We start from the raw sequence: 57,671 nt of genomic DNA, 5'->3' as shown, positions 1-57,671 counted from the left end.
ACCGCGTAGCGTCGCCATCACGGCCCATCGTGTCCCTAGGTACATTTCATAAGATGGACATTCCTGCCTGCCCTCAATCTTCACCACTAGAACAAATCGACTTTGTTTGCCGGTCGAACGACCTCGACCTCCCAGACGCCGCCACTCTCGATCGAAATCGATAGGCACACTAAAATGCCAGTTCAAGCACGCGCTCGAACTGGCATTATCGATACAGCGACTGCAAAAACTGCCGCAGGGGCATCACATTGTGCTGAACAGGATCTCTACCCGATGGTCAACCGAGGTATCGTCGCTTCCATCGGTTCCAGACACTTTCTCCGTGCTGCCGACACCAAGCAATTGCATGCGGGCCGGCTGCGCGCCACGCTTCACCAATTCCTCGGCGACGCGGCTTGCGCGTTCCTGATCCAGGTTTGCCTCTGTTTCATCGGTCGACACGTGTCCGACCACCCGCACGGACGTGTTGTCGTATTCCTTCAGATACGCAGCAGCCTCGTCCAGAATAGCTTTGGATTCCTTTGTCGGCTCTGCGCTGCCTTGATCGAAGAAGACAAAGAATGCCGTTGGCACGGGTTTTCCACGGACGTCCTGCGTTCCCACACATCCGCCGATCAAAACAACCAATGTGAGAGCCATGCAGCTCTTTAACCAGTTCATCTTCGTCCTCTTTCTGCGCAAGCGCCTGTGGCTGGTGCAGTTAATCTGCAGATCGCAGGATCAGGGTGTCACTTTGTGGGCATTGTTGCCCTGAGCATCCGTTACATACTTGTCGCCGTTGGCGAAAGTAATCTCTCGGACATCGCCCTGCGTCTTGACGGTCGTGCTGTTGTGCAGTTCGCCAGCCTGGCTATCGGAGGAAGCGATCTGGGTCGTGCCATCATCGGAATAATTGGCAGAGGTTGACACGTTCGGCCGATCAAGGTTGGTGCCCCAGCTTTGCGTCTGGATGTCTACTGTCGGCGGCACAACCGGAGGCGGCGGCAGCGACGGGGCGACAACGCAGTTCGGGTAGGTCGGCAGATAGGACGGCTTGATCCAGGCACAAGATACCAGAACGGTCGCATGCAGCCGCGGCTTGTCCAGATAGCCGGTGACTTCAGTCAAGGTGCGGCGATTGATCTCTTCGGGGCGGGTCGTGTTGATCAGCGGCCGGGTTTTACCATAGGAGACGAGAGCGTCCAACTGGTCGCCGTCGACCCCGTGGCTGATCAGACGTGCGACAACAGCCTCGGCACGCCGCTTGGCAAGATCGAAGTTGTAGCCTTCGGAGCCAACAAGGTCGGTGTGGCCGAAGACCGAGAAGCGGATCTGCGGATAGCGGCGCATCCAGGCGGCCTGCGCGTCGATGATCGCCAGAGCCTTCGGCGTCAGCACATCCTTGTTGAAGTCGAAATTCACGATCGGCGACACTTCGGTGGAGAAGTTCGTGTTCAACACCACGATTTCAGCGGCTTGCTCGGAGCTGAGCGCTGGCATCGGGATGAAACCCTCGCATCCGCCAACCTTGTTCACCAGCTTGTCGTTCAGCTGTTCACAAGCGATCCCCGCCGGAACACTGTGCCCATCGACCGGTGCCAGCACAGCAGGCGCTTGAGCATCTGGAGAATGGGTTGCGCAGCCGGCAAGAAGACCCGCGACAACGAGAGCGACGAAAGTGGTTTGGAAGGTCATGCTAGCTCCAGGTGCAGAAGTGGGTGCAGGTCAGCCAAGGTCAGGTCACTGGGCAAAGAAACCACCTGTCGGCGAAACGGCGACCGTATCGGTGAACGACGGTTGAGAGAACAGCGACCCCTCTGTCGGCATCGGGGGCGACAGAAGGAAGTCTTCGATCAGGCCGGAATTGTGGCTCACCATGTCTGTAACCAGATTTTGGAGGGATTCGCCTTCCGTCGCCACGTTCGTTTCGACGGCAAGGTGCCAATGGTCCACAAACGCATCGGCCGTTTGGCTGATGCCGTTGTTCAGGGCAAGGCTGCCAAAATCAGCCAGTTGCCCGCGCATGTTATCAATGCTTTGCAGCACGTCCGCGTGACTTGCCGACAACAGCGCAACGTTTGGCAGGGCATAGGGATTGCTGGCCGGCGCGGACGGGGTGGGTTCGGCAGAGTAAAGCACCGGAACCACGGAGGATTCGCCATTTGATACGACCTCCATCCCATCGTCTGCAAGAACAGGGACTGCCAGAAGCACCAGCGCGATTGTAGAACCAAGAAGTTGCTTCATCATTTCCTCACATCCACAACACAGCCACGTTTCTCGATCAACTTCACAAACGCGGGCGTCGCATTCTTCGGAACCACGGCACTACACACCGACGCCATCGAGCCAACTGACGCCTTGATCGGGTGCGCCGGGGCCGCTGCGGTCTGCGCCACCCGGTTGCCCTTCGCAGAGCTGACTTCGGTGCCCGGTTGGTCAACGTTGTAGCCCAATTGCTTGAAGGCTGGTCCAAGGATGGGGTCTTGCATCATCACCACGATCGCCACGCGCTTCAGCTCGCGACCCTCGACGTCGGGCATCAGATTGGCAGCCCCAAGCAGGGTGTTGACCCAGTTGCGACGTTGGCAGGATACGTCATCGAATGACCGTCCACCGCCAATACCAAACCCCGGCAACGAGGCCGACACACCGCCAGAAACGCCCATGCAAGGACCGCCGCCGAAACTGCCAATGCCAGGTGCCACGCCCATCGACTTGGTCTTGTTCGAGAAGTCAAACACGTTGCCACCGGATTGCGCGTGGGCATCGTTGCCCACACTGTTCGACGCCGTGATGCCAGAGACGTTAGCACCCGAGTTTGAATTGGTGGCGCTGCCATCCAGCTGGTTCGACGCCGTTGTCGAGTTCCCCTGACTTTGACTTTGGTCCTGCGCCTGTGCCGAGGCACCGCAGAGCATCAGCGCAGAAGCGAAAAGGGCAGCGGCAAGGAATGGTTTTATGATCTTCATGCCTCTGGCCATTTCGTTTCTTCTTTTACTGTCAAGCGATGACGGTCAGGCCCATGGGCCTGACCGAGTGATGCAAACCGCAGGTGCGGCCTATTACGGCTGAGCGAAGAAGTCGCCGCTGTCGATGTGGGTGGCCGAACCGCCAGCAGCACCGCCGCCGGTGAAGAAGCCACCGGTCGAGGTCGTGAGCGAGATCGTGCCGTTGCCAGCGTTCGAAACGGACAGGTTGATGCCGCTTTGGTTGGTCAGCGTCGAGGTCACACCGAACAGAGCGCCGTTGCCCGAAGCGGTCGGAGCAGCGGTGGGCGAGGTCAGGTCAGACGCAGCGGTGGTCAGGTCGATGCCGGTTGCGCCGTCAGCGTTCACGTTAGACGAACCGTAGGCAATCGCCTTGTTGGTTTCGCCAACGTCCAGGCTGTTCGAACCTGCGAACAGGCCCGAGGTGCCCAACAGTTGCAGCGTGTTGGCGGTCGAAACCGAACCATTCAGCGAACCTTGGCTGGAAGCGGTTGCCGATGCGCTGCCTTGAGCGCCATCAACCGGGCCCAGGGCGTCACGAACGCCAGCGGTGGTGGTGTCGGCGGTCGACGCGCCAGCGGTGCCCATCGAGGCAATCGCTTCGCCGCGTGCCGTCACAGCGCCTTGGCCGACGAGCGAACCAGCGGTGCTGATGTCGCGCGAGAAGTTCAACGACGAGGTGATGTCTGCGAGCGAGGTGACGCCCGAGCTGTCGCTGTTCAGCTTGGAGCTGGCGTTGCCGTTCACGTTCATGTCAGCGGCCGAACGCGACAGAACTGCCGAACCCGAACCCAGACCGGTCACAGCCACTTGGCCGCCGATGATGAAGCCCGTTTGGTCGGGCGACAGCACGGAAACTGCAGCGTCGTAGGTCGTGCTGCCGCTGGTGTGTGCAACTTGTGCGCCGGCCATGCCAGCAAAGCCGACGATCGCGGCGAACGCGATGATGCTCGTCGAATTCTTGATATTCATTATTTAGCCTCCATTAAGCCATGGGTTGAGACCATGTGTGGTATGCGAACAGTCTCGGGCCTAGTTAGATGGTCGGCTCTTTGCCTGTCAAGTTGCTGTGATCTTATAATAAGTCTTTTCACTACGCACTGTGTCTGAAGAGTATGATCGTTTTAGCATAAAAATCGTAACCTATTGAATTTGCAGGTATCTTGCATTTTTTCTGACGCAGTCCTGTAACAGATTCACGAAAAGTTTTAGAGTGGAATCTGTCAGGTTGGGTAGTCGTCTAAAATCGTTAGATTTTCAATGATATCTAAAGATAGGATAATAACAATTAGGCGAAACCGGTCGTATCTTTATCGTATCATACCGTCTCGAAGTTACAGAAGTGACCGCCAATCACGATATGATTCCGCCAGATTTGACCAGCAGATCGCGCGGCATTTTGGCGTCAACCGCGCGAAAAGACCCGGGCCGGATCCGTGCTGGCAGCCCGAATCGTCGGCCATAGCACTGCGATCAACACCAACGCCAAGGTGCCTGCGGCGATGACGGGGGCGACCGACCACACCGGCTGGAACAGCAGCGCGATGCTGACGCTACCGCTGTCCCCCGAGATCTGCGCCGCAACCTTCGCACTCTCCTCGAACTGTCGGGCAAGGCTGACCGTGAGCCGATCCGCAACGGCAAACCCAACCGCCATGCCAAGGGTTGCGGTGATCAGGGTCCCGATCACTTCTGTCGCAAGGATGTCTCCGCGCCGCATGCCCAGGACTTTCATCAGGGCAATCTCCGCCTCGCGCAGACGGGTGGAGATGACGATGTTGCCAAACAGGACAAGTCCCACGACCCCCGTCAGCAGCGCTAGAAGCGGTGCAACGATGCCATAAGCGGCGGACTTGAGGTTGAGCACCCAGGCGTATTTCCAGATTTCGGCCTCTGGATGATAGCCGTGCGCGGACAGCGCTGCGATCTTGGGTATCACCGCGTCGATGTTCTTCAGATACAGGTGCAGCATGTCTTGCCACGGCCAATCGACCAACGGGGTCATGTCTGCCCCTTCTATCCAGGCCGTACCGTCGGTCGTAAGGGGAAGGTGCAGCTTCCCGGTCCGGTCGCGCTTGATCGCATCGATGGCGATCAGAAGGTCGTTCGGCAAATAGAACTGACGGTCCGCTTCACCCTTGAGGATCACTCCGCTGATGGTCAGCGTCAGCGGTTCGGTTCCAATCACGGTCCCCGTCGACCCGAAGCGCGGAATGGCAGCCTTGACCTGTCGCCCGATGAAACCGGTCCAGACTTTGTCGTCAGAGGCGGGCGGCATGCCAAAGGCCTCTATCAGAAAGTCCGTGGTGGCGATCATCTGAAGGCGCCGGTTGGCGGGATCAAAGCCCGCGCCCGCCACGAACTGGAACATGCCCAGCTCGGGATCGTGCGGATGCAACCCAAGTGTCGGGTACGGTCGGCTGGAGCCGTCGGCCACCATCACCGAGACTGTGGTTGCCCGCCGCGGCACCACCGCCGTGACATCCTTGTCGGCAGACAACGTGGCCTGTTCGGGGAAGTGGTCTCCAGCCTTGGCCAGATCTGCTTTGCGGGGCTTCACCGTGATGCGTGTCAGGCGGGTGCCATCGACCATCGTCTGCTCCACGAAGCGGTCCAGACCACTGACCAGCGACGCGAAAACGGCCGACTGCGCCGTCCCGGCGATCACAGCGATCAGCATCAGCAAGGTGAACAGCGGCCGTCGCAACAAATCACGCGTGGCATTGGCAATCAAACGCCCGGGGCCAAGGCTTGGCCACCATCCCGCCAAGGGTGCCCGAGAGGCGACAGGGGGCGTCGTTGGGGCGCCGGGTTGCATCGGGTCATTTCCAGCAGGCAATTCAACGAGCCGTCCGGCCTCAAGGCTGAATTGCCGGCCAAGCCCGAAAAGCGCTTCGTCATGGCTGACGATCACAACCGTTGCACCGGCGGCATGCATGGCACGCAAGCGGTCGATCACCTGGGCTTTGGACAGGGCATCGAGGCTTGAGGTCGGCTCATCGGCGAGGATGAGAGCCGGTTGCCGGATCATGGCCCGGGCCAAGGCAGCCCGCTGCCGCTGCCCACCAGACGCCGCGCTGGGTCTGAGACGGGTAACGCCCGCCGCGCGCTCTTCGGGGCGGAACGCAAAGGCTTCTGCCTGTTTGGCCTCGACGGTTGCTTCGCGCTTGGACAAGTTCGAAAACTGAAGCGGTGCAGCAATGTTTTCAGCCAGAGACAGATGCGGCAACAACCGGCCTTCCTGAAACACCAACCCGATTGCGGCCGTTCGCAGGGCATCCCGTTCAGAGGTTGTCAGAGTGCCGACATCCTGGCCCGCGAGCCGCACCGAGCCGTCAAAGCCCGCATCAAGTAAGCCAAGAATGCGCAGAAGCGTTGTCTTTCCCGCCCCGCTTGGCCCCCGGACCACGATGAAGCTGTTGTACGGGATCGTCAGGTTGACGTCAGCCAAGACAGTCGTCCCGCCATCGGGCCCCGCGAAGGCTTTGCTCAGCCCCCGGATTTCAAGCAGATTTCCGCGCAGGTCGGATACTGTGGCCCCGGTCATGGCAAGGACGAAACCGGCATCCAAACGGCATCTCCAGCATCAAAGGCAGCCATATTGGCATTGAGGAAGGCATCAAGCCCTGCCGAGGCATCTTGCAGGCGTTTGGCAAAGCTTGTGCGCTCTGCCGGGGTCAGGGCGTCAAGATATTCAAGGTTGAACTCCAGCAAACCGGACCGAAACTTCACGCCAAGCTGGCGCGACAGGGTCTGCGCGATCGTTTCATTCGGGTCGGCCGTTTCACCTGCGATCGCCGCGAGCGACTCGGCCACCGACCGGTGCAGCGATTCGGAATCCACCCCGGTCACGGCCAAAACGGACATCAGGTTGATCAGGTTCAGCAGCGTGTCCTTGGAAATCTGGAACCGTGGATCCAGCAGGTCAGGTGTTTCGATCATGTAGCCGGGCTGCACCAGAACCCCGTCCTCGCCTTTGGCGATGTTGAAAGCCACACCGGATTCCCGCAGCCGTTCCAGTTTTTCGCCGTCGATCACTTCCAGTGGGATGGCGGGGGAGCCTTTGAAGTCATAGACCGTGTCGACGACCTTCTTGCCGGCGTCGATCTCTTTCTGCATGCGCTCCTGAAGGACGGTCGAGAAGGCCCCGGCAATCGTCGCCGCGTCAACGCCGTTGTCCCAAGGAACAAAGGTGCCGGACGTTTCACGGGCAAGTGCGCCCAGAATCTCGGCCAGATGCGGGCCAGCGGTCGGTCCCGCTTGCACCGAAATCACCGGAATGCCCTTTTCGAACAAACCACGGGCCACACCGACCGCATCAACCCCAACCGGAATACGGCCTTGCGGATCAAGGGCACCGGTCGTTGCCGGGTGCGCGTCGTCGTTCAGCACAGCCACGATGATCTTTTTACCCGCGTCCGCAGGCCAGTCGTACAGCTGGGCCGCATATTGCACGGCGTCAAGCACCGGTTCGGCATCATCTCCCCCACCCGACATGGTGACAGATTGCTTTGCCAACTCGTCCGAGGCGTCTTTCAGCGGCACGGCTGGCACCGCCAAGACCGGCACAGCGTCGCCGGCATCACGGTAGAACACAAAGCCGATCCGCAGCGAATCAAGCGTGTCTTGCGGCAGCTTGTCGATCGCATCGGACAGGCTGGTGGCGACGGCGCGGGCGAAACCCTCCATTGAGCCTGTCGAGTCAAAGGCGATGACGATTGTAGCCGTGGTCAGCGCATGCTTGGCAGCAGCCAAATCACCGTCTTTCAGGACCACCGCGTCCGATTTGCGAATAGCCGCCGGCAGCAGGACGTCGAAATAGCGCCGGTCCGTGCGCCCCAAAATCTTGCCATCGCCTGAAGCGAGCACAGGGTACGGCCGCGAACTTTTCTCACGCTTCAGGGTGGCGTCAATATTCTCGCGGAAGGTCGGGGGATTGGCGGTTTCGTCACCGCTTTCCATGTAGCGCAGCAAGGTGTCGCGGTTGTCCCATGCGGTGATTTCGGGACGACCGCCCAGAAAGGCGAGGTCAGAAAACGCAAGCCCCTCTGCCGTCGGCCACTCATAAATCTGCTCCTTGTGGACATAGCCGGTCAGCCCGGTTTCCGCCTCGGCTACGGTCAGGGCGGCAAGGTCCGTCACTTTGAGGAAACCGTTCTCTTCGCAAATGACATAATAGGGCTTCATCAGCTCAAGCGTGAAGACGGTATCCCCACTTCCGGCAGCCGCTTGCGCTGTGATCCGGTCCGAACCAGCCACAACCTTGCGGACGAAACCGTCGGGCGTTCGAGCCATCTGATCGGCGGTGCAAGCCCACACAGGGCTTGCGAAGCAGTCCAAAGCGGCGAGCACACAAAGAGCACTCAGTCTCGCGTTACGTCCCCGCAATGTCATCTTGTCTCCATTGTCAGCGTCGCCGGGACGCTTCTCAGGTTCATGGTTTGCCGTCCTGCGGGCAAAGACTCGACGATCCGTTCAATCGTCGCGTCAACTGCGGCGCAGGACTGTGTTCCGTCGATGATATGATCCGACAGCGGACGAACCCGCTGCGACTGCATGTCAAGGCAGGGTCGCACCATCAGTTGATAACTTTGCAGAAACTGCTCCAGCCAGTCAGACATCTCGGCAGATGAGGACCAATCGCGCGGCGCAAGCGTCTTGGTCAACTTGCGCGCCAGCGCAATGTCACGGTCCACGTCAATCCAGATCGCGCAACTGATCACGGCGGAATGGGCAGGCGGTTGGCGCCCCAAAGGCGTCTCGAACACAACAGGGCCTTGGTCGGCCAACGTCGCTAGGATTCCGTCGAGGGTGGGATCATACATCTCTTGCCATGGTGCGCCACGGCGCAACCACTGCAGCGCATGGTCCGCATCTCGTTCCGTCAGCGTTTCGAAATCATCGAACGGCAAGTAGGTGGCGCCAAGGCGTTCGGCCAGTTCAAGGGCCGCGCGTGTCTTCCCGGCGCCCGGGATGCCGCTGATCGCGATGACGGGATGGAGCTGGTTCATGCCAGGCGCCTTGCGGTCAAGACGAACCAGTCCGTGTCGATGACGGTCTGGGAAACACTCAAGCTGACATCAGGGCACAGACGCGTCAGCAGGGCTTGATAGACCTCGGGGTCGCGATAGAACGCGGCGAAGACCATGTTGGCGTAGTCCATCGCCGTCCCACCAACCATGCCGCGAAAAGCAGTCCTTTCCGCGATGATGATCTTCCCCTGCGGTACCAGCGTCCTGAGGGCCTCACTCAGCAAATGTTCCGCATCGGCCTCGGGCCAATCGTGCAGGACGGATTTGAACAAGATGACATCGGGCACAAAACCAACAGCTTCGCGCCAGCCGCCTCGCCGCATGTCATGGGCCACAAATGACAGGCCCGCGGCCTCACCGCGTCGACGTCCCAACGCGCAGACGGCGGGCAGGTCCATCACGACGTGTCGCGCCGGGTGATGCGCCTCGATCACGGCCCGGGCAAAGACACCGCTGTTGCCGCCCGGTTCCAGCACCAGCGCCCCCGGAGGGATGGAGATCAGGGGAACCAGAAATGGCGCTTCGGTGCGGGTCAGGTTGGAAACGTAAGCCACCCAAGGGCGTGTTGCCTCGATCTCGTCTTCCGACAAACCACGAGCAAGGGCGTAGTTGAACAGCGAAAAGGTCTCGGATTGCGCCATGAAGGCTTCGGGGTCTGCGAAGATCAGATCACCGTGCAACGCTACATCGCGGCAGGCAGAACGCAGAAAGGACAGCCTCGCCAGAACCCCTTCGCGGTCGGCCGCCATTTCGGCGACAACAAAGTCGCGCAGGACGCTTGCCTTGGTATCTTCGCCCATGAGTTGCGGCAGGAAACGACGCGCCTCGCTGATCAGGCCGTCCGGTGCCGCAAACTCGGGCCAGCCACAGCGAAGCAGGCGGTCAAGCACTTGCACCGCCGGAATGTGCATGGGCAGAAGATCTGCCCATGCGGTTGTGTCGCAGCCTGTCACGCGGCTTCGGCAGGAAGCGGCGTTGCGGTCTTGATCCCCAGACGGGAGACGTTCTGCAGAGAGTGCAGGTGAACATAGCACAGTTCCAGCTCGTCCGTGGCAAACATCTCTTTCAGGGTCGCCTCCGGGATGGCCTTCAGACGGTCACGGTTGATCGTCATGAACCCGCTCAGCGTGCCCGAACGGCCATCTGCCGCATTGTAGCGCGCCTGTGCCGATTCCAGCAGGTTCAGGTCGTTCAGACGCTTGCAGAACAAGCGTGTGCGTTCGAACTGAGCCTGGAATTGCGACACAAAGGTCAGCATGTTTTGCAGGTACTGGGTGCGTTCGCCGTCGGCGTCAAACAGACGCTCCCCGCGGCCTTCGCGGTTGATGCCCGGATAGGTCTCGTCGATGCAAAGAGTGAAGTTGCCTTCGCTTTGCGAGAAGATGAACGGATAGCGACGCAGGAACGCCGGAACGTATCCTTCGGTCCAGTTGCCGTCCGCGTCCACCGCCTGATTGGCGCCATCCTGAAGGCCAAGCAACACGGCCGGGAACGTGGCATCGCCCTCGCCAGCAAACACGATCGGATGATTCGGAACGGCAGAGGTGAATTCGGCGGCAAGCAGCGGCACAGAATTCAGGTCACGCGCGAAGTCGAATTTATCCGTTGCCTTCACCGAAACGTCGCGGTGCAGATCGGACGACAAGGGGACGACGCGCTCATAAATCAAAAGCTGTTTGGACACTTGGATCTCCTATTTCTTATCTGGATTGGGTCGGGTCGATGTCCCGCCGGTCCGACGGTGCGACTGCATCCCCAAGACGAGACGTGTGGGATCTAAACGCCACGAACAGCCATGCCTTTGCAAGACTACGTCGGTTTTTCAGAAGCATAGATTGCTCTGATCTATCGTTAGCAAATTCGCGTTAGCGCGGAAGATGCAATGACGACAGCGTCTTTGGCGCCACACGCGTCACGGCGGCGCGGAAATAGTTGCGCGAATTGCGTCCGCTGTTGGCACTTTAGATTGTATCTGATCACTAAGGGCGCTTGCATCGGGCGTAGCACTTGCCACGCTCGATCGGATTGCCTCTGCGTCAGGTTGCGTGAAGGACACGGACGCTCCGTTGGGTTGGCTGATCACCGTACTCTTGTCGCGAATGCGCAAACCCGAGAGTGACTCCTCCTGCGTGATCTTCACGCCATGATCTTGGTCACCGACGGAATCGACGGAAATCAAAGTTTGCGCTGCAACCTGAGACGGGGCCCCGGTACCCAGTTTTTCAGTCGTCCTTGCCGTAATGGAGGACCCGGCGAACAAAAGCTGGGAGTCTTGAACATAGCCTGGAATGTCCAGATTGTTGGCTCTGGCGTCCTGCGGCACGATATTGTCGACCGGGGCAGTCACCGAACCTGGATCGGATAGCGCCGTCTTGATCTTGGCTTGAAGCGGCTGTGTCTCGTTTGCGCCGAGGCTCTCATCTTGTCCGAACACGCCGTTGCCGTCCAGATCGCGGAACAGCTCGGTCTGTACAATCGTCGTTCCGTCTGCCGCCAGGGCCACCATGACGAAGGTGTCGTCCAGCTTGCCTTGCAAGACATAACCCCCGAAAACGCGAAAGCTGACGGCAACCTCTGTATATCCCAAATTCACCAAAGTCGCCGCAGCAGCTTTTACCGACGCCGGGAGGCTGCTTGCCAAGACGACCTCGGGCATCAGCCCAATCAGGGCAAGCAGGCCCGCCATCGTCATTTTGCGCATCAATGGGAAACTCATCCAATCTGTATCCAGATGTTGGTCCCTAGTGTGTCATTGCCAGACTGCCGGATGCAAGCACGCCAAGGCAGTGGCGCCCTATCATTGAATTGCCTCAATCCGCGAATGATAGACCGAGTGCTACCTAAAGCGACTTTGACTATCTAAAGAATCTTAAAACCCCTCGAATGGCTGGCTTCTCTTCGCGCGGGCAGGCTGTCATGATCTTGCAGGGCAGTATTCGGTTTCAGTGAGGGGAGACAAGATCATTCCGCAATCTGATGTGGGACCATCACGCCAAACCGAGATCAGCTTGCCCCGACACTTTTCTAATGACAGCGCCCGTTGGGTTTCTGTGACCATGGAGTTTCGCTGCAACCTGCGGTGTACTCATTGCATGATCGAAGGAACAATGTCCCATCTGCGCCCGACCGAGGGTGATCAGTTCGAAGCGGTTCTGCAGGAACAAAGGGACAAAAGCCCCTGGATCGGGATCGTCTTGACCGGTGCCGAAATCACGCTGCGAAGTGATCTGCCGCAAATCGTCATGCGTGCCCGGCAGGCTGGATTTCAACGCATTCGCGTCCAGACCCACGGGATGCAACTGCAACGTCGCGCCTATCTGGATCGGCTGGTTCAGGCCGGCGTCACGGAATTCTTCGTGTCAGTCACCGCCGCAAGCGAAGCCAGACACGACGCCATCACCAAGGTGCCCGGATCCTGGCGCCGGATGCGGGCGGGTCTTGATCTGGTCGAGACCCACTACCCCGATGTAGCAATCATCACCAACACTGTGATCACTGCGGAAAGTGTGGCGGATCTGCCTGGTGTCGTGGCCGCATTTGCAGACTATCGCACCGTGGTCCAGCATGAGTTCTGGAATTTCTTTCCGATGGAAGAGATTGACCAGAAGGCGCTCTGCGTGCCGCTATCCGAGGTGATGCCCCCCTTGCGCACGGCAATTGCCGCGGCCCGAGCGGCGGGCCGACTGGTCGAGGTGAAGAACGTCCCCGAATGCCTGTTTGGCGATGATCGCGCGGTCATGATCAACAAGCAGCCCCAATTGATCATCGATGACGACTTCTGGATTGGCTTTGACCGCAACGGCTTTCACACTTGCCCGCACCGCGCGGTCTGTGCATCCACTGAATGCCTTGGCCTGACCACCGCCTACGTGCGCCGCTTTGGCGACGAGGCCGCCCTGCTTCGACCGCTTTCTGCAGCACCCCCCCTGTCTGAATCTCTATAGAGTATCCCAATGACAAGACTTCCTGCCCCAACAGCCGTCATGCGGCGCAATATCGTCACTGTCGGATTTCTGCTGCTGACGGCCTGCCCACTGCACGCGGAAACCGATTTTGACTGCGTGATGGAGGCCGCGAACATCGTGGAGCTGAGCCCCCGCACACCCGGGGTGATCGCATCCGTCGAGGTTGAGAAGGGGCAGCGGGTGGCCAAGGGCGATGTGATCGCCCGCATCGATTCCTCGATGGAACAAGGCGCGCTGCAGATGCTGGAGGCCCGCGTCGGCTCGACAGCCGCGATCGACGCCCAAACCGCGCGGGTTACCTTTACCAAGGCGCAGCTCGATCGGGCAGAAGCTTTGGTGCAGCGGGATGCGCAAAGTCCGGACAAGCTTGAATCTCTGCAGAATGACTATGCCCTTGCGACATCACAGCTTCGGCAAGCCGAGGTCGACGCCATGGCCCTGCGGGCCGAGACCGAGCGCGCCCGGGTCGCCGTTGAAAACACCATCATCCGCGCGCCGGTTGACGGGGTGGTTACCGAAATCACGCTCTCGGCCGGCGAATATGCCACCGCAGACCGCCATGTCGCCGTCCTGGCACAGACTGACCCGATCAACGTCAACGCCTATCTGCCGGTCGCCCTGTACGACAGCGTTCATCCAGCGACCAAAGTCCGCATTCATCCGGAATATCCGGTCGATTCAGTCATCGAAGCCCAAGTGCTGATGGTGGACTCGATGTTTGATTCATCCTCGCGGACCTTTGGGGTGCGCGTGGCTTTGCCGAATGCCGACAGTCACATCGTGGCAGGGCAGCGCTGCCGGCTGGAGATTGCTCCGTTCTGATGACCTCAGGGGCAGACGAGCCTGCCCGCCTGCCCTGTCCATTCAAACTGGCACCCGTTCAGCGCCGGTGTCTTCAGGGATGGCGCAACTTGGCGGGGCACAACATCCGGGGTTACCTTCGCAGACGGGGTAAGGACGGCCAAGGCTGGTCCTTTGGCCTTGGCTTGCGCTGACGGTGCCGCAGGTGTCGCCGATGCCAGCAATCCTGCGGGGCGCGATTTGGGCCGCTGGGTCGCATCGGTGGCGAAAAGCGGGGCCTCTGCCGCCACAGATAGCTCAGAGGTCATCGCCGGCTGATCCGCGACCGGCGGCGCAATCTTCGCCTGTGCTTCCAGATCGTTCACGCGCTTGGCCAAGACATCGCGTTCCGATTGCAGGGCGGCCAATTGCTTGTCTTTTTGAGCCCCGAGTTGCGCGATCTGATCCGACAGATCGCCGCCCGTCTTTGTCAGGTCCTTGACCTGCGCCTGCAGCGCCGCGATTTGCCCTGCACTTTGGGTCTGGGCCGCTTGCAACCGTTGCCGCGCCGTCGCCAGATCCTGACTGACCTGAGCAAGCTTGGCATTGGTTTGCCCCGCCGCGCCCGACAGGTCCTTCAACTGTGATGTCGCGTCTGCGTTGGCTTTGGCAAGCGCATCATTCTTCGTCTGAAGCGCTGCAAGCCGGGCCTTTGCGTCATCCGATTGCGCCAGAAGCGTGGCGTTGACGTCGCCTGTCTTGGTCAGATCAGCGACTTCGCCATTCAATTGCGCAATATCGGCCGCTGCCTTGGCCTGCATCGTCTGGCTGGTCTGTCGTTCATTGTCCAGCGTCGCGCCAAGGTCAGCCAATTGCTGTGCGCTGTCTTTCGCGGCCCCGTTCAGGGTCTCGATATCAGCCCCAAGGGCGGCGATTTTAGCGTCCTTGTCCTGCAGGCCTTGTTCAGCCAGCGCCTGCGCCGCCACCGCTTTGGCAAGCCGGGCAGAGACATCATCCTTCGCGGCTGTCAAAGTGGTGATCGTGGCCTGCGCCTGCACGATTTGCGCTTGAAGCGCGGCAGAACTTGCCTCGCTGGCCTTCAGGCGATCTTGCAGATCCGCCTGCGCCTGCGCCGCACTCGCCTCAACCTTGGCTTTTGCAGCACGTTCGTCATCCAGTGACTGCGACAGCGCTGCCGCCGACTTTTCAAGTTCAGCAGAATGGCTTTGACTCGCCATCAACCGGTCCTGCAAATCTGCTTCTGCCTGTGTCGCCTTTGCCTCGATATCAGCCTTCGCCGCTCGTGCTTCGTCAAGCGACTGGGTCAGGGTGGCTGCGGTCTTTTGCAACGTGGCAAGCTGGGTTTGGGCGGCATTCAGGGCGGCGTTGATCTGGCCCTGTTCCTGTCCAAGCTTGGCAATCTGCGCGGTGGCGGCCTGCAGTTCGGTGTTGCGCTGATCAAGGGTCGCTGAAAGTTCAGCAGCTCGGCTTTGCGCGGCCAACAGATCGCTTTTCACGGTCTGCTCTTCGGCCGCCAGTTGGCTCAGTTGATCTGCCTGTGCCGCCGCAGCCGTCTGGCTTTCGGCAAGAGCGGCCGTCTGGCTGGTCACCGTAACTTGCAACTGGGCAACTGATGCACGCGCCGCATCGCGGTCCTTTTCGGCGGATGAAAGTTGTCCGTTCAGGGCCGATGTCTGGTCCTGCCATTCGGCTTGCTTTTGAACAAGGGTGTCACGTGCGGCATCGCGCTCTGCCGCCACGGTGCTGATCTCCTCTTGCGCAGCAATCAACTCACCGGAAGGATCAGCCCCCTGGGCTTCAACCGCAGGACCGCAAGCTTTGGCCGCCGCATCCCAGACATAGCCAACGGCACTGCAGGCGCGGATATCGGCCTGATTGGCATGAACATCGGCAGCAACCGATCCGTCGGGCACCAGATCCAGCGGCGCAGATTCCGAGACCAGCCACAGCGGCAGCGCGACCCAGGTCGTATGCCCTTTTGCGGCCAGCACGGTGGAGGTTTCGGGCGGCAATGTCGAACCGGTCGGCAGAAGACAGGGAAGTCCTTCAGCAGCCGCATCCGCACACACCGACTTCACGAGGCTGGCTTTTGTGTCCTGCGTCTTGACTGTCTTCAGTCCCGCAATGTCGGACAAAAGGTCCGCGCCGAAATCGGCAAGCTTGGTCTGTGCCCCTCCTGCCACGTCCGCCAGAACGACCGCATTGGCAGGGTTCGGTTCAGGGGTGCCCTGCGCCAACAAGATACCCTGTATCTTGGCACCATCGGCCCGACGCGCCGCTAGCCGGGCGCCTACCGCAGTGGCGGATTTGAGCGCGCTGGCATCATCCGAAAGACCAGGTCCCAACAGGATCAGAACCAGATGGGTCGCAGGATCAGCCGGGTCTATGCCATCGGCCAGTCCCGCAAGCGCCGCGGAAAGCGCCGCCGTCAACCCAGCCTTCTTCTTGTCGTCCGGAGCCGCCGGCCATTCCGACCGCAACCCACTGGCCGAAACCTCGCCATCGTCGCGCATCGCCCCGGATTCAAACAGAACCTGACGGGTGAAATGCACCTCTTCGCCAAGTTGGGTCGGCTGCTCGGCCAAGGCGCGGGACAGCAGGCGCAGCTTGTCCAGCATGAAGGGTCTGGCATAGTCACTGCCATCGACAAGCACGTGAAGCACAACTTTGTGCCCTTGATCCTGACCGACAGGGTCAAGCGCCTTCAGCATCAGTGGAAACAGCGCCTGCACCATCGTGACCGGTGTCCCGACCGAGGTTTCGGCTTTGTCGACCGACAGGACCGGCAGTTGCGTCTTGGCAAGATCGGTTCCGGCCGGGATGATCAGTGAGGGAACCAGTTTGCCGGACCCTGCCCCATCCAGGAAGACGCGCAGTTGAAATGCACTGTCCCACAGTTGCAGATCGGGGCGATCAGTGGCGGATCCCGCCGCTTGGTCCGCGGGCATCAAGGTCAGGCCGGCCTTGGGTGCTGCAATCACGTCCGTCGCCCGCACGCGCAGTTGCTGGCCCGTATCATCCTGAACCGTCAACACCGCGCCATCCTCGGACAGGATCGTCAGTCTCTGGCCGAACGGGATATTTGCCTCCCCGCTGACGCTGCCGTCTTCTGCAAGGACCGGCAATGGCCCAAGCCTTGGCAAAACGCTGTCGGCCACAGCGGGCCCTGACAGAAGAACGACAGCCAGAAGGAAAAGCCCGCGCATCATTCGATCCATCCCATAATTCCGGGTCTGTTGCAGGCACTGGCCATGTCCTTGAAGGCGGCCGAGAAGCCGATCATGCTGAACGTCAGGCGTGCCGGTGCGTTCGTGGCTGTGGCCACCCCGCCAATTTCCACAAGCTTGCCCGACCGCAATGCCTTGGTGAGATCAGTGGTCATAGAGCCATCTGACATAGGCTGCGGGATAACGGCTCCGGTTTTGGGCTCGACCATCAAGCCGAAGGCCTTGCCGTCAATCAGCGCACCCAGCGGCGCATCCGCTCGGAACGGGTTGGGCTTTACAAGGTCGATCGCCATCATCCCGCCCGTTCCTTTCGCATCGACCGCGAATTCCATGCGGAACCCCGTGTCCAGCCCATCCGCGGCCGTAGCCACTGTGGCGACGCGACAACTTCCGCGATCACTGCTGCCAAGCACCGACCAATCGCCATGATGGGACAGTTCCGTTTCTCCGGCCGGCGTTGCCGCCTCGTCGGCCGCCTGTTTGACCACCACTTTCAGCAGGTCCGGCACAGCCGTCGGCCACAGGTAGTCGCCCGAGGGGTACTTCTTTTCCGTATTGAATTGCGCAATGTAGCGACGGTCGGTCACTGTGAATGTGCCGCTGTTGCCGACATCGGTACCCGCCACGCCGTACTGCTCTGACAAGACTTTGCGGATGTGCAGTCGGTCAGCATCCGATAGCGCCAGTCGGGCCTCGGCCGCGCGATGTTCGACGGGGGTCAACGCGGGGGCATCCAGACCGTCGGTACCGCAGGCCAAAGTGACAAGCCGCAGGATTCCGTCATGGCTCAGCGTATCGTACCGCGCGCTGGAATAGCCGCCGTCATCGTTGCGCACCGTCAGGTAAAGGCTATTGGCGCCATCCGAGCCCAAATCCAGCAGCGCCCAGATCGGATCAGCCCGCAGATCGGCCGGCGACAGCCCGTTCTGGCTGATGAACGGATGACGCTCACCGTTGCGGATCAACACCGCATCGGCGATGCCGCTGCCATCCAGCCCGAAGGCAAGGCCGGGTTTCAGCATGTCCGACGAAAGGAAAAGTCGCGCCGGATGCGACCCGGTGGTTCCGTCCGGCTCCAGCACAATCCGGCACTCAGCCTTGGCGGGGTCGAACGAGACGGAATGGGCCGGCAGGTCCTGCGCCTGACAGCTTGCCACTCCGGCCACGAAGGCCACCGCCGCGGGCAAGGCACGGCCAAGCGCAACCAACCATTGCTTCATTTCAGTCCTCATTCCATCCGTCCCGACAGCGCCAGTTGCCGTTCTCGCAGCCGCTCCTGCCGGGCCAAGTCCGCTCTGCCGCGTTCGGCGCGTCGGGTCTGGCGGATCTGCAGCACGACCATGCCAGCATGGCATAGGCGCGCCCCGCCGACCTTCAGCAGGAACCGCAGAAGGTTGACCGCCATCGGCCCCTCCGAAGTGACAATTTCGTCTTCCAGGCTCAACACACGGTGCACGGCACCGGGATCACCCTGCCGCCCGCAGCGACCGCACAGCTGACGGTCGATCCGGCTGTTTCCGTGCAACTCGGTCAGGATCACCTGAAGACCCCCGCCTTGACGCGACGCGTCCGACAAAAGAATGTCCGTGCCACGTCCCGCCATGTTGGTGGCCACGGTAATGCAACCGGGCTGCCCTGCCCCAGAAACGATCTCAGCCTCTTGCGCGACATGTTCTGCCGTCAGAAGCGCATGGTGCAGGCCGCTTTCCGACAAGACCGCCGAGCAGGCCTGGGACGCATCAAGGCTGCGGGTTCCAATCAGTACGGGGGCACCGCTGCGGCTGAGCGTGTCGGCCAGCTTTGCCACTTCGGCCCACTTCGTTTGGGCGTCGGGAAGGATGGCAATCTTGGTCCAGCGCCGGATATCCGGGCGCCTTGGCAGGATCCGCCGCACTTTCAAGCCATAAACCTCGTCCAGTTCACGCGCCGCGGCGCGGGCTGTGCCGGTCATGCCGCAGACATGGCGATAGCGCGGGAAGAAACGCTGGAAGGTGATGCGCCCCAAAGTTCGGCGGATCTCGCTCGGCTCCAGCCCTTCTTTCAGTTCGACGAATTGGTGCAGGCCTTCGGACCATTGCCGGTCCGGCATCAGGCGCCCGGTGCTTTCATCGATGATGGCCAGCCCCTTTTCGGTCAGCACATAATCTCGGTTCTTTTCCAGCATGTTCAGCGCGACCAGGGCCTGCGCCGTCAAGTGTTCGCGCACGGGTGCCACAGCAGCCAACCCGACGGCATCCTTGGCAAGCGATGTCAAATGGCTGCGCCCAACGTCCGTCAAAGTCACCCGTCGCAGGGATTCAGAGCGACGGAAGTCAACGCCTTCCCGCAAGCTGCGCGCCATCTCAAGCGTCTTCAGCAATGTCGCGGTATCCAGCCCTCCCAACGCCGCCTCGCCGGCCGAAAGAATGAAGGGCGTTGCCGCCTGGTCGATCAACACGGAATCCGCCTCGTCAACGATCACGGCGTCCAGCCCCTGCAGGATCGACACCTCGCCGGCCCCTTCCGCACGAACCAGGTTCAGCAGCTTGCGGGGAAGGCCGTGAAGTTGGTCGGCCTCTGGCCCGGTCTTGTCGCGCAGATAGTCAAACAGGATGTTCTTTGCGGCCGAAAAGACGACATCGGCCCGGTACTTGCCTTTGCGACCGTCCATCGCCGTCTCATCCGTGACATGCTCGGCCTGCAGGCCCAATTCGACGAAAAGAGCTCCAAATGTCTCGGCATCGCGGGCGGCAAGGTAGTCATTGACGGTCATCACATGCACGCGGCGGCCCGACAGCGCCAAAGCCGCGGCCCCGATCGCTGCGGTCAGGCTCTTGCCCTCCCCCGTGCCCATTTCGGCAACTTCGCCGTCAAACAGCGTACGGATCACCACGACCTGCACATCAAAGGGCCGCTTGCCCAGCACGCGGAACGCCGCCTCGCAAACCTCGGCCAGCACCGGCGCCAGCACGGAATCCGGGACCCGCCCACGTCGGGTAGCACGCCGCAAAACGAGCGATTTCCGGCGCAACCGTTCCGCGTCGAAGGCTTCGTCGCGGATCTTGGCAGACTCGGCCGCAACGATACGAGCAAACTTGTGCGCCCCACCCCAACTGCGCCGGACCGAGCGGCGCGGGTCAAGCCGCGACAGGAAGCGCAGGATGCGGGCATCCCAATCGGTAAAGGCAGCCGCAGGGCGTTCGGGATAGTCCTCGATCTCTGGCAAGATGCGCGATGCCATGGGTCAGCCGCCAAACTGCCGAAGGAAGGTGCGTTCGATGGCGCGCCAGATGCGCGGCCCGATCGGCGAGGGATCATGGATGAAGCGCACCCGGGCGCGCGACCCCTGCGGGAACGGCCCCAGGTCCGTCTGCGCCACCTCCAGCAGATAGTTGACTACCGGTTCCAGACTGACAGGTGTCTCAGACGAGGGATCAACCAGCAGCGCGCCGCCGCCTTTGGTGGTCAGGCCGAACGACGGCAGCGATGTCGTCACTTCAGGCGCCCGCGTCAGGATCTGCGCCTGCAGCTTCAGGTCATGACTGGGACGCGGCAAAAGTTCGATGGACCGGTTCCCGGCATCCACATAGGGTGCTTCGGTGGCCGGAATTGCGACCTGCCAACGGGTCGCACCGGGGGAAAGGATCACAGCTACGACCTCACCCTGCTGCACCAGCCGGCCAGTCAATTCGGTCTGGTTCGGCACATAGACTTTGCCTGCGGCATCCGCATGCACGATCAGACCAGCCTCGCGCTTGGTCAGATCAGCCAGTTTGGCCTCGGTATAGGCCACCTGATCCTGCCACAGCTGTCGCCCGTTCTGGTCCGACAGCGGCAAGGCGCCCAACTGGACAACCGCATCATCCCGATCCGCCTCGGCCTGCTTGCGCTGCAGCGACACAAGCGGATCGCTCAGTTCCATGACGGCCGTGCCCGGCTGCACGGTCTGACCATCCGTCACCAGAACACGCTCGACAAAACCGCGGCCCTGAACCCGCACCAGATCGCCATTCCCCGGCTCCAGCACGGCATCGGCCACGGTTACGTTGGGCAGCGGCAGGACGAACAGGATGGCAAAGATCACGCTAAGCGCGCCACCCACCTTCATGACCACCTGACCACGGATCAGATCAATCGAGGGATCCGAGGCCACGTATCGCAGGCCCTTCGCCAAGGGCATGACCACGGCGGTAAACAGGCTCCAGATCACCATGAATGTGCCGATCAACGGCATGGTCAGGGCAAGGAAGATCGAGATGAAGAACAACACCGCAATCCGGTAGACGAAGGAAATCGCAGAGTAAGAGAACAGGAACAGCCCTTCACGCGCCGCCATGACGGGTGGGCGCGCTTCTTGATCGCGCAGAAGGGTCCGGCGGACCAGATACCAGAAATACTGGTTGCTGCGTTGGCCCAGATTGGGGCTTTCGAAGAAGTCGGCGAAAACAAAATAGCCGTCAAAGCGCAGCAGCGGATTGCCATTGAACAGCAGGGTCGAAACCCCGCCGATCATCATCAGGTTGTACGCCAAGGTTCGCAGGGTGCCGGGGTCTGCGGCCAGCCAGACAAGAAAGGCAAGGGAGGCGACGGCCAGTTCAACCATGATCCCTGCCGCACTGACGACCATTCGCTGCCATTTGTTGGGAAAGAAGGTGGCCTGCGAGGCGTCGACATAGGGCACCGGGAAGAAGACCAGCATCATGACGCCGAACTCGCGCACCTCGCCGCCCCAGCGCTTCACGGCCCAACCATGCCCAAGCTCGTGCAGGGCCTTCATCAAGACGTAGGCGACCGCCAGATAGGCCAGGTTCGACGCAGTCGAAACCTGTTCAAACTTTGGCAACCGCTCGGTCCCGAAATGCAGGAAGGCTTCCGTCAGGGCGGTCAGCAGCACCAGGACCCAAACCAGACCACCCCAGATCGAAAAGACCGCGCGTCCGATCCAGCCGGTGCGCGACAGCAGGGGTTCGGGGTCAAACAGCGGAAAGCGAAGCGACAGCGGATTTTTCACATAGCTCAGAAGCGTCCGACGCTCTTCGGCGCGGGCGCGGCGGTCGATTTCCGCAAGGTTCGGCATCCGGTCTCCGATGATCAGGTCGCTGTCATGCAACTGGGCCAGAAGCTGAAGGATTTCGGTTTGCGAAGGGGGACGTTCCGGAAACAGATCGCAGAGACGCAGCCAGATTTCCTGTACGGTTCGCGTCCCATCAAGCCGCGCGAAGAACGCATAGGCAGCATCGGCAAGCCGGTGGACCTTGCCGTTCTGCGGGTCTTGCAGCACGTGCCAGGCCTCGCCACGATAAACGTGGCGCACCGCGCGGATATGGCTTTGCCGGCGAAGCCGAAGGTCCGCCACCCGGTACCAGTCCGAAGAGAGAAAGGCTGTCGCCATGTCAGAACGCCACGTTCCGCCACAGCCACAGGCGCAGCCGGTCATAGAATGGCCCGAACCACAGTTCAGCCAGCGACGCGCGACCCAGATTGATCCGGGCGATGCCCGTCATCCCCGGAACCAGTTCCTCGGGCTTCGTGACAAAGCGCGCCTCGACCTGATAGCGGGTCTGGCCGTTTTCATACCGCGCCACCGGCATGGTTTCGCGCAAGGTCAAGGCATAGGACCGTTCGGGCAGCGGCGCCACTTTCAGGGCTGCGGCCTGATCGACCTTGATCAGGTCCACCGCATCCTCGGGCACCATCAGATCAACGCGGAAATCGGTCAACGGAGCGACGACCAGCAGCGGTTGGCCCTGGTCGACAGAACCGCCGATGTTGTGGCTCAGATCACCGGAAATCACTGTGCCGTCGAAGGTGGCAACAATCTTGCTGCGGGCGATCTGCTGCTGGGTCAGGGCGATTTCGGCGTCGTTCTGGCGGATGCGCGATTCCGCCAGGGCAGCGTCAGAGCGTTTGTGTTCGGACATCGCCTTGTCCAGCTCCAGCTCGGTTTGCCCGCGCAGCGCTGTCAATCGCGTCAACTCCAGCGTGAATTCACGATCATCAAGCCGCACCAGCAGATCGCCGCGCGAAACGTGGTCTCCTTCTCGGAACGGGGCTTCGGCGATAAACCCGGCGAACGGCGCGGCAACGGTCCGGATCTCGGTGCCCTGCACGACGGCTTCCGCAACGACGGTCCGGTCACCATGGATGACCAGCAAGGCAGCCAGGATCACCAGAACCGAAAGCACGGAGACCTTGATGACGAGGTGGCTGCGGCCAAAGGTCATTTCCAGCGTCCGCTGCATAGACTTTGCGGCCCGCACGACAAGCCAGCGATCGTTTTCGCGTTTTTCCAGCAGGATCGGGGTCATCAGGCCACACAGGGCCTCGATCCGCCGCAATTCTTCAGCGCCAAAGCTGCGCCCAGTGCGTTCAAACAGGATGACACCGCGATACGCCTTGCCATCGAACAGCGGGACAGTCAGCACAAAGCGGTCCGCGACCCCGGCCACAAGATCCGCCTGCGCCGTCACGATCAGGTCGGGCGACTCCCCTTCGGGCAGCGGAAAATGGATCACGCGTTCCTGATCAAAGGCTTCCTCCATCGCTGCCTGAATCCGGCGCGACAATCCCAAAGAGCGCGAAAAGATGCCGGTGTGCGAAATCGCCTCAAGCCGAACGCGGGCGCGCTGGGTCAGGCCCAGGGCAACCCGGTCGCAGCCATAGCGATCGGCCAGATGGGTCATCAACGCCCGCGCGGCTTCCGAGAAGCGCCGGTGGGCGATGAATGCGGTCAAGGCCCGCAGCGACAACAGCGCCGACTGTTCCGCATCCGTCTCGATGCTGCGCCGCCCTGCCAGCATCGTCGCGGGGATCCAGCCCATCGCAAGCGACAGGGTTGTCATCGCCAGGTTCAGCGCATCGGGGTCGCCGATCTCTGCTTCAAGCGACAGGACCGCAGGGGCGTCGCCGGGAACCGGGATCGGAATGGCCACCGCAGTTGGCCCGGGTGCCGAAGTGGCATGCCCCGGAAGATGGCCCGCCAAGGCAGGACGCGCCCGATGAAAGGCCTCGTCTGCGGCGCGGCGTGCGGTATCCGATGGAAGCCGGCCCTGCGGCCAGACCATTTCGGGTCGTCCCTTGACCTCCAGCGCCAGTCGCAAAGGCTTCAGCCGCCCCGGCATCGCCAAGGCAGCGGACAAGGACTCCAGCACGGCAGAAAGACGCTCGTCCGACTGCAGCGCATTCGAAAGATCCCAGAAATCGGTCGAAATCTGCCGCCCGTCAGACGCGGTGTCCATCGTTCTGCTCCTTGTTCAGTGCAAACAACCAGGGGCGCAGGTCGATGCGTCGTTCGCCAAGATTGGCAAGGCGCCGGTCCCAAGTGACTTGGGACCGGCGCCTGCCCTTCAACCGGGGGTCATCCCGGGTCAGAGGCAGCCCTTCAGAGCTTGCGGCCATAGATCAGACCCTGAAGGAAAGCAATAAGGCCGACCGTCTCAACCGGATGGGTCACGTCAATGCTTGCCGAGGCTTCTTGTTCCAGCAGCAACTTGACGCCGCTGGACGCCACCGAAGCCAGCTTGACCGTGACAGCGGTCGCCTTGTTGCGGGTCTGGGTGTCGGCCACGACGACCATGGGTCCAATCCCTGCGGGCGGAGTCCACGTCGACGCGGTGCTTGAAACAGCCAGCGAGGTGGACAGACCCGATGTGGCCGATCCGCCCGCCGACATGGCGATGTAGCCGACCGTTTCCTTGCCGTGCGTCGTGACCCCTTTCTGTTCGACCTGCAACCCAACCGAGAAGCCGTTCTTGGTCACCGCTGTCGGCGAGCTGTCGGTCGGCCGCGTGTCATTGCGCGTCATCGTCGTGGTCACGACAACCGGCGGTGACGTAAAGCCGCTGGCGAAGGTTACAGCCTTTGCCGTCGTGTCGGTGTCGACGGTTCCGACCTGCATCGTGCGCCCATCCGCCAAGGTGTACGAACCCGAGGCGATGGCGACCCACTGGATCGTCTCGGTCTTGGCTCGCTTCTTGTCCTGATAGGCCCATTCGTCGATCACGAAGGTGAAGCCCGTGCTGTCATGCGCAATCACACGCAAGGTGTAGGGATCGCCGGATGTGTACGACCCCGTCAGCATCACCACCGCGTTTTCGATCGGCGACCGATAGGTGACGCGGATCGGCTGCGCCGCCTGAGTTGCCGTGACCGCTACGGTGCCAGATTGCCCGATCGCCAGATAAACGGGGGTATTCTTCACCGCATTCAGCTGAGCATCGGTGACAAGCGACGCCGTCCCCAGCTTTTGGCCCCGCAGCGCCCCAGCCTCGAACACAGCCAAGGCGACTGTATCCGGTTGCGACCGGGTCGTATCGGCGTTGAGAGAGGCTTCCTCGGCGATGAACACTGCCGCAGCCGAATTCGACTGGCTGGACAGCATCACCGTTTGCGGATCGGGGTCGTTCCGGGTCTGGCTATCGGCGACCACAACGGCGTTCGTGTACGTGCGCCCGAACGGCGTTGTTTGCGCAGAATCCGTCGCCTGGATGGTCCGAACCGTCGCGCCGCCGATGCCGAACGCGATGTAGCCCACCAATTCCTTGGACCGCGGGATCATGCTCCGCGCTTCCTCGGTTTGCAGGCGGGCATCGAAGCCGTCCGCCGTGACACTGATCGGGCTGGAATCAACCGCCGTCCCATCAAGCGACGACATGACAGAGGTCAGCACCGCCGGACCGGATGTGAACCCGGCCGAGAAGGCCACATGCCCACTGGTCTGGTCAGCCAGCATCGTGCCGGCCTCGACCATGCGGCCATCCGAAAGGCGATGCACGCCCGCCGCGACCGCAACCCAGTTCACCGTCACAGAACCGCTGCGCTTGCCGTCCTGATACTCCCACTCTTCCACCATGAAGGTGAAGCCTGTCGCGTCGCGGGAGACGACCCGCAAGGTGTAGGGATCCGAGGCGCTGACCGTCGTCCCGGTCAGGACGACAACCGCGTTCTGGATCGTCGCGCCATAGTTCACGCGCACGGCCACCCCGACTTGCGCCGGTGCAACCGTCAGCTTGCCGGAAGCCCCGATGACCGCAGTCTGCTGTGCCACAAGGGCAGAGCCTGCCGTGGTGGCAGCGGCCATCTGGTCTGCCGTGACCATCGCGGCAGTGCCGGTCTTGGTTCCGCGCATCAATCCGGCTGCGACGGCCGCAAAGCCGATCGTATCCAGAGGTGTGCGTTTGCGGTCGGCATTCAGCGATGTCTCTTCGCTGATGAACAGGTTCACCGCTTTGGTCGTGACCGACCAGATCATGGTCGACTGCGGATCCGGATCCTTGCGGGTCTGGGTATCCGCGACCACCACCGGAGCACCGACTGGCGTGTCGAAGGCCACGCTCATGCCGAAGTGGCTGGCGGTTGTCAGGAACTCCACGTTCTTTGCCGCGCCGAAGGCAATGTAGCCCACCAACTCCTGCGACCGATCAAAGGCAGCACGGGCTTCCTCGGATTGCAGCCGCGCTTCAAAGCCGGTTGAGGTTACGCTGATCGGGCTGGAGTCGACAGCCGTCGGATCGATGGCCGACATGACCGAAGTCACCACCGCCGGCGCATCTGTGAAGGCTGTCGAGAACTTGACCGAACCGGCAGATTCATCCGCAAGCATAGTCCCGGCTTCGATGACCCGGCCATCCGCCATGGTGTAAACACCGGCCGCCATGGCAAGCCAGTTCACCGTGACAGCCGCTGTCCGCGTCCCGTCCTGATACTCCCATTCCTTGACCATGAACGTAAACCCGGTCGCATCACGCGACAGGACGCGCAGGGTATAGGGATCGTCGCTCGGGGCTGCGGTCCCGGTCAGGACAACCACCGCATTGTCAATCCGGCTGCCGAAATCGACACGGATCGCCGTGCCAACCGCGCCTGCCGCCACGGTGATCGCCCCGGCAGAGCCGACAACCGGTGCGTCGGTCGGGCTGCCTGCCCCAAGCTGGTCAAGCACGGATTTGGGCACATAGGCAGCGTCGCTCTTGCGGACGCCACTGACCGTACCGGCATCCAGCCCGATGATCCCAAGGTCTTCCTTCTTGTGGGACGTGTCGAGTGAGGTCGACTGATCCTCTTCCAGGAACAGCTGCACCTGGGTACCCGACGCGCCGGCAATCTTGACGATGGCCGCGTCGGTTTCCTTGGACGACTGCTCTTCGGCAAGGACCACCAGGTTCGAGAAGGTACCCGCAACCGTGAAGTTGCGTTTGGTCGAGTCGACACCATCCGCGATCCGCGTCACCCCAGCGCCCGGGGCGATGGCAATGTAGCCGACCAACTCGGTGCCAGCCTGACCGGCCCGGGCCTTTTCGGTTTCCAAAAGCACGTTCGCACCGGTCGCACTGACCGAGGTGATACGGCTGTTCACGGCCTCCTTGCGGAAGTTGGACATGACCGAGGTCATCAGAACCGGCGTGCTGGCGAACTTCGCCGTGAAGGCAAGATCTGCCCCCTTGGCAGTGGTCACCATGGTGCCTGCTTCCAGAACACGCCCATCGGCCAACTGGTAGACACCGGCCTGCACAGCCATCCAGTTGATCGTCTCGGTGTTGGCGCGCTTGTTGTCCTGATACTCCCACTCTTCCAGAATGACAGAGAAGCCTGTGGTGTCACGGTCAACGATCCGCAAGGTGTAGGGATCGCCATTCGATTGCGTTCCCGTCAGTGCGACAACCGCATTGTTGATCGTCGCCCCGAATTCAACCCGCACAGCCTTGCCGACATCGGCCGGTGTGATGGTGAACTTCCCGGACATGCCGATGGCCGTGATGTTGGGATCAACCGTCCCGCCGCCACTGCCGCCCGTGGATCCGCCGCCACCCGAAACCGGCACGCTGCCGTAGAACCAGGTTGCGCCGGTGTTGTCGACGTAGAAGTAGCCCGTGCCGGCGGTCGACGTGGTCGCAATGTCAGTGACACCGCTTGCGCCAGTGCTGACAGGCCGCTTGCTCGGCGTCGTCGAGGTGAAGGCGCCAGTGGCCGCGCTGTAAAGATAAAGCGGTCCCGTGGCATTCGAGCTGACGTTCTTGGCTGCCGAAGGTGCTACGGCTGTTGCCGCGGCATCGAAGCCAACCGCGCTGATCTGCGGTCCGCTGCGCTCGATCACGTTCACAAGTTGCGTCAGGTCCACCTTGCGGTTGGTGACGACGGTGCTTTGTCCGCTGCCGTTGACACCCGGCCGTCCGGCCGACTGATCGCCATAGGTCCGGTCTGCCACTTGCGTGGCCACCACATAGTCACCCTTGGACGCGCTGAACAGGCGCGAGATCGCCAGCGGATCGGGTTCGGTCTCGGCAATCTCGATCGCGCGCTTGATGATCGCCTGCGCGACACCCGTGACCGTACCCAGCGTTGCGAACTGGTTGCCGTTGACAATCTTCCAGATGTCGCCGTTGCCCGACAGCAGGGCAGAGCCCGCCACCGGTGCCGTCTTCAGATCGGCATTGCCCGACAGAAGGATATCAGCCCCCGCCAGACGCGCCGCCGCCTTGGCCGAAGCCGAAGCCGCGATTTGTGCGCCGAAGGTTCTGGAGCTGCCGCCGATCAGATCGGACGCACCTGCGCTGCCGATCAGAACGTCATCGCCCGCGCCGCCTTCGAGGTAATCGGCACCCGGTGCCGTGGGCAGCCCGCCGACGCCAGTCCGCACGATCACCACATCGCCTGCGCCGCCGTCTGCCGCAGCAGCCGAGGCGAAGAGCCATTCCTTGCCCGCCTCGACCGAACGCTGCATGAGGGACTGCGCCCCCTTGGTCGTGGCAGACCGCACCGCTGTCCACGCGGTGGATTTGGTGGCGAGCAGATAGTCATAGGCCGCGCTTCCGGTCAGGACCGAAGGATTGGCGCCGATCCGGGTGTCCAACGCTCCGCCTGCGGCGAAGACCAAAGATTGGTCGCCCAGCAGAAGATCGTTGCCCTCGCCGCCGAACAGCATGTCGCTGCCCGCGCCGCCTGCCACGATATTCGCACCATAGCGTCCCGCCGTCGCTTGCGGGTCGGCATAGGACACGATGCGCCGCGCCAGACGCCCGGTCGGATCTGCAGCCGCCGAACCACCCGCGTCGTGCAGACGTGCGTCAAAGCCCGTGGCGCTGATCTGGATCAGGCCATGAGCCGCCAGAACCACGTCATCGCCTGCCCCGGCGTCGATCACGTTGTTGCCGTCGGGCAAAGCCAGGGCCGAAGCGTCCTGACGGGCCACATCGACAAAATCGCCGCCGACGATGTCATCCGCTCCGGCTCCACCGAAGATGGTGTCGGACCCCTGACCGCCGATCAGCAGGTCACGCCCGCCGCCGCCGGTCATCTGGTCGCCGCCGCCCATGCTGTCATCCGACGCCGAGGCGAGGATCACAAGGCTGCCGCCCTCTTTGGGCAAGGTCAGACCTGCGGCGATATGTGCCGCAAGACCCGACAGGATGCCGTTGTCGCCGAAGGCGATGTTGTCGCCCTCGCCTGTCGTGATGACATCCGCACCGCCACCGCCCAGGATCACATCGCGGCCTGCGCCGCCGGTGATCGTGTCCGCTCCGGACCGGGTGGACCACAGGGATTCCACGCGGTCAGCACCTGTTGCCGCAAAGGTCACATCGCCATCGTCGCCCAGCAGGATATTGATCCCGCCCGCCGCCGAGATGAGGTCGGCACCGTCGCCACCAATGACCACCCCGCCCGCACTGGCCAGCGTGATGGTGTCCGCAGCACCGCCCGCAGCGCCGTCCGAAACGGCCCGCAGCACGCGGCCCGCAACCGACAAGGTCACGGTCCCGGTATCACCCAGGATGACCTGCGCGCCAGCCGCCGTCACCGTGTCAGCCCCGCCACCGGCAAGGATGATCGCAGCGGTATTGACCGCCGAGATGATGTCCGCGCCGCCCGTTCCGGTGGAGGCGAGGCTCAGCGGATGCACTCCGGCGACGCCGAAGGAATCCGACACAAGGTTGTCGCCCACAAGGATTTGGGTGCCTGTGCCACCGGTGACCCGGTCATTGCCCGTGCTGGGCGCGGCATCAATCCGCACGCGCGCGGTCGCCCGGTCCAGCAGTAGTGTGGCGTCACCGACCAGAATGGTCGAACCCGTTCCGCCTTGCAGGGTATCAGCCCCTTCGCCGCCCAGGGCGACAAGGGTACCGGCACCGCCAAGGATCGAGTCGTTTCCGGCACCGCCGTCCACAAGGACCACACCCGAAGACTGCTTGGACAGATCGATCGTGTCCGCGCCAACCGGCTTGGTCGCGCCATAGGCCGCCTCGCCGCGTTCCCCATCGCCGTACAGAACCAGCGCCTGCAGCCCCAGCACGGATTGCGCCGTGATGGAGTCATCGCCGCCACCGGCCTGCAGAACAACCAGTTCCGTCGCCGTGGCATTGTCCGAGGTCTGCGCCAGATTGCCGAAGGCGAAGCTGTCTTTGCCAGCCCCCAGCAGAACTTCGGTCACTTCCATCGCCGTGGCCCAGATGCCTTTGGCTTGGGTCAGCGGGCCGGACGCCGTCTGGATCGTCACCCCGTTGTCGGGCTGATCCAGTCCGGTGATCAGCTGGAAGGTCCGCCCGCCGTCGGTGACGGTGTTCAACGCCCCACTTTGGGCGTTGCCCGCATCCGAACGCAAGGTCAACCGGTCAAGCGCCGTGCTGTCGTCGCCGACCGAGACGGTCACGCCATGTGCAACCGTCTCGTCCGCCATGGTCATCGGGCGGCCGAAAGCGTCGGCCGTCTGGCCCGCGCCGTCAAAGCGCAGCGCTCCGGCGATCGTGGTCAGTTTGCGCGGCCCATCAATGGAAAGCGCCGTCACAGCCAGCGTGGTCACCGCGGCTGGGCCACGGTTCGCGGCAAGCCATGCCACGCTGTCGGTCGCTTCCACCGTCACAGCCGCCGGTGCATCCGCCGCAGAGGCCCGCAGACCCGTCACGGCAGCACCCACCGACAGAGAATCCGAGCCGAGACCGCCAAGGATTTCCGTGTAGGTGTTGGCCAAATTCGCGTTGACGTTGACCGTATCGTCGCCCGCACCCGCATCAAGACGGATGATTTCGGTGGTCCCCGACAGGGCAATGCTGCGGCCTGCGCCCCGGATCAACGCGGCTTCAACCAGATAAGTATCCGCCCCGTCGGTGCCCCGCACGGTCAGTGAGTCGCTTCCGATCCCCCCGGCCAAGGACAGCGTGCCATTCATCAGCGCGCCCGAGCCATCCGCGGCCGCAAAGCTGCGCACGGTGACCGAGTCATTGCCGGCACCCGCCTCGATCTTGAGGTCGCCCATGTTGGAGTTGACCTCGACACGGTCATCTCCGTCACCCGCGCTCAAGAGCGTGGTATGGGACACGCCGTCAGACAACCAGCCGCCCGAAACGGACCGCGTCGTCACGCCCGAAACGGTAGCGCCGTTCTGCGCCAGGCTCACGGCCGGCTTCTCGGCATAGACTTGACCCACTCGGACGTAGTCGTTGCCCGTGCCGGTGTCGACCATGGTCGCCGTCGAGGTATCGTCCAGCGCCACGAAGTCCGCACCGCCGAAGCTGCGCAGCCACAGACCCTCCTGCGCGGAATCGTACAGGATGCGTTCCTGTCCGGCCGGCAGAGTGCCGCCGTCCATCTGGGCAAAGGTGCCATGGCGCAGGGCCACCGCGCCATCGCGAACCAGGAACAGGTCCGGGTCGTCCGTGCCGCGAATGTCCAGCGTATCAGCGGCGGACTTGCCGGTGCCGCTGTCGCGCACGGCGATGTCATAGTTGATGCCGGCTCCGGACAGGCTGCCGAAGGTCTGGATCATGACGTTGTCGGCACCGTCGCCGCCATCAATCGTCAGGCTGTCGCCCGATCTCTGGCTGGGCAGGCGAATGATGTCGATCGTATCGGCGCCACGTCCGCCCAAGATGCTGGCCGCGCCATGCAGCGCTGCCAGATCGGTCAGCACCAACAGGTCGTCGCCATCCCCCAGATCGAAGATGACATGCGCTCCGGTCAGGGTTGCCCCCTGCACGCCGATCTTGTCCGCCCCTGCGCCAAGGCTCAGGGTCAGGTCACCGGCTGCGGTCAGTGTGGTGTTCACGATGGAAACCGCATCGTCGCCGCCACCCAGGTTCAGCGTGATGCCGCCGGCGCTGGTGATGGTGGTGTTTGTCAGCCCGACATCGTCGGCAGAATCGCCCATATCGATGAACAGACCGCCCTTGCCCGCTGTCAGGTTGGCTCCGGTCAGGTTGAAGGCCGTGCCGCCGGTTCCCTTGTTGGACAGGTGCAATGCGCCGCCAGCCGTGACCGCACCGCCAAGCGAAACCTCGTCGGCAATGCCGTCGAAGTCACCCATGTTGATGCTGACGTCGCCCTTGGCAACAAAGCCTGCGCCGGTCGCCAGTCTGATGGCGTCGCCGCCCCCATCCATCGTGATGGTCAGATCGCCGCCCGCCGTCACGATGGCCTTGGAGTCGATGACGTCCCAGCCGTCGCCAGTGTCGATCGTGATGTCGCCGTTGGTGGTAACCGCCTTGGCGATGCTGGCGGTGAAGCCGCCATTGCCGGTGTTGGTGATCTTCAGGTCGCCGCCGGAACGGACGGTGTCCGACAGGATCAGCTGTGCCCCGTTGGCATCGACCAGACCATAGTCGAACAGCATGTTGCCGCCAATCGACCGCACCGCCTTGACGAAGGTCGCAACATCGACGCCGCCGCCGGTGGAGACGCTCAGGTCGGTCCCCGCCGTTACGGTGTCGTTGAAGGTCAGCGTATCATCACCGCTGCCGGTGCTGGCAAGGATATATGTTGCGGCAACAAGCTTGCCGTCCAGCGTCATCGCAGCCGCATTGATGCCAGACTTCACCAGGCTGATCGAAGTACCAGCCGTCAGGTCGCCTGTCACATGCAGAAGATCCTGTCCGGCAGAACTTCCGGTCAGCGAAGAGGCCGGACCGGTGCCAAGGTCGATCAGGGCCAGGCCGCCCGTGGTCAGATTGCCATCGAACAGGACGGAATCCGCCCCGCCCGAGGTGTAGATATTCAGATCGGTCCCAATCAAGACATCGCCCGTGAAGGACAGTTTGTCATCGCCGGTCCCGGTGCTGATCGTGGCCGAGGTTCCCGTCGTCACCACACCCTTGGCGGTTATGGAGACCGGGGTCTTGCCGGTTGCCGTGATCAGAAGGCTGGTGCCGGTCGTGATCGGCCCATCGGTCACTTCAAAGACTTGCGGCAGGCTCAGATCGCGTTCGTTGCCGATATCCAGGTCAACTTCGATCCAACCCTTGGTCGCTTCGATCCCTTTGCCGACCGTGAACTTGTCGGTCTCGATCCCGCTTTGCGCCAGAAGGTTGCGCCCTGCAGTCAGGGTTTGAACGAAGGTGTAAAGGTCACGCCCGTCCTCGGAATGGATCGAGATGTCGCGTCCTGCACTGACGGCACCGGTTGCCAGCAACAGGAAGTCGCCCTGCGCGTTGGAAGACACGACAAGGTCGGTCCCTGCGGTGACAACAGCCTTCTTGTCGAAGACCACTTCTTGCGGCGGAGCGTCCTTGGGGGCGAAGGGGCCACGATCGGTGGCCGGGCTGTCGCCCATCAGGAACGCAATCGAGCCGCTCTTGGTGGTCACGTCCGCAGTGGTGACAAAACGGTCAAGCCCGCGGTCCATCCGGACCATGATGTTCCGCTCGACTTGCGTCACACCCACCGTGTTCCAGACGTCTGCACCACCGCCGGTCCAGACCAGCATGTCGCGGCCAGCCACAACCGTACCCTTGCCGGACAAGTCCGCCGTCAGATAGCCGGTGTTGTCCGAGAAGTTGTCGACGGCCAGCCATGCGCCCTTGTTGGTGTAGATCGAGGTGTCGCTCAGGTCGACGGTGGCGGCAGAGAACCCGATGTACTTGTAGATCAACGCCCCGGAGGTGCTTTGCACGGTCACCGTGTCATTCTTGACGACCTTTTGGGAGAAGGACGTGCCCACGTCGACGCTGTAAGTCGTCTCAGGCAGCTTGAAGACGCGAAGGTCGCGCTTGGCGTTCAACGAGCCAACCAGCGTGAAGCGGTCAATGGCGTCGGCATCGTTGCCGAAGTCGAAGGTGATGTCACCATAGGTGGCACTGGAGGTCGTGGTCGAATCCGTGCCGCCAACCGACTTAACCGTGCCGGTGATCGCCAGCTTGTCGTTGTTTGCCCCAAGGCTCAACAGAACGTTATCGGCCTGCAGGTTGCCGTTGATCGTCATCACGTCCGCACCAGCATCAGTACGGAAGGTCAGATTGTCACCGGCAGAGGCATCGGCGTTCAGAGTGATGTCCGCTCCGACCGTGCCCGATGCATTGAGCAGCAGATGGGTCCCCGCCGTCATGCCTCCAGAGGTCATGTTGAGGATCTGGCGGTTCGGTGCCGGTGTCGCACCGGTTTCGTCGCCCAGCATCAGGTCCACGGTCAACGTGCCATTCGTCGTGCCAAGGGCACCTCCGAAGATCAGGCTGTCCGTTCCGCCGCCGGCCTCGATTGCCAGATTGCGAACCGCGGTGATTTGCGCGGTCGTGGTCATCTGGTCAGCCCCTTGATCCGTCTGGATCAAGGCATCCCGGCCCGCGTCGATGGCACCGCCGATGGTCAGCACATCCGCGCCGCCGCCGGTCCGCACCAGCACGTCGCGTCCGCTCTTGATCGCGCCTCCGCTGGTGGTGGTCAGCGTCAGGAAGCCGGTCTGCGTTGCAGAGTTTGTCTGCACTTTCCACAGGCTGGTGTCGCTGTAATCGGTCCCGGCAAGGTCGATCGTCGCGACGTTGCTGCCTTGGTAGACATAGATGGCAACGCTGCCATCACGCTCGACCGTCACCCGATCGCCGACGTTGACCACTTCCTTGTGGTTCGGATTGATCGCCGAGACCGGGAAGGTTCCTTTCGGCACCGCGATGATGCCGACCGTTTCGCCAGGGTGGAAGCCGTCAGGCTGGTCTTCTTCGAAGGCCAGCGAGACCGAGGTGGCGCCAAGCGCGGTGATGACGGTGCGCCCGGCATCGGTTTCGTTCAGTGTCTGACGATCCGCCAGAACCACGGCATTTCCAAGAAGCTGGCCATAGGCAAAGCTCTTGGCGGCCGGGGTCAGGGCACCATCGAACAGCAGGACCGAACCCGTCGCGGCATCGGTTCCCGCCGAGATGGCGATATAGCCCAGAGTATCCGTTGCCACGATTTGGTTGCCGGCATCCGCCTCTTTCAGGCGCACCGACATGCCATCCGGCGTGACGGCGAAGGCGTCCGAGTCCACGGTTTCCGACCCGCTTGCCGGGGCAGACATGACCGAGGTCAGCACGACCGGCACTTGCGTGAAACCAGAGGTGAAGTTGACCGTCTGCCAAGTCTGGTTGGCTTGGCGCCGACCTGCCTCGATCAGGCGACCGCCGGGCAGCAGGTGCACCCCTGCCGTTACCGCCATCCAGTCCACCGAGATCGGCTGATTGAGATGGGTGACCTGACCTTGCCAGTATTCCACCCGGAAGGTGAACCCGGTCGAGTCGTAGGACACGATGCGCAGGGTATAGGGCACATTCGCCTTGGTCCCTGTCAGGGCAACAACCGGATCCTCAACCGGGGCCGTGAAGTTCACCCGGATATCGCCATTGGCCATCTGGGTCGTCACGTTCAACTGCCCGGCTTCGCCAACCGGCACTTCCAGCGGGTCGGTGTCCTTGTCGATCCCGATCACGACGGAATGTTCCGTGGTGGGCAGCTTGGTGATCACGACGTCCCGCGCCGCAGTCACCTTGCCACCGAGAGAGATCGTGTCATGGGCATCCGTGTCATTGCCCATGTCGATGCGCACGTCACCGCCAACCCGGTCCTTGGCAACACCCTGATAGACGCCGATGGCAGTCAGGCTTCCCAAGGTGGTCAGCGTGTCATTTCCGGTCCCGGTGGAAATCACGATGTGATCCGCAGACAGGCTCGCTTTGATCGTCACGACGTCGTCGCCGCCCTTGGTGTTCAGAACGAAGTCGTTCATCACACCGGCTTCCGGCCGTTTGCCGAAATTGAAGGTGGCGGTCGTGTCGAACAGCACGGTATCCGCCCGGTCGCTGGTCTCCATATAGACCTTGCCGGCACCCGAAATCAGGTTGCCCGCGATCGTGATGTCGCCGCCATCCGGATCCACATCGTTGCCGATGTCGGTGTAGAACATCAGACCAGTCTGGCCCTCGACAGTGGCGCCTGCCTGAATGGTCAGGTTGTCGCCTGCCAGCAGGATGACAGCGCCGGTCGTCGACTTGACCGTCACACCGTTCAGAACGGTGATGTTGTCACGATCCTGCGCCGCGCTGTCGGTCGCCGTGTAGAGGATGTTCCCCGAGGCGATGACGTCAGAGGCAATGGTGATGGGGCTCTTGGCGGTCAGATGGATCAGGCCGCCAGCTTTCATGGCCGTGCCAACATCTCCGGCAAGGCCATAGAACTGTTGAACGGCCAGATTGCCATAGTTGACCAGATAGGTGTCGCCTTGGGTGGATTCGCCCTGCAGGGTTCCGATCCTGGTCTGGATCGGATTGTCGATCTCGCCGATGTCGCGCGATGCGGACAGGAAAGCCATGCCGCCCGTCACGTTCGAGGTCCCAACCGGGGCCGCATTGAAGATCGAGCCGTCAATCGCCGTCACGAAAGCCGCGCGGCCCTCGCCCGGAGTTGTGACATCGGCTTCCGAAATGCCCACGTTGGCGTTGTTGCGCTTCGCCGCCACAGCCAAGGCCACGCCGCCAACTTTCGCCGTTACGTTCAAGACGCCGGTCGTGTCGGTCGCCGACGCAACCACCTGCGCGATGAACGCCGGCGTTGCATTGATCATGGCAACCAGTTTGGCCACGATCGCGTTCAGGGTTCCGGCAGAGTTGCCGGCGCCAAGGATATCCCCGGCCACGACGTCGTAGAAGGCCTGATCCGCCCCCACCGAAATCGCGATATGGTCGCCCGCCGCGTAGGTGCCTGACAGGGTAACTGCGCTGACCTGCTTGACCGGATCGGTCGTGCCGATGGTGTTGACCCGGATATCGCCATGCGTTTCGATCACATAGGTGTCCATCGCCGACCATGTGGTCAGCACACCGTCCGCCCCATGCGACATGTCGATGTCAAGATCGTTGCCCGCCTGACCGATGTATCCGGCCAGCGCAGTCAGCGTGATCGAGTTCGCCGTGATGTCGGTCTTGGGCAGCGACGGGGTCGTTGTGTCATCCGCGCTGGTCGGATCGGACGGCGTGGCAATGTCCACACCGTCGCGGATGCTGAGGTCGGCCACCAGCGTGACGTCACCGCCCGCATAGACGTTGCGCAGCACCATGTCGCCGTTCTTCTCGGTGACGAAGATATCGTCGCCAAGATTGCTGCCCGCCGTCAAGGTCACCCAGCCCGAGCCCGCCTTCGAGCCGTCGCCACGCGCTTCGATCTCGAACGGATTGTCGGCGCTGCCGATGTCGGCAGTCGACCACAGACGGATGTCGTTGGCCTCGATCTTCACATAGTCGGTGTTCGAGGAGTCTATGATCGACGCATGCGACCCGATGGCCTTGAAGTCGACGTTGCCCGTCTTGGAGTAGATCGTGCTGATCCGCGCGTCGCCATGCGTCTCGCCCAGCCAGATATCCCCGTTTGCACGGGCCGTCATGTCGTCGGTGCCGCTCAGGATATCGTACCACAGGCGGGATGCGCCGGTGCCGATGTCGCCCTGCGAAGCTTCGAAGACGATGCTGTTCTGCGCGACCAGATTTTCGGCCGTACCGCTCAGCAAGTTGACCAGGCTGTCACCCGACTTGATCCGGGCAGAAGCACCCGCAGTGATCGAGCCCAGCTTGATCGTGGATTCGGAACTGATGAAGACGTCACCGCCCGCAGTGCCCGAAACCCGGCCATCAACGGTCACGTTGAAGTCATCGCGCAGCTGAACCTGGATCCATGCCAGTTTGACAACCTGACGCAGATTGATGGCAATCGAGGTTTCCGCATGCAGCGTCTCGGCAAATTCGACCCAGGTTCCATCGGCCGCGATGGCCGTGATGTGGTACGGCGTATCCGAGGTGTTGACGTTGGTCGACGGACGTTTGCTGTCCGTGGTGATGCCCACCGCAGTTCCCGAGAAGTTGGTCAGGATGATGGAATCGCCCACGTTGAAGCCGGTGAACTTCGCACCACCGACAAAGCTGACGCGATTGAGCTTGGACGGATCGACGGTCACCATCGCGCTGGCGTCGTTGCCCATCGGGTTCAACGCCACCGCCGAAAGGAAGACAGAGACGTTGAAATCAAGGCTCGACACTTTGCGGTCGGCAGTCGTGAAGATGATCTCGTTGGCGCTCGCCGATTGAACGATGAAGAACTGCTTTTCGGTCGCGTTGGCGGTGTTGCCTTCGATCTGCAGCACGTCGCCGGCTTTGAAGACCGTGTTGAAGGCGGTTCCCGTGGTCCCGCTGCGTCGAACAATCTTGTTGCCGGTGATCTTGAAGTCCACCGTGGCCGCGATGCGGTCAGTGGTCAGGAAGTTGACGTCGCGCCGTTCGGCAGCCGCAAGCAGCAGACGATCCGGCCCGGACAGGGTCTGGTTGAGGTCGATCAGTTCCTGACCGGCGGTGACGCCGACATTGCCCTTGGCGTGGAAGAAGAAGGCGCCGGCAATGACGTTGGCATCTTCGATGGCCGTGTTGGTGTCGGTCACCGGCTTCAGAAGGCCCGCGCCAAACCCGTAGACCAGTTCATCCGAGGACCAGACCTTGATGGAGCCTTCAACCGTTTTGGTTTCGTCCGCGGTCAGTGGCACAACGTATCCGGTGTTGGCCGAAGCGATGGCGCGCGATGTGACAGCGCTGGCGCCCGTCGATGCCGTGACGCTGCTTTCGGTCGCCGCCGTCCCGATCTCGTCCTTGGTGAAGGCCAGAGACCAGGTTCCGTCCGCATAGACATCCGTCGTCTTGGTGACGCCGTTCCACACGACGGTCACGGTCGCGCTTTGCGTGCCAGTCCCGGCCAGTGTGGCATAGGTGCTGTCGGCAAATTGCGATGCCAGCGTGCGGAACTGCTTGGAACGCGAGTTGACCAGCGTGCTGACCGACAGGTTCGATGTCGCGATGGCGGTATCAAGCGCCGTCGGCTCTGCCCGAACCAGGCTGGCCGTGGCATCCGTCGAAGTCAGTGCGCTTTCAGTATAGGACTGCAACAGCGTCACGGTATCAGCCGCCGCCAGCAGCAGCTTGTGGGTACCGTCGTCCGCCATGACAGTGTCAAGGTACAGCGACGAGGCGAAGTCGCCATTCATCTCGCCACGGGTGGCGGACTTGAGGGTGCCGCCGTCCACGGTCGGCGCGGTGGTGTCATCAAGCGTGCCGACCTCGTCCTGGGTGAACGCGGCCGACCAGCGGCCATTGATGTCCGCCGTAACGCTGCGGACCGCCGTGCCCCATGTCACCGAGACCGAAGCCCCGGCTGCCGCAGTTCCGGCAACGGCGCCGTAGGTGGCCAGGCCGAAGACACCGTCAAGCAGACGGAATTCGGCCGTTGCACGGGATCGGTAGGCCGCCAGCAGGGCCTGTGCCACGCGGTCGACTTCGGCATCGGTCGTGCCGTTGAGGTGCGAGACGATCGTCGCCCCCGCCCCGACCGTGGGCGCCGCGGCGGCGTCAACCGGGGTCATCTCGGTTTTCGTGAACGACGCGGTCCAGTGCCCAGAGGCATCGGCCTTCACAGAATGCACAGTGGCGCCCCATGTGACGTCAACCGTGGTTCCCGCCGTGGCGTTGCCTTTGACCAGACCCCAGTTCGGGTCAAGGTTCTTCAGCACTTCCGCACGATAGCCCGACAGAAGTTCCGTCTCACGGTCCGCCGTGAAGACGATGTCAGAGGTTCCGGCCAGGACAGCCGCAAGACCGCCCGCCTGTTCCTGCACTGCACGCGTGGCCCAATAGGTCTGATAGGCCGCTTCCTGCGTCGCGCGCCAGTTCCAATAGGCGGTGTAGTCCCGCGTCTTCGACGCGCGCAATTGGGTCTTGGCGTCCTCGACCTTGGCATTGCCGCCGGTTCCGGCGGTCAACTGCATGTCGGTCCAAACGGTCCCCATCAGTTCGGAAACCGCGCGGGTGTCCACGACCTGCTTGCCGTTGCCGTCGATCAGGCTGCCGTTGTCGACATTGATCGACACCATCTGGCCTGCCGCATCAATCAGATTGACGCGCAAGTCATCGGTCCGGGACGCGATTCCGTCGTCGATTTCGCGCAGATAGACATCGCCGCCAGCCTGGACGTTCAGCTTGTCGTCCGAGGTGATCCCCGTGTTGATCCGGATATCTGCATCCGCAGCCGAACCGCCGATGCCGCCCTTGGCGCTGTTGAGCGTGATCGAACCGCCGGTGACCAGCTCCAGCCCGCCATTGGCCCGCACGATCCCGTCATCACCCGCAAGGGCGACCAAAGTCTTGTCCCCCGTGCTTGTGACCGTGCCGACCCGCAACAGGCCAACATATTGGCGCACATTGATCGCGCCGCCAGCCGTTGCATCGACCCGGAAGTAGTTGCCGCCCGCCCCATCGGCAAGCGTGCCGCTGTTGGGATCCGAAGGCGTGCTGATCGTGATCGGAAGCGCCACGGTGTCCGTGCCGATATTGCCACCCGCCGTGATGGTGATCTGGCGGGCCATGATATTGGCCTTGGGCTGACCACTGCCCGAGGGCGAGTTCGGATCGGTTGCAGCCTTGGCCGTGATGTTGCCCAGCGACCTGAGGGTGACTTCCCCCAGCGTGTTGGTCAGACGGCCGTCGATGATCAGATCCGCCTGACCGGCGTTGATGTCGATCTTGCCCTGCGTGTTGTACAGGAAGTCGATGTCGATCGCATAGTCGGCCCGCACCGTGTGGGTGTGGGTGATGAAGTGCCCGACGTTGCGGTTGTACTGATAGGTGTAGGTTTTCTTGCCGTACCAGCTGGAGCGGACGTTGTAGTAGGTCTGCTTCCAATCCGTCGCGCTGGTGATGACGTCATCACGCGTATAGGTGTAGGCCGGTCCATTCGGAGACGACACGTAGAAGTAGTTCGAGTTCGGCACCAAAGCTGCCGAAAGCGTCTGGGTCGCGGGCGGAACCGGAATGCCCCTCGATCCGAGGTTGAACAGACCAAGCCAGCTCGATTCCTCCCAACGCGCGGTTTCGCGCGTCCGGGATTCTTCACCGATCGCCCAACCATAACGCAGACCGGCCTGCGGCGTGTAATCCGGAATGGCGTTGATCGAGGCCAAGGTCGTGGCGACATAGCCACCGCCAGACAGGCGTTCGGTCTCTTGCTTGACGGTTCCGTCCGCATTCACCGTGTACAGCAACGCAAGGTTCTGCTGCTTGTCGGCGATCTTGATCTTGCCGACACCGCGACGGTCCGCGTCCAGGTCTTCGACAACCAGCTGCCACTTGGTGGAGAACTGGCCCATGTTGAGGTTGTTGTTGATCGTGATCTCGGGATAACCGGCGCTTGCCGCAACACGGCCATAGCCGGTGTTCGTGATACGCCCGGTCAGGTCGACGATGCCGCCACCTGGCCGCAGGGGCTTCACGATCAGTTGAGCGGCCTGCCGATCATAGATCAGCGTGTAATCCGGGGCCGAGGCCGCTTCGATGGTCGTGTAGTTTGCGCCGCCGCGTTGGGCGGCCTTGATCTGGTTCGCAATGTCGTCCGTCATCTCAAGGTCGAAGACCTTCTTGCCGGCCTGGATATAGCCGTTCAAGTTGATGTACTCGGCGTCGATCGTGACCATATCGGCCTGGATGTTCGGCGCGTTCGGATCGACCTGCGGTGAATAATCACTGCGCGAGTTGACCGGCGCGGCACTGGTGCCGACACCATACTGGCTGGCAAAAACGCCAACCGGGTCGCCGCTGACATGGGCCTGCTGCACACCCGAGATGCTGATGGACGACTTGGCCTGCAAGATCAGCGATTTGACCTGCACTTCGCCGGTGATCAGGATCGAACCGCCGTTCGACGGGTTGATGATCGTCAGCTTGGCCGTCGGCGCAATGATGTTGCCCTTGATCGTGATCGATTGGGCCGGCGGCACTGCGCCGGTCTTGGGATCGGCGTAAAGCGCGATGTTGCCGACCTTGATGATGATCTCGGGCACACTGTTGTCGGTTCCCAGAGAGCCGTTGACATAGCCGAAGCCCGCCGTCGGCGTGCTGCCGGCATAGCGCCCCAGATTGTCGTCACCGTTGTAGGTCTGGTTGTTCTGATCACGGTCAAACGCGTTGGCCGCCATGATCTTGGCATTGACCGCCGCCGCGTTGGCAGAGTTCAGCGTGACATCCGTGCCGTTGAAATAGATGCCGCCGTTGAACATCGGGATGGTCATCCCCGATATCACCAGTTGCGCCGGCGAGTTGTGCAGAATCTCGATCCGCGCGCTCTTGGGCACGTTGAAGGTACCGCTGCCTTGCAGATAGTCGGCCAGCACCCGCACGCGCCCGGCCTGGGCGTTGACGGGGGCGATGGTGACAACTTCCACCACCGGGGACAGCGGCAGAACCGCATTCCCGCGACGTTCCGCCAAGCCAAGGGCCAGAAGCTCGTCTTCCAGGCGCTTGATCTCATCGGTGTAGAACTGCTTCAGCGTCTGGTTGTTGGACGCCGAGTAGATCGCAAGGTTGGCCTTGGCCTTCTGGATCTCGATGAACTGCGGAGCCTCAAGACCGGTCTGCGTCCGTGTGAAGGCGATGGTCGGTTGCCCGTTTTCATCCTTGGTCGTGGTATAGCCGGTTGCTGTCGGCGTGATGTCGTCCACCACGGTCTGCCCCAAGGAATTCACCTTGGTCACCAGAATCCGGTTGCGACGCTGGCCCGTCACGACGTCACCGTCATTGATGACCGAGCCGAAGGATTCCGCACGCCGCGCCCCGTTGCCAGAGCCGACACTGCCGCCGCCAAGCGCATTGCCAAGCGCAGAAGTCCAGTTGGTCGCCTTTGCAACGCCGGTTACGCCGACATCACCCCAGCCATCGGCGTTCAGGTCGATGTTGGCGAAGCTTTCCAGATGCGCGCCAGAGAAGACGTGAACGATGTTGTCGGCCTGATACAGGGCCACCGTCTTCAGATCGCTGATCGGAATGGCCGAGCCGGCGAAGTTGTCCACGCGAGAAGAATAGTTCTGGTTCGGCAAGACCAGATCCTTGTTGGACCCGGCCGACAGGTACATGTTGCCTTCGGCAATCGTGCTGGACCCGTTCAGCAGCAGGATCTGCTGCAGCGGCGTCACGATGGTGGTCGCGGTGCCAATGGCAACGGTCGCCGCCCCGAAGGTTTCGCTGTAGGATTGCAGGTTGGTGTTGCCGATGCCGGTGGCCTCGAACTCCAGCATGCCGGCTGCCGCGATATGGGCATTTTCCGAAACCACGATCTGCGAGACAAGGTTGTTGGCGGTCAGCGTGCCATAGGCGCCGGCCCCGGAAATGGCGCCGCCGGTGACCAGCTTGACCCGGTCCTCTTGCTGCAGCGTGTTCTCGGTCTTGATCTTCAGGTTTCCGGTGCCGTCCGTCGTCGTGACAAAGGCATTGTGGCCGATGATCATTTCCGCGGTGAAATTGATCACCGTGTTGGTGGTCGAGCTGGCTCCCGAAGCGACGCCGCCGGTCTTGGCATCGACATAGGTGTGACCGTCCAGGGCGTTCGCAACGATCGCGTCGATGCTGCCCGCCTGCACGTCGTCATAGTTGCCGATCCGGCCCTGCGTATGGCCAGACACGTTGTGGGTGACCGACGCACCAGAACCCGCGATCGCCCCGAAGGCGCTGGTCGAGATATTGCCCGTCGGCACCGCGCGATACGTTGCAGCGATGGCCAGCGTGCCGCCAACCGTCACAAGCGCGCGGTTGCTGGAGGAGGTGCCATCGACGAAGCCGGCAAAGACGCCGCTGCTTTCGTTGGTCACACCCTGCGCCGCAGCGCCAGAAGCAAGCCCGAAGGCCCCCGCCTGGATGTCGAGATAGTTCTCGTCGGTGGCAGAACCCGAAACCGACATCGACCCGGCGTAAGACACCACGACATCACGATCCACATAGGACGAGACGTTGGAGTATGAGTTCAGCGTCCCATCCGTTGCGCCCACGCCAATCAGACCGCCCGCCACGCCCTTCGACGTGGCCTGTTGCCGCCCACTGGACTCCGCCCCAACCGACAGCGCCCCGGCAACCGAGAACAGCCCGCCCGTCAAGGCCGAGATGACATTGGCCCGGTTTGTCGATTCCGCGTTGGTCGACTGCACACCCAGCAGGATGCCGCCACCCGAAGCATAGGCTGCCACATCGACCAGATCCTCGCCGGTCTTCGCCGCAAGGCTGGCCACGACACTCAACGCGCCAAGCGTGAAGGTCGCACCCGCGCCACCCACCAGCGCCTCGACGTCAGAGGTGATGCTGACCTTCGCCACAGAGGCGCCGATGCCCATGGTGCTGCCGACCGCAAAGCCGCTGACCACAGCCTCCGAAGACATGCGCCGGATCGAATTGACAGTCAGCGAACCCGCCGTCACGTCCACACCTTCGGCGCGGGCGTAGAACACGCCCCCCGCTTCGACCGTGGCCGTGGCACCCGAGGCCGCCACACCCACCATCCCCGCCGCGATGGAGTTGGCCGAGATGTGGGCCGTCAGATCGCTTTCGGAATTCAGGATGACCCGCGTCGCACCGGTCACGTTGACCGATTGTGTGCCGTTGCCGGTCAACAGCGCTTCACGAACCCCACCGTCCTTGATCTTCGCATCGGCGCCACCACCCGAAATCGCCGCACCGAAGCCGCTCGACACCGACAACGACGATGCCTCGGAGGTGACGTCGATCGTGCGGTCGTCGGTGGCCAGGATGTCCAGCGAACGCCCGGCACTCAAGGTGCTGTCGCGCATCGAGGCGCGCAGATTGCCCCCGATCAGGGCACTGGCCAACGACACGCTGATAGAGACGGCAGAACCGGCCCCAGCCAGGGTGCCGGCGATGGCCGCCGACTGCACCTGAGCCGAGATGCTGCTGGTGTCCGATGCCGTGATCGAAACACTGCCCAATGCGGCACTCAAGGTCGCGCCGTAGACGTCGGCAACGGTATCGTATTCGATGTCGTTGTAGGCATTCGCCCCCGAGCCCGCGCCCGAAGTTCCCTCGGTTCCAGCCACGATGGCAACGGCAAAGGCGCCGACATTGGCCGTGATGCTGGAATGCATCGTCGCAGCGACGGTGATGTCTGCACCACCCGCGCCACCACCGGTGACCGACGCCCAGTTGGAGTCATGCGCATAGTCGATCGCGAACAAATCGCGGTTGCTGAGCGCCGGTGCCGTGGTCTTGTACTGGTAGACATTGCCGTTGGCTGCCGCGACCAGCATTCCGGGCACGAGGTTCTGCAACTGCCGTCCGGCGGTCAGATAGTTGAGGCTGGCGTCGAAGCTTCCGCCCGGCGCGGCCGAGGTCATCTCGTACCAACCCGGATCGTTCACCACATCCACGTTTAGCGTGGTCGGCTGCTGATAGGCGCGCATCCGGCCCTGATCGTCCAGAACCACGGTCCCGTCGATCCAGGTCGTGTTGGTGGCGGCATCCGACACAAGCGACCAGACATCCTTGCCCTCGACGATACCGCGGGCAAAATCCTTCGTGACAGAGATCGGCGAACCGCTGGTCAACCGGAAGAACCTGTCGGTGCCATTATAGCTGACGCGCAGCAGATCGCCCGCAGACACCGTCACGCCGCTGGTGGTGGCTTGCTTGACGCTGGACGACAGGACAACCTGATCCGTGATATCGGCCCAAGCACCAGAGGTCGCATAGCTCTTGCTGGCGATGTAATCGTTCGACACCGTCACAGGCTGCGTCGTGACCTGCTGATAATAGTACGTGTGGCCGCCGTCTGCGACAGCCAGAACCGTTCCCTGCACCATCGTGACCGTGGCCGACAGCGGCACGGTCGCGTCAATGTAGGTGCCCGCCGCCAGAAGCAGCAGACCCTTCTCTTCCGACCAATCCGGGACGATCGAGGTGGCCGTGGCGTTCACATGCGAGGCTTGCGCCGCAATCACGCCGTTGAAGTAATCAGCACTCGTGCGCGGATCGAGCGCGTATTGCAGATCGGTAACTTCGACGCTGCCGCTGCGACCGGCGTAGCGGATGTCCAGCTTGGCAACCACACCACTGACCGTGACCAGAACCGAGCCTTCGCGGGCTGCCGTGTCGGCGTCCGCATTGGCCGTGCCAGCGCCAGCCGTCAGCGTATAGACGCCAGTGGCGTCGGTGACGGTATGATTTGCCCCATCGTCCTTGGCAAAGCTGAAGGTCAGGGCGTTGCCATCTGCGTCATAGGCAACCAGCTCGACCTTGTCGCCCTGCGCCAGATCGAACCCATTGATCCGGAACGTCAGATCATGGACGCCGGCACGGAATTCCCCACTTGCGCCGGCCCCGAAGGCCAGCTCGACACCGGTCTTCTGACCGGTGGTATGGGTGCCTGCAATCACGAGCGAAGAGCCCGGATCAAAGCCGCCATCGGTGTAACTTGCGCTGTCTTTCACCTTGACGGAACTGCTTGCGACGCTGTCGGTCAGCGTCAGCGCCATGGCCTGCGCCCCACTGGAGAAATCCAGCCCCGATACCGTCAACGCGGTGTCGGTGGTCTTGCCGCCGATCCAGTTCAAGCCATCGCTGGCATAGCCGACATAGTGGTAAGCGGCTCCACCGGTCTGGATATAGTCCCCCGTGTTGATGTTTTGCCCGGTGGACAGGTCGGAATAGACTTGGCTTCCGTCCAGCACCTGCGCGCGCAGCCAGTCAGGCGAAGACAGGTCCGGCACACTGCCGGTAACCGTGCAGCCCGTGCCAACGTAGAAATAGTAATCGCTTCCGACGTGATAGACGTCGTTCTTGCTCAGCGCCCGGGGCGTGCCGACGGTGCCGGTCTTGGCAGCCGCAATCTGCGAGGTGGTCAACACCACCGCCCAGTCCGACGGATCCGACGCGATCGACGAGGACGCAGCAGGCTTGAAATACCGATAGATCTTGCCGTTGCTGGCAACGATCGTGCCAGCCTGCAGCGCCGTGATGTCCGAGGGGCTTGGCAAGGCGATGGCCGCACCCGGGGTGGCCGCACGCCCGACCTGGAACCAGTCGGTTGCCGCCGCAAAATCCAGCGATGTCAGCGACACATCCGCAGGCTGGTCGCCCATGTACTGGTACAGCTTGCCATCGGGGGCCCGCGCGAAGGTGCCGTTCTGAACCGTCACGGTTCCGCTGTCGAGGCGGATGGCATTGGCCGCCGTTGCAATTCTGGCCCCGTCCGAAATCAGGGCGAACGCACCGGCCCGTTGTCCGTCCGGCCGTCCGAAGCTGCCGATCAGGTTTTGCGCCACCGAAGCGCCGACCGAGGCCGCTCCGCCGCCAAGCGCGCCACCGGCCAGCGAAACCGCGGCAGAAATGACGTCAGAGGCGATGTCGGCGCTGCCATCGGCCGTGACCGAAAGCGCACTGGCCGTGTAGATCGAAACCTCGCCGATATTGGCCACAGTCCGCGTCGAGATGGTGTTCACCACACCTACCCCGGCCCCGGCAACCGCAATCCCGACGGCCCCGACCGCGATGCTCAGCGCCACTGAAGCGCCAAGCGCCTTGATCGAAGCGTTGTCGATGGCCGCGACAGAGATTCCGCCGACGCTGGCGCTGACGAAGCTGTTGTCAACATCGCTCGAACCCTCGGCGTCCTCGTCCCCGGTGATTTCCGCGGTGGTGGAGGACAGAATCCGGTTGTCCGCTTGCGATGCAGCGATCGAGATCGAAAGCCCCGCCAAACCGCCGGAGACCGAGAAGGCGATCGCCGCCGCGATCGCATCGATATGCGCGGTGTTCGTCGCACGCACGATCAGGCTGTCGACGGTCACATGCAGGTCGCCCGAAAGTCTGGCTGCCGTATCGGCGTTGATCCAGTTGCGCGCTCCGACCCCTGCCCCCGCGGCGGCAAGACCCGCGCCGCCCACGGCGACTGCGCCCGCCCCCGCGATCACCAAAGCGTTGATCGTCTGGCCAGCGGTGGACACCACATTGGAGGCGCCGCCCTTGCTGACGACCGTCGCATCTTCGATGACAGCCCAGGTCCGACCCGCCACGGGCGCGTCGGTGTCATTGGCATCGGTGGCCGAGGGCGTGGCGCCCGACAGGCTGTAGCCGATGTAGTTTTCCGACAAGGCTGCGCCGATCGAAACCCCGACCGATCCGCCGCCGCCCGATGCCACCGACAAAGAGGTGGCCAGAACAGTTGCCTGGATCTTGCTTTGCGCACCGGCTTCGACATGGACGCCGCCCTGCGTTGCCCGGCTGCCGGCTGCGGTCTTGTTGCCCGAAATCCGGGCAATCGTGTCAGTGTTGACCACGTTGACGGCACTTGCGCCAGCACCGGCCATCGCGATGTTGGCCAAGCCACCACCCGAAACCGCAAGCCCTGCGGCTTGCGACAGTGCGTTGATCGACACGCGCTGCACGGTATAGCTGCCGCTCGACTTGTCGAGCACCCATTGCTTGCCAGACGTGCTGTCAACAATCGCCCAACGGCGACCCGCCAAGATTTCCGAGACCCGCAAAGCCGACGCCGGGCCATCAATGCCGGCGCCGCTGGCGTTCATGTCGGCGTAAAGCCGGCTGCGCAGGGCGTCGTCACTGGTGACATCGCTTTGCAGCGGGTTGCCATCACTGTCCGTGGCCGTGCCGGTCAGATCGGTCAGATCGCCCGAGGTCAACGAAGTCGACAACCCGTAAGAGGTCGGGGCCGCGTTGGTGTAGGCCGTGATGGTGATCGACTGGTCGTCGGCCCCGCCGGTGCCATAAGCCACCAGATCGCTGGTGCGCGATTCCGCGAGTACACGGTTTTCCAGAATGTTGGTCGCATCAGCCACGCCAACCGCAACCGACACGCCGACCGCCGCGAAGCTTGCCGCCAGGGCCGATGCCCCGGTGACCGCGTCGATCTGGCTGTCGTCGGTGGCCGTGATCGCCACCTCGTTGTCCGCCGTAACGGAACTGGACAGCACCAAGGCTGACACATTGGTCGCCAGCCGGTTGGTCGCTGACGCGCCCGAGCCCGACACGCCGATGCCAACCCCGCCACCCGCGATGGCCGCCGTAACGGCCTGCACCATCGCACGGATTTCCTGCGTGGACGCCGCATTCACCGTGACATTGCCGCCGCTGTTGACCGTGGAATCCACGATCCGCGCTGCAATCACCGCACCCTGCCGGGCTCGGCCAACTTCACGCCAAAGCTTGGAATTGGCATAGTCCATGACCGCAAGCATGCCGCCCTTGGCCCATTTGGTCTTGTCCGAGAAATCCAGCGCCGAAGGCCGCGAGGACAAGTTGGAGCTGCCCAGATAGGTATAGATCGCCCCGGTCGCCGCATCATAGATCGCGTCGTTCTTCTTGATGGTCCGCGTCGTGGTATCGGTGGTGCTGTATTTGCCGAAATCCGACGCCTGAATGGTGTTCGGACCGACATATTGGAACAGTTGGCCCTGACGCACGCCCTCGGTCACGCCAACGACATCGCCGGCATGGATCGCCTTGGGGGTATCCGTGGCGGTGGTGTAGGTGGGCGTCGTGGCATCGGCACCAAAGCCGATCTCGTTGCGCGCAATCGAGATGCCGATGGCCACGCCAACGCCGACAGCGCCACCGGCGGCGGCCAGCGCCGCCGCGATCACGGTCGCCTCGATGGAGCCGGTGCTGCGGGCGCGAACCAGCAGATCACTGCCGCTCGTCACCGTCGCTCCGACGATTTCCGCCGTCGTGCTGGTGCCAATCGTGTTGCGGATGCCGACACCGGCACCGGCCACGGAAATCCCGACCACGCCGATGGACGCGGCCAAAGCTGCCGCTGCGCCAAGCGCGTGGATCGAGCTGGCATCCTCGGCGGTCACCGAAATGCTGCCGGTCGCATTGACCCGGCCGGATCCAGCCACGTTCGGGGCACGGGCGATGGTCGCCTGCACGATGCTGGTGATCTCGTTGGAGGCATCCGTCGCGGCGATCGACAGCGCGACCCCCACCATGCCACCCGCGATGCTCAGCGCAACGGCCGCGGCAACGGCATCAATGCGCGATTGGTTCTGCGCGCTGATCGTCACCTGCGTTGACTGGATGTCGGTGCCAGAGCCGAAGATGCCCGCCACGGTCGATCCGCCAATGCGGTTCACCGCACCCACGCCCGAGCCTGCGGCCGCAATCCCCACCATGCCGGCGGCGATCCCCATCGACCCGGCAAAGACCAGCGCGTCAATCCTGCGATCAGACTGCGCCGAGATGTCCAGCGCAGAGCCTGCACCCGTGCCATCGGTGCCGCTCAGCGTCAGATTGGTGACCTCGGCGCGCACGGCGCCCCGATCGGAACGGGCGTTCCCGTCCAGATCGAAGCCAATGTAGTTGTGCGCCACCGCAGCACCGACAGCGATGCCGACGCCAACCTGACCCACAGCTGCCGCCAAAGCCGCAGCCAGCACGGTCGCGTCAATCGCCGAGATGTCGCTGGCCGTGACCGAAATCTTGCCAGCCGGATCGGACTTGATCGTCGTGTTGGAGAGAATCGCGACGGTGTTGGAGGTGACGGCGTTGACGGCCGAAGCCCCTGCCCCGGCAACGCCAACGGCGACTTGCCCGGCCGCAATGGCCAGCGCGGCGGCCGCACTGATCGCGGTGATCGTGCTGCGCTTGGACACCAGCTGATTGCCCGACTTGTTCAGCGTCCACTGACGCCCGCTGGCATCGACCACCGACCAGCTTTCGCCATCCTTGACAGACGACACCCGAAGGCTGGCCAGCAGGCTGTTGTCGCTGGACGTGTCGGCATCCACGACTTGTCCGGCAGCTTCAAGCGCGGCCTTCAACGCCCGCAGGGTCGCTGCGTCTTGTGTGGCCCCGTCGGTGCCCGCCTCGTCCTGCTTGGCGGCATCATCCAGCCGGTCGAAGGTGAGATTCCCCCCGGTGGTGATATTATGGGACAGCATGCCGGCGCCGGTCTTGGCCTCGATGACCAAGGGTGTGGCGGTGTCCGACAGGCTGATGAGGGACAGATTCGACGCCTCGGCGACAACGGAATTGTCCACCGCGTTGCTGGCAATCGACACGCCGATCGACACGGCGATGCCGGTCTGGCCAAAGGCCGCCGCGATGGAGGCCGCTGCGGCAACCGCACTGATCGTGCTGTCGTCGCGGGCCGAAATGGTCAGCCGCGTTGCCGTGACCGATCCGCCCGAAACCCGCGCCGCAACGTCCGATGCGGTACGGTTGGTGACCCCGACACCGCTGCCCGCGAGGCCGATGCCAGTCTGGCCGCCCGCAATGGCAACAGACCCCGCGACGGTGATCGCATCAATCGCAGAGGTGTTGGTGGCAATGACCTTTGCCTGACCGCCGGTCAGCGTGATGTTGGAATTCAGCACCTGCGCCCGGATCGCCGCACCGTTGCGCGACAGATCGACCCGTTTGAACAAGTCCAGCTTGCTGTAATCCAGAACGTTCAGGACGCTGCCCTTGATCCACAGATTGGAATCCGAGAAGTTCAGCGCCGCGCCCGTTCCCAGCGGGCTGTCGCCCAGATAGGCGTACAGCGCCCCGGTCGCCGCGTCATAGACCACGTCGTTCTTTTCGATCGCGGCATCGCGGCTGTGGTTGGACTGGAATTTGGCAAAGTCTTTGGCCTGGATCGGCGTGCTGCCGATGTATTGATAGGCCTCGCCCGCCTTGCCACCGGTCGGGATGTAGATGATCTGACCATTCGACACGGTTGCCGGCGTATCCGTGCCCGCCACATAGGTTGGGGCGATGGATTGCTGGCTGGATTGTGCAAAGCCGATGTCATTTTCGGCAATCGCCATGCCGATCGAGGCGCCAACGGCGGTCTGACCCGCTGCCACGGCGGCCGAGGCCGCCACCACCGTGCTGCGCACGATGCTGGTCGAATTGGCGGTAACCGACATGTCGCCGGCATCGCTGACGATGTCCGCCGCGATGATCTCGGCCGCAACGCCGCCGTTGATCCGGTTGCGCGCAAAAGCGCCTGCGCCCGAAATCGCCACGCCGGTCTGGCCAAAGCCCGCCGCCAGCGAAGCCGCCATCGAGGTGGCGTTGATGATCGCCGTTTCCAGCGCAGACACTTCGATGCTGCGCCCGTCCACCACCATGCCAAGGCCGGTGTCGGTCGGGGCAACGCCCGACAGAGAGATTCCCCCCGCCAGCGTGTCAATTCGCGCCGCCGTGTCGCCGCCGATCACGTTTTGCGCAATCGACGCGCCAAGGGCGACCGCAATGCCCTGCTGGCCAACCGCCACCGCCAGCGACGCCGCGCCGACGAAGCTGTAGATCCGGCTGTCATTGATGGCCGTGACGGCAAGGCTGCTCGCCTCGATCCGCTGAACCGTATCGCCATCCCCTGTGATCGCGGCGCGCGTTGTCACCTCGATGTCGTTGATCGCCACGGCGCCCGAACCGCTGATGGCAACCCCGGTCTGCCCGCCTGCAACCGCCGCCGCACCGGCGACCACCGTGGCCACCGTCTGCGTGCGGTTGTTGGCGCTGACCTGCATGCCACCCGTGGCAATGATGCGCGAATTGCTGACATCCGCCGTGACAGAGAAGGTGTTGCCCGCCTCGCCGATGGAGTTGAGCGCCACCGAAGCACCGATGGCCACGCCGACACCGGTCTTGCCGAAGCCAAGCGCCGCTGCAACGGCCACGGCCACGGCGTTGATGCCCGCCTCGCCCGTCGCTTCGACGATCACATTGCCCGAAGAGGTCAGGTTGCTGTCACTGATGCCAGAGGCCGTTCCGCCCCGCACCGCGTTGTTGATGCCGACACCTGCGCCCGAAATGGCAAGCGAGGTGCCGCCGCTGGCACTGACGCTCAACGCCGCGGCCACGCCGATGGCCACCACCGTGTCCTGGCGTGCGACAAGACGCGCGCCGTCCGGCTTCAGGGTGAAGGACCGGCCACGATCATCGACCAGAATCCAGCCGTCATTCGACTGCGCCTTCGACAGGCGCAATCCGTCGTTGTAGACGCCGAATTTGCCGTTCGGCTCTTCGTAGACCATCCACTTGTGACCGGATTCGTCCGAGATGCGCCAGGCGCTGAACGGATCGCTGCCCGCGCTGTCCATCAGCTGCGCAACGCTCAGGGCTCCGTCAAACGCGACGCCCTGACCGGCAAACAGCGCCATCAGGTGGCTGCGCGCCGCTTCCACCGCTTCGGCGGCGTCATTTTCATTCTGGGCCGTCGGGTGTTCCGGCAGCAACGCCTTGGTCCCTTGGGACAGCAGCGTCAGCACTTCCGGCCAGGTTGCCTGGCGCAGCACGTAACGCTCGGTATCCGTATCGGCCACCGTGACCGTTTCGGTCAGCGGCAATTTGGTGGCAGGATCGGTCGAGGGAACCTGACCCGCATCGAACAACGCCAGATCGGCGATCGGGTTGTAGGTCGCAATCTTGCCATCCGACGGCAATGAGGTGTTCATCGCGGCGACAAGGGTGGTCCAGGTCGCCACAGAATTGGTCCAGGCGGTCGGGTCAATTTCGACATTGCCCTGCGCGTCCTTGGTCACCGCCAGCTGCGTGGCCGCGTCAAGCTTGGCGCTCGTCAGGCCCGTGGCAGAGATGTTGATGGTTCCCGGCGGGGCAACCCATCCCCGCACCGTGACATTGCCAACCGAACCGAAGACCGTATCAATCTTCGCCGAGGCCATGGTATCGACGTCGTTGAGCGAGATCGACAGACCCACCGCGATCGAGGTGGCGCCTTGCGTCCCGCCAATCGCCGCTGCCACGGCGGCCCCGATCACAACGCTCTTGATCTCGGCCCGGTCTTCACCCAGCACGCTGACATCGCCACCGGTCAGGTTGTTGATGCCGCGGATCAGGGCCTTGCTGCCCCCCCGGATGCGGTTGCGCGCCACAGATCCGGCACCCGCCAGCGAGGTGCCGCCCTTGGCCGAAGCCGCCACCGCCAACGAGGCGACGATGGCAGAAACCGCGATGGATTCCGCCGATTCCGCATGCACCAGAATGTCGCCGCTGACCGTGACTGTGCCAACATTGACGATTTGCGCCGTGGTCGGGGCCGGGTCCGCGTTCAGGTCGATCCGCTGCCAGTTGTCAGAGATCGAGTAGTCTTCCACATCCAGATAGCTCAACGCCGAACGGTTCTTGCCGATGTAGCGATAGACTTGGCCGGACAAGGCATGGTTGCCCAGAATGCGGACCGTGTCATTGGTGTGCAGCAAGACCGGATCGGACCCACTGGTGTAGGTGGTCGTGGCCGGCGGATTCTGCGTGAAGCCGATGATGTTTTCCGCCACCGCGATCCCGATGGCCGCCGCAGTGGACTGCCCCATCGACAGGCTCAAAGACGCCGCGATGTTCAGGATATTGGCCGTGATCCGTGCGCTGTTGATCGCTTCCACGGTCAACTTGCCGCCCGAATGGACGCTTCCAAGATTGCGGATTTCCGCGATCAGACCGCCGGTGATCTGGTTGAGGGCAATGGTCCCCGCCCCCGCCACCGACGGGGTCGAGCTGGACCCCAGCGACAGCGCAACCGAAACCGCGGTCGCACGGCCAATCGATTCAATCGTCGCCGTGCGCAGGGCACGAACGGTCAGGTCGCTGCCCGCTTCGACATCGCCCAGATCCACGACGGTTGCCGTGACAGAGGAGCGGATGATGTTCTGCGCGAAGTTCGCGGCGATGCTCACCGCCTTGACGTTGGACGTGCCCGCGGCGACGGCCAAGGCCGTGGCCACAAGTTCTGCGTGGATGAACGAATTGTCCACGGCCAGAACGGCCAGATTGCCCTCCGCCTTGAACGCAGCGGTGGCCGACCCGGTCAGCTGGGCCGTGACATCGCTGGTGATTTCGTTCCGGCCAAGGGCTGCGCCGATGGCGATGGACTTGCTGTCCCCGCCGGTGGCATCCACGGCCAGACTGATCGCCGAAGACGACAGTTGCGCCAGAACCTGTGTGGCCGATCCGGCCGAGATCTCGGCATCGCCAACCATGGTGTTGACCGTGGAATCCGGCAGGCCGGTGACAAGGGCCTGCGTGCTGGTCGCCACCTTGTTCATCGCGAGGATCGGCGCCACCGTGATCGACGAGGCCCCGCTTTCGCCGCCGCTGCTGGTCTTGACCTTCAGCGCCAGGGCAGAGCTTTCGATGACGGCAACGATCCCGCCCGAAGACTTGGCCTGAACCGACAAACCGCCCGTGATCGACAGCGAAGAATTGCGGATCTGCGCAAGCGTCGCAACCGTGGCCGATCCGGCAAGATTGGTGCCAACCAGCGCATCAACCGTCGCGAACAGCAGGTTGGTCGGCTGGTATCCGATCGTGTTGAACGCCAGCACGATGCCCACCGACGTGGACGCCTGCACCACACTTCTGACCGTGGCCAGGATCGAGCTTTGCGTCGCGGCCCGAACGGCCATGTCGCCGCCCACCGTCAGGTCGGAATCCGCCACAAGGGCGGTGTTGCCTCCCATGATCGTGTTGTTGGCGATCACGACGTTGACGCCAGTCGTATCGGCGCTGACGACGCTTTCGTCCTTGGCAACGATCAACGCCGTCTGCAGGGCATCGACCGAAAGGTTGCCCGTGGCCTGAACCAGCGCATTCGACACGGTCGCAGCAACATCATTGCGCAGATCGTTGCGGGCAAACAGACCGCCAAAGCCGGTGCCCTTGGCATCCGAACCTTCGATGACATTGGCCGCAATGGAGGCCTTGGAAATGATGAAATCGAGGTCGAGTTCCAGCCACTTGCTGCCGTCGGTGAAATCTTCCGTCGCCAGATCCAGCCCATGTTGCGCCTGAAGCGCGATATAGACCTTGTCCGGGTCGCCCTTCACGGCGCGCCACAGCGTAGCGTCGCTATAGTCCTGCTGGTCCAGATGCGGGTCCGACAGCGGGTCGGCTCCGACATATTCGTACACCACACCGGCCTTGCCGTTGCAGATGTCCCAATCCAGACGCACCCGGTCGCCGGCCGCCAACGAGGCCGGCCGATCCAGAACCGTCAGACCATTGTACCCAACGCGCACCCGGTCACCCAGCGTGATGTTCTGCGTGCCCGAATAGTCCGTGTAGGTCTGGCGGAAGAAATTGGCGAGGGCCTGGATCGCCAGCGCAATCTCGCCATCTCCGCCAGTCTTGGCCGAAAGGTTCACGTTCGACAGGATCTTGGCGTCATCCTGCCCCAATACGACAACAGCGCCATCGGTGGTGATCTGGCTCTGTGCACCGCTGCTGGTGATCTCGGCCCGCGCGGCCGAAGAGATCATGTTGCTCGCCAGAATGAAGCCGGCCGCCACGGCAGAGGCCGATTTTGCCGCCTTGTCGCTCAGTTGTGACGAGGTGGCATTGGTCACCTGCGACAGGATCGAGGCGGTCGAGACCGCCCGCACGGTCAGATCGCCGCCAGCCTGGATCGACGAGCCGTCGATCTGTGCCACGGCTTCAGACTTGTGTTCGGTCCCCAGATTGGTGCCAACCAACGAGTCCGCGATGTGGCTCCACAGCGGTTCGGGATCGTAGCCGATGCTGTTGAACGCCATCGTGGCGTTCACGCCATTGCCGTCCGACGTGATCGAGCTGGCATTACGTGCCAGAATGTCGGCGCGGTTGTCGGTCGACACCCGCACGTCGCCGCTGGCGGTGACCGTGCTGGCGGTGATCTTGGCAGAGGAATCGTTCTGGATCAGGTTGGTGGCAATGATGCCGCCAACGGCGGTGCTTTGCGCCTTGCCGTCGCCCTTGGCCTCGGCCACGGCGTCCAGCAGCGCATGAATCCGCGCGGCCTCGTCCATCGACACGGTGACCGAACCGGCCTGCAGGATCGCCTGATCAATCAGCGCCGTGCCGCCACTGCGAACGTCGTTGCGCACGATCAGCCCGCCGACAGCCACGCCGCCCTGCGAAGGTTCTTCCGGGTCCGGCGCATCTCCGCCGGTGCCTTCGAGGTCAAGTTTTTCGACGGTCTTCTTGTCGATCGCCCCGGTGAAACCGATCTTGAAGGTGCCGGTCTTGTCCCCGGCGGTCACGGTGATCTCCAACCCGGTCTCGCCAAGCGTGGCTTCCACGGGGTCGGTGGCCTTGGTGGCGGTCACCGTCTCTGCCGGGGCAGGCTCTGCGGGAGCGGGATCGGCCGGTGCAGGATCGGCCGGCGGCGTCTCGGCCGGCGTTTCCGCTGCCGGTTCCGGCGGCTTGATCGTTGCCTTCTTCAATGCGGCAGCAATGTCTTCGGCGGTCGCCCCTTTGGCGATGCCTTCCGCGATATAGGTGGTACCGTTCACCACGACGGTCAGCGTGTAGGTTTCCTTCGGCGGAACCGTGATGTTAAAGCTCGGACCCTTCGGGTCATAACCCTTCTGAATCACGGTGCTTTCGACGGTCAGGCCGGTCAAAGCCTCGTCCACCGTGGTTTTGATGTCCTCGACGGCCTTTTCCTTCAGATCACCGGCAAAGGTCACGCGGTAATGCAAGGTGGTCGGCCCGGTGGCCGCAGGGGCCGGATCGGGTTCGGGCGCCGGATCCGCAGGCGGCGCTGCAGGATCAGCCGCCGGGTCCGCGGCAGGAGCTGCGGCGGCCGGTTCTTCATAGGCCGCAACCTTGCTGTTGCCGTCGCCCAGAATGGCGTCCAGCGCCTTCTGGATTTCCGCCGTCTGATCCTCGACGG

Annotated in this window: 19 protein-coding genes (1 of these 19 cut by a window edge); 2 read left to right on the top strand and 17 right to left on the bottom strand. The window is 62.7% G+C overall.

What is annotated here, in order from left to right; translation table 11 throughout:
• Positions 1 to 243 precede the first annotated feature (243 nt).
• From AC1Y2B_RS02350 to AC1Y2B_RS02300, 11 genes are all read right to left on the bottom strand, one after another.
• On the bottom strand, positions 244 to 660 hold the full coding sequence (locus AC1Y2B_RS02350) for an OmpA family protein (protein ID WP_482251444.1): 417 nt from the start codon (positions 658 to 660) through the stop codon (positions 244 to 246).
• Between the two features lie 60 nt (positions 661 to 720).
• Positions 721 to 1,674 (bottom strand): OmpA family protein, encoded by a 954-nt coding sequence (locus tag AC1Y2B_RS02345; protein WP_482251443.1) that lies wholly within the window; start codon positions 1,672 to 1,674, stop codon positions 721 to 723.
• 45 nt (positions 1,675 to 1,719) lie between these two features.
• Positions 1,720 to 2,226 (bottom strand): hypothetical protein, encoded by a 507-nt coding sequence (locus tag AC1Y2B_RS02340; RefSeq protein WP_482251442.1) that lies wholly within the window; start codon positions 2,224 to 2,226, stop codon positions 1,720 to 1,722.
• Positions 2,226 to 2,951, bottom strand: a complete 726-nt coding sequence (locus AC1Y2B_RS02335; protein ID WP_482251441.1) for a hypothetical protein — start codon at positions 2,949 to 2,951, stop codon at positions 2,226 to 2,228. The genes AC1Y2B_RS02340 and AC1Y2B_RS02335 overlap by 1 nt, the downstream gene beginning before the upstream one ends.
• Positions 2,952 to 3,044: 93 nt before the next feature.
• The gene (locus AC1Y2B_RS02330) at positions 3,045 to 3,941 is read right to left on the bottom strand and encodes a hypothetical protein (RefSeq protein ID WP_482251440.1); all 897 of its coding nucleotides are present in this window, start codon (positions 3,939 to 3,941) and stop codon (positions 3,045 to 3,047) included.
• Between the two features lie 433 nt (positions 3,942 to 4,374).
• Complete coding sequence (locus AC1Y2B_RS02325) at positions 4,375 to 6,540, bottom strand: ATP-binding cassette domain-containing protein (protein ID WP_482251439.1); 2,166 nt, start codon at positions 6,538 to 6,540, stop codon at positions 4,375 to 4,377.
• Complete coding sequence (locus tag AC1Y2B_RS02320) at positions 6,513 to 8,264, bottom strand: vWA domain-containing protein (RefSeq protein ID WP_482251438.1); 1,752 nt, start codon at positions 8,262 to 8,264, stop codon at positions 6,513 to 6,515. The genes AC1Y2B_RS02325 and AC1Y2B_RS02320 overlap by 28 nt, the downstream gene beginning before the upstream one ends.
• Positions 8,265 to 8,359: 95 nt before the next feature.
• Entirely contained in the window at positions 8,360 to 8,980 is a 621-nt protein-coding gene (locus AC1Y2B_RS02315; RefSeq protein ID WP_482251437.1) for a nucleoside/nucleotide kinase family protein, read from the bottom strand.
• Positions 8,977 to 9,891, bottom strand: coding sequence for a methyltransferase (locus tag AC1Y2B_RS02310; RefSeq protein ID WP_482251436.1), 915 nt, complete (start codon positions 9,889 to 9,891; stop codon positions 8,977 to 8,979). Before AC1Y2B_RS02310 ends, AC1Y2B_RS02315 begins: the two co-directional genes overlap by 4 nt.
• A gap of 59 nt (positions 9,892 to 9,950) precedes the next feature.
• Positions 9,951 to 10,685: a SapC family protein gene (locus AC1Y2B_RS02305; protein ID WP_482251435.1), complete on the bottom strand. Its 735-nt coding sequence runs from the start codon at positions 10,683 to 10,685 to the stop codon at positions 9,951 to 9,953.
• A gap of 228 nt (positions 10,686 to 10,913) precedes the next feature.
• Positions 10,914 to 11,717 (bottom strand): hypothetical protein, encoded by an 804-nt coding sequence (locus AC1Y2B_RS02300; protein ID WP_482251434.1) that lies wholly within the window; start codon positions 11,715 to 11,717, stop codon positions 10,914 to 10,916.
• Positions 11,718 to 12,057: 340 nt separating this feature from the next.
• Between AC1Y2B_RS02300 and AC1Y2B_RS02295 the strand changes: the two genes are divergently transcribed.
• Positions 12,058 to 12,945 carry a radical SAM protein gene (locus AC1Y2B_RS02295; RefSeq protein ID WP_482251433.1) on the top strand — a complete coding sequence of 296 codons (888 nt, stop codon included), beginning with the start codon at positions 12,058 to 12,060 and terminating at the stop codon, positions 12,943 to 12,945.
• A 9-nt stretch (positions 12,946 to 12,954) separates the two neighbouring features.
• Positions 12,955 to 13,788, top strand: a complete 834-nt coding sequence (locus tag AC1Y2B_RS02290) for an efflux RND transporter periplasmic adaptor subunit (RefSeq protein ID WP_482251432.1) — start codon at positions 12,955 to 12,957, stop codon at positions 13,786 to 13,788.
• A gap of 5 nt (positions 13,789 to 13,793) precedes the next feature.
• Here AC1Y2B_RS02290 and AC1Y2B_RS02285 read toward each other — a convergent pair whose 3' ends face one another.
• The 6 genes from AC1Y2B_RS02285 to AC1Y2B_RS02260 form a co-directional block, all read right to left on the bottom strand.
• Entirely contained in the window at positions 13,794 to 16,976 is a 3,183-nt protein-coding gene (locus tag AC1Y2B_RS02285; protein ID WP_482251431.1) for a coiled-coil domain-containing protein, read from the bottom strand.
• Positions 16,973 to 18,214 (bottom strand): invasion associated locus B family protein, encoded by a 1,242-nt coding sequence (locus tag AC1Y2B_RS02280; RefSeq protein ID WP_482251430.1) that lies wholly within the window; start codon positions 18,212 to 18,214, stop codon positions 16,973 to 16,975. Before AC1Y2B_RS02280 ends, AC1Y2B_RS02285 begins: the two co-directional genes overlap by 4 nt.
• 8 nt (positions 18,215 to 18,222) lie before the next feature.
• The gene (locus AC1Y2B_RS02275; RefSeq protein WP_482251429.1) at positions 18,223 to 20,214 is read right to left on the bottom strand and encodes a preprotein translocase subunit SecA; all 1,992 of its coding nucleotides are present in this window, start codon (positions 20,212 to 20,214) and stop codon (positions 18,223 to 18,225) included.
• A gap of 3 nt (positions 20,215 to 20,217) precedes the next feature.
• On the bottom strand, positions 20,218 to 22,365 hold the full coding sequence (locus AC1Y2B_RS02270; RefSeq protein ID WP_482251428.1) for a PqqD family peptide modification chaperone: 2,148 nt from the start codon (positions 22,363 to 22,365) through the stop codon (positions 20,218 to 20,220).
• A gap of 1 nt (position 22,366) precedes the next feature.
• The gene (locus AC1Y2B_RS02265) at positions 22,367 to 24,211 is read right to left on the bottom strand and encodes a hypothetical protein (protein ID WP_482251427.1); all 1,845 of its coding nucleotides are present in this window, start codon (positions 24,209 to 24,211) and stop codon (positions 22,367 to 22,369) included.
• Between the two features lie 143 nt (positions 24,212 to 24,354).
• Positions 24,355 to 57,671, bottom strand: partial view of an LEPR-XLL domain-containing protein gene (locus AC1Y2B_RS02260; protein ID WP_482251448.1) — the 3' portion only. Its footprint extends 7,150 nt past the window's final position; 33,317 of the gene's 40,467 nt are visible here — the last part of the coding sequence; its start codon lies beyond the right edge, outside the window; the stop codon is at positions 24,355 to 24,357.

It is taken from the genome of Stagnihabitans sp. (genome assembly GCF_964946895.1).
The sequence above is the reverse complement of the archived record's forward strand: the minus strand, read 5'-3'. Positions and strand labels throughout refer to the sequence as shown.

What these genes read in the sequence shown, in the direction of transcription:
- AC1Y2B_RS02350 (WP_482251444.1), bottom strand. Translation starts at nt 660, where the DNA reads ATGAACTGGTTAAAGAGCTGCATGGCTCTCACATTGGTTGTTTTGATC.
- AC1Y2B_RS02345 (WP_482251443.1), bottom strand. Translation starts at nt 1,674, where the DNA reads ATGACCTTCCAAACCACTTTCGTCGCTCTCGTTGTCGCGGGTCTTCTT.
- AC1Y2B_RS02340 (WP_482251442.1), bottom strand. Translation starts at nt 2,226, where the DNA reads ATGAAGCAACTTCTTGGTTCTACAATCGCGCTGGTGCTTCTGGCAGTC.
- AC1Y2B_RS02335 (WP_482251441.1), bottom strand. Translation starts at nt 2,951, where the DNA reads ATGAAGATCATAAAACCATTCCTTGCCGCTGCCCTTTTCGCTTCTGCG.
- AC1Y2B_RS02330 (WP_482251440.1), bottom strand. Translation starts at nt 3,941, where the DNA reads ATGAATATCAAGAATTCGACGAGCATCATCGCGTTCGCCGCGATCGTC.
- AC1Y2B_RS02320 (WP_482251438.1), bottom strand. Translation starts at nt 8,264, where the DNA reads ATGGCTCGAACGCCCGACGGTTTCGTCCGCAAGGTTGTGGCTGGTTCG.
- AC1Y2B_RS02315 (WP_482251437.1), bottom strand. Translation starts at nt 8,980, where the DNA reads ATGAACCAGCTCCATCCCGTCATCGCGATCAGCGGCATCCCGGGCGCC.
- AC1Y2B_RS02300 (WP_482251434.1), bottom strand. Translation starts at nt 11,717, where the DNA reads ATGAGTTTCCCATTGATGCGCAAAATGACGATGGCGGGCCTGCTTGCC.
- AC1Y2B_RS02295 (WP_482251433.1), top strand. Translation starts at nt 12,058, where the DNA reads ATGGAGTTTCGCTGCAACCTGCGGTGTACTCATTGCATGATCGAAGGA.
- AC1Y2B_RS02290 (WP_482251432.1), top strand. Translation starts at nt 12,955, where the DNA reads ATGACAAGACTTCCTGCCCCAACAGCCGTCATGCGGCGCAATATCGTC.
- AC1Y2B_RS02285 (WP_482251431.1), bottom strand. Translation starts at nt 16,976, where the DNA reads ATGATGCGCGGGCTTTTCCTTCTGGCTGTCGTTCTTCTGTCAGGGCCC.
- AC1Y2B_RS02280 (WP_482251430.1), bottom strand. Translation starts at nt 18,214, where the DNA reads ATGAAGCAATGGTTGGTTGCGCTTGGCCGTGCCTTGCCCGCGGCGGTG.
- AC1Y2B_RS02275 (WP_482251429.1), bottom strand. Translation starts at nt 20,214, where the DNA reads ATGGCATCGCGCATCTTGCCAGAGATCGAGGACTATCCCGAACGCCCT.
- AC1Y2B_RS02270 (WP_482251428.1), bottom strand. Translation starts at nt 22,365, where the DNA reads ATGGCGACAGCCTTTCTCTCTTCGGACTGGTACCGGGTGGCGGACCTT.
- AC1Y2B_RS02265 (WP_482251427.1), bottom strand. Translation starts at nt 24,211, where the DNA reads ATGGACACCGCGTCTGACGGGCGGCAGATTTCGACCGATTTCTGGGAT.